General features: G+C 63.9%; 58 protein-coding genes. 31 read left to right on the forward strand and 27 right to left on the reverse strand.

What is annotated here, in order from left to right:
* On the forward strand, window positions 1–506 hold a 506-nt coding region (locus A5651_RS20540; protein ID WP_156663090.1), incomplete at its 5' end, for an LLM class flavin-dependent oxidoreductase.
* A 15-nt stretch (window positions 507–521) separates the two neighbouring features.
* Here A5651_RS20540 and A5651_RS20545 read toward each other — a convergent pair.
* Complete coding sequence (locus A5651_RS20545) at window positions 522–1,010, reverse strand: nuclear transport factor 2 family protein (RefSeq protein WP_231988765.1); 489 nt, start codon at window positions 1,008–1,010, stop codon at window positions 522–524.
* Between A5651_RS20545 and A5651_RS20550 the strand changes: the two genes are divergently transcribed.
* The 3 genes from A5651_RS20550 to A5651_RS20560 all read left to right on the forward strand — a co-directional run bounded on the left by A5651_RS20550 (window position 1,009) and on the right by A5651_RS20560 (window position 3,403).
* Complete coding sequence (locus A5651_RS20550; protein WP_066985226.1) at window positions 1,009–1,635, forward strand: cysteine hydrolase; 627 nt, start codon at window positions 1,009–1,011, stop codon at window positions 1,633–1,635. The two genes, A5651_RS20545 and A5651_RS20550, sit on opposite strands and share 2 nt — an antisense overlap.
* 101 nt (window positions 1,636–1,736) lie before the next feature.
* The gene (locus A5651_RS20555) at window positions 1,737–2,933 is read left to right on the forward strand and encodes an amidohydrolase family protein (RefSeq protein ID WP_066985230.1); all 1,197 of its coding nucleotides are present in this window, start codon (window positions 1,737–1,739) and stop codon (window positions 2,931–2,933) included.
* The gene (locus A5651_RS20560; protein WP_066985231.1) at window positions 2,930–3,403 is read left to right on the forward strand and encodes a MaoC family dehydratase; all 474 of its coding nucleotides are present in this window, start codon (window positions 2,930–2,932) and stop codon (window positions 3,401–3,403) included. Before A5651_RS20555 ends, A5651_RS20560 begins: the two co-directional genes overlap by 4 nt.
* Before the next feature lie 28 nt (window positions 3,404–3,431).
* Here A5651_RS20560 and A5651_RS20565 read toward each other — a convergent pair whose 3' ends face one another.
* Genes A5651_RS20565 through A5651_RS20575 form a run of 3 tightly spaced genes read right to left on the reverse strand, consistent with a single transcriptional unit; the run spans window position 3,432 to window position 7,825 of the window.
* Entirely contained in the window at window positions 3,432–3,989 is a 558-nt protein-coding gene (locus tag A5651_RS20565) for a hypothetical protein (protein ID WP_231988766.1), read from the reverse strand.
* An 18-nt stretch (window positions 3,990–4,007) separates the two neighbouring features.
* Window positions 4,008–6,371, reverse strand: coding sequence for a CaiB/BaiF CoA-transferase family protein (locus A5651_RS20570; protein WP_066985234.1), 2,364 nt, complete (start codon window positions 6,369–6,371; stop codon window positions 4,008–4,010).
* Window positions 6,368–7,825 carry an aldehyde dehydrogenase family protein gene (locus A5651_RS20575; RefSeq protein WP_066985514.1) on the reverse strand — a complete coding sequence of 486 codons (1,458 nt, stop codon included), beginning with the start codon at window positions 7,823–7,825 and terminating at the stop codon, window positions 6,368–6,370. Before A5651_RS20575 ends, A5651_RS20570 begins: the two co-directional genes overlap by 4 nt.
* 282 nt (window positions 7,826–8,107) lie before the next feature.
* Here A5651_RS20575 and A5651_RS20580 point away from each other — a divergent pair, with 282 nt between their 5' ends.
* The 8 genes from A5651_RS20580 to A5651_RS20615 are packed head-to-tail and all read left to right on the forward strand — an operon-like array spanning window position 8,108 to window position 14,838.
* Complete coding sequence (locus A5651_RS20580) at window positions 8,108–9,280, forward strand: cytochrome P450 (protein WP_066985517.1); 1,173 nt, start codon at window positions 8,108–8,110, stop codon at window positions 9,278–9,280.
* Window positions 9,281–10,462: an acyl-CoA dehydrogenase family protein gene (locus A5651_RS20585; protein ID WP_066985237.1), complete on the forward strand. Its 1,182-nt coding sequence runs from the start codon at window positions 9,281–9,283 to the stop codon at window positions 10,460–10,462.
* Window positions 10,463–10,476: 14 nt separating this feature from the next.
* Window positions 10,477–11,052 carry a MaoC family dehydratase N-terminal domain-containing protein gene (locus tag A5651_RS20590; protein ID WP_066985239.1) on the forward strand — a complete coding sequence of 192 codons (576 nt, stop codon included), beginning with the start codon at window positions 10,477–10,479 and terminating at the stop codon, window positions 11,050–11,052.
* A complete protein-coding gene (locus A5651_RS20595) occupies window positions 11,052–11,465 on the forward strand; it encodes a Zn-ribbon domain-containing OB-fold protein (protein WP_066985242.1) in 414 nt (137 codons plus the stop codon). Before A5651_RS20590 ends, A5651_RS20595 begins: the two co-directional genes overlap by 1 nt.
* Before the next feature lie 13 nt (window positions 11,466–11,478).
* Window positions 11,479–12,582 carry an acyl-CoA dehydrogenase family protein gene (locus tag A5651_RS20600; RefSeq protein WP_066985246.1) on the forward strand — a complete coding sequence of 368 codons (1,104 nt, stop codon included), beginning with the start codon at window positions 11,479–11,481 and terminating at the stop codon, window positions 12,580–12,582.
* Window positions 12,579–13,031, forward strand: a complete 453-nt coding sequence (locus tag A5651_RS20605) for a MaoC family dehydratase (RefSeq protein WP_066985249.1) — start codon at window positions 12,579–12,581, stop codon at window positions 13,029–13,031. The genes A5651_RS20600 and A5651_RS20605 overlap by 4 nt, the downstream gene beginning before the upstream one ends.
* Window positions 13,028–14,203: a lipid-transfer protein gene (locus tag A5651_RS20610; protein WP_066985252.1), complete on the forward strand. Its 1,176-nt coding sequence runs from the start codon at window positions 13,028–13,030 to the stop codon at window positions 14,201–14,203. The genes A5651_RS20605 and A5651_RS20610 overlap by 4 nt, the downstream gene beginning before the upstream one ends.
* Before the next feature lie 29 nt (window positions 14,204–14,232).
* Complete coding sequence (locus A5651_RS20615; RefSeq protein WP_082943881.1) at window positions 14,233–14,838, forward strand: TetR/AcrR family transcriptional regulator; 606 nt, start codon at window positions 14,233–14,235, stop codon at window positions 14,836–14,838.
* Here A5651_RS20615 and A5651_RS20620 read toward each other — a convergent pair.
* Window positions 14,798–16,240, reverse strand: coding sequence for a wax ester/triacylglycerol synthase family O-acyltransferase (locus A5651_RS20620; protein ID WP_066985258.1), 1,443 nt, complete (start codon window positions 16,238–16,240; stop codon window positions 14,798–14,800). The two genes, A5651_RS20615 and A5651_RS20620, sit on opposite strands and share 41 nt — an antisense overlap.
* Window positions 16,241–16,572: 332 nt before the next feature.
* Between A5651_RS20620 and A5651_RS20625 the strand changes: the two genes are divergently transcribed.
* On the forward strand, window positions 16,573–17,040 hold the full coding sequence (locus A5651_RS20625; RefSeq protein ID WP_066985261.1) for a hypothetical protein: 468 nt from the start codon (window positions 16,573–16,575) through the stop codon (window positions 17,038–17,040).
* A gap of 12 nt (window positions 17,041–17,052) precedes the next feature.
* Here the strand turns inward: A5651_RS20625 and A5651_RS20630 are convergent, their stop codons facing one another.
* Genes A5651_RS20630 through A5651_RS20640 form a run of 3 tightly spaced genes read right to left on the reverse strand, consistent with a single transcriptional unit; the run spans window position 17,053 to window position 20,107 of the window.
* Window positions 17,053–18,225: a cytochrome P450 gene (locus A5651_RS20630; RefSeq protein ID WP_369803983.1), complete on the reverse strand. Its 1,173-nt coding sequence runs from the start codon at window positions 18,223–18,225 to the stop codon at window positions 17,053–17,055.
* A 53-nt stretch (window positions 18,226–18,278) separates the two neighbouring features.
* A complete protein-coding gene (locus A5651_RS20635) occupies window positions 18,279–19,523 on the reverse strand; it encodes a CoA transferase (protein ID WP_082943898.1) in 1,245 nt (414 codons plus the stop codon).
* Between the two features lie 53 nt (window positions 19,524–19,576).
* Window positions 19,577–20,107, reverse strand: a complete 531-nt coding sequence (locus A5651_RS20640) for a nuclear transport factor 2 family protein (protein ID WP_066985523.1) — start codon at window positions 20,105–20,107, stop codon at window positions 19,577–19,579.
* A gap of 145 nt (window positions 20,108–20,252) precedes the next feature.
* Here A5651_RS20640 and A5651_RS20645 point away from each other — a divergent pair, with 145 nt between their 5' ends.
* A complete protein-coding gene (locus tag A5651_RS20645; protein WP_066985526.1) occupies window positions 20,253–21,866 on the forward strand; it encodes a class I adenylate-forming enzyme family protein in 1,614 nt (537 codons plus the stop codon).
* Between the two features lie 12 nt (window positions 21,867–21,878).
* Here the strand turns inward: A5651_RS20645 and A5651_RS20650 are convergent, their stop codons facing one another.
* Complete coding sequence (locus tag A5651_RS20650; RefSeq protein ID WP_066985267.1) at window positions 21,879–22,292, reverse strand: VOC family protein; 414 nt, start codon at window positions 22,290–22,292, stop codon at window positions 21,879–21,881.
* 79 nt (window positions 22,293–22,371) lie between these two features.
* Between A5651_RS20650 and A5651_RS20655 the strand changes: the two genes are divergently transcribed.
* Window positions 22,372–23,163 carry an SDR family NAD(P)-dependent oxidoreductase gene (locus A5651_RS20655; RefSeq protein ID WP_066985270.1) on the forward strand — a complete coding sequence of 264 codons (792 nt, stop codon included), beginning with the start codon at window positions 22,372–22,374 and terminating at the stop codon, window positions 23,161–23,163.
* 62 nt (window positions 23,164–23,225) lie between these two features.
* The gene (locus A5651_RS20660) at window positions 23,226–24,260 is read left to right on the forward strand and encodes a dihydrodipicolinate reductase (protein ID WP_082943899.1); all 1,035 of its coding nucleotides are present in this window, start codon (window positions 23,226–23,228) and stop codon (window positions 24,258–24,260) included.
* Here A5651_RS20660 and A5651_RS20665 read toward each other — a convergent pair.
* Window positions 24,257–25,039, reverse strand: coding sequence for an SDR family NAD(P)-dependent oxidoreductase (locus tag A5651_RS20665; protein WP_066985276.1), 783 nt, complete (start codon window positions 25,037–25,039; stop codon window positions 24,257–24,259). The two genes, A5651_RS20660 and A5651_RS20665, sit on opposite strands and share 4 nt — an antisense overlap.
* 86 nt (window positions 25,040–25,125) lie before the next feature.
* Between A5651_RS20665 and A5651_RS20670 the strand changes: the two genes are divergently transcribed.
* Window positions 25,126–25,938, forward strand: a complete 813-nt coding sequence (locus A5651_RS20670; protein ID WP_066985530.1) for a mycofactocin-coupled SDR family oxidoreductase — start codon at window positions 25,126–25,128, stop codon at window positions 25,936–25,938.
* Between the two features lie 5 nt (window positions 25,939–25,943).
* On the opposite strand, the gene A5651_RS20675 is transcribed toward A5651_RS20670, so the two are convergent.
* Entirely contained in the window at window positions 25,944–27,005 is a 1,062-nt protein-coding gene (locus A5651_RS20675) for a spirocyclase AveC family protein (RefSeq protein WP_231988768.1), read from the reverse strand.
* A 1-nt stretch (window position 27,006) separates the two neighbouring features.
* Window positions 27,007–28,203 carry a cytochrome P450 gene (locus A5651_RS20680; RefSeq protein ID WP_066985278.1) on the reverse strand — a complete coding sequence of 399 codons (1,197 nt, stop codon included), beginning with the start codon at window positions 28,201–28,203 and terminating at the stop codon, window positions 27,007–27,009.
* Window positions 28,204–28,524: 321 nt separating this feature from the next.
* Here A5651_RS20680 and A5651_RS20685 point away from each other — a divergent pair, with 321 nt between their 5' ends.
* Genes A5651_RS20685 through A5651_RS20690 form a run of 3 tightly spaced genes read left to right on the forward strand, consistent with a single transcriptional unit; the run spans window position 28,525 to window position 30,137 of the window.
* Window positions 28,525–29,154 carry a fatty-acid--CoA ligase gene (locus A5651_RS20685; protein ID WP_156663091.1) on the forward strand — a complete coding sequence of 210 codons (630 nt, stop codon included), beginning with the start codon at window positions 28,525–28,527 and terminating at the stop codon, window positions 29,152–29,154.
* Window positions 29,154–29,327, forward strand: coding sequence for a bacterioferritin-associated ferredoxin (locus tag A5651_RS25040; RefSeq protein ID WP_082943882.1), 174 nt, complete (start codon window positions 29,154–29,156; stop codon window positions 29,325–29,327). Before A5651_RS20685 ends, A5651_RS25040 begins: the two co-directional genes overlap by 1 nt.
* Before the next feature lie 6 nt (window positions 29,328–29,333).
* Window positions 29,334–30,137, forward strand: coding sequence for an SDR family NAD(P)-dependent oxidoreductase (locus A5651_RS20690; RefSeq protein WP_066985285.1), 804 nt, complete (start codon window positions 29,334–29,336; stop codon window positions 30,135–30,137).
* Window positions 30,138–30,146: 9 nt separating this feature from the next.
* Here the strand turns inward: A5651_RS20690 and A5651_RS20695 are convergent, their stop codons facing one another.
* A complete protein-coding gene (locus A5651_RS20695; RefSeq protein ID WP_066985287.1) occupies window positions 30,147–30,989 on the reverse strand; it encodes an SDR family oxidoreductase in 843 nt (280 codons plus the stop codon).
* A gap of 80 nt (window positions 30,990–31,069) precedes the next feature.
* On the opposite strand from A5651_RS20695, the gene A5651_RS20700 reads away from it, so the two are divergent.
* Window positions 31,070–32,179 (forward strand): dihydrodipicolinate reductase, encoded by a 1,110-nt coding sequence (locus tag A5651_RS20700; RefSeq protein WP_066985290.1) that lies wholly within the window; start codon window positions 31,070–31,072, stop codon window positions 32,177–32,179.
* 19 nt (window positions 32,180–32,198) lie between these two features.
* Here the strand turns inward: A5651_RS20700 and A5651_RS20705 are convergent, their stop codons facing one another.
* Genes A5651_RS20705 through A5651_RS20715 form a run of 3 tightly spaced genes read right to left on the reverse strand, consistent with a single transcriptional unit; the run spans window position 32,199 to window position 35,448 of the window.
* Window positions 32,199–33,125 carry an SDR family NAD(P)-dependent oxidoreductase gene (locus A5651_RS20705; RefSeq protein ID WP_066985294.1) on the reverse strand — a complete coding sequence of 309 codons (927 nt, stop codon included), beginning with the start codon at window positions 33,123–33,125 and terminating at the stop codon, window positions 32,199–32,201.
* A gap of 9 nt (window positions 33,126–33,134) precedes the next feature.
* Window positions 33,135–34,199 carry a dihydrodipicolinate reductase gene (locus A5651_RS20710; RefSeq protein ID WP_066985297.1) on the reverse strand — a complete coding sequence of 355 codons (1,065 nt, stop codon included), beginning with the start codon at window positions 34,197–34,199 and terminating at the stop codon, window positions 33,135–33,137.
* 10 nt (window positions 34,200–34,209) lie between these two features.
* Window positions 34,210–35,448, reverse strand: a complete 1,239-nt coding sequence (locus A5651_RS20715; protein ID WP_066985300.1) for a cytochrome P450 — start codon at window positions 35,446–35,448, stop codon at window positions 34,210–34,212.
* 144 nt (window positions 35,449–35,592) lie between these two features.
* On the opposite strand from A5651_RS20715, the gene A5651_RS20720 reads away from it, so the two are divergent.
* Window positions 35,593–36,666: a dihydrodipicolinate synthase gene (locus A5651_RS20720; RefSeq protein ID WP_066985303.1), complete on the forward strand. Its 1,074-nt coding sequence runs from the start codon at window positions 35,593–35,595 to the stop codon at window positions 36,664–36,666.
* On the opposite strand, the gene A5651_RS20725 is transcribed toward A5651_RS20720, so the two are convergent.
* Window positions 36,643–37,797 carry an ABC transporter substrate-binding protein gene (locus A5651_RS20725; protein ID WP_066985535.1) on the reverse strand — a complete coding sequence of 385 codons (1,155 nt, stop codon included), beginning with the start codon at window positions 37,795–37,797 and terminating at the stop codon, window positions 36,643–36,645. The genes A5651_RS20720 and A5651_RS20725 overlap by 24 nt on opposite strands.
* A 40-nt stretch (window positions 37,798–37,837) precedes the next feature.
* Between A5651_RS20725 and A5651_RS20730 the strand changes: the two genes are divergently transcribed.
* The 4 genes from A5651_RS20730 (at window position 37,838) to A5651_RS20745 (ending at window position 41,993) form a co-directional block, all read left to right on the forward strand.
* Window positions 37,838–38,470 carry a TetR/AcrR family transcriptional regulator gene (locus A5651_RS20730; protein WP_066985307.1) on the forward strand — a complete coding sequence of 211 codons (633 nt, stop codon included), beginning with the start codon at window positions 37,838–37,840 and terminating at the stop codon, window positions 38,468–38,470.
* Between the two features lie 103 nt (window positions 38,471–38,573).
* Window positions 38,574–39,344, forward strand: a complete 771-nt coding sequence (locus A5651_RS20735; protein WP_197496712.1) for an SDR family oxidoreductase — start codon at window positions 38,574–38,576, stop codon at window positions 39,342–39,344.
* Complete coding sequence (locus A5651_RS20740) at window positions 39,338–40,810, forward strand: aldehyde dehydrogenase family protein (RefSeq protein WP_066985314.1); 1,473 nt, start codon at window positions 39,338–39,340, stop codon at window positions 40,808–40,810. Before A5651_RS20735 ends, A5651_RS20740 begins: the two co-directional genes overlap by 7 nt.
* Before the next feature lie 19 nt (window positions 40,811–40,829).
* Entirely contained in the window at window positions 40,830–41,993 is a 1,164-nt protein-coding gene (locus A5651_RS20745) for an NDMA-dependent alcohol dehydrogenase (RefSeq protein WP_066985317.1), read from the forward strand.
* A 91-nt stretch (window positions 41,994–42,084) separates the two neighbouring features.
* On the opposite strand, the gene A5651_RS20750 is transcribed toward A5651_RS20745, so the two are convergent.
* From A5651_RS20750 to A5651_RS20765, 4 genes are read right to left on the reverse strand one after another with little or no spacing between them, the layout of a single operon-like run.
* Window positions 42,085–42,939, reverse strand: a complete 855-nt coding sequence (locus A5651_RS20750) for a TIGR03619 family F420-dependent LLM class oxidoreductase (protein WP_066985320.1) — start codon at window positions 42,937–42,939, stop codon at window positions 42,085–42,087.
* Complete coding sequence (locus tag A5651_RS20755) at window positions 42,936–43,766, reverse strand: TauD/TfdA family dioxygenase (protein ID WP_066985323.1); 831 nt, start codon at window positions 43,764–43,766, stop codon at window positions 42,936–42,938. The genes A5651_RS20750 and A5651_RS20755 overlap by 4 nt, the downstream gene beginning before the upstream one ends.
* Before the next feature lie 2 nt (window positions 43,767–43,768).
* A complete protein-coding gene (locus A5651_RS20760; protein WP_066985325.1) occupies window positions 43,769–44,092 on the reverse strand; it encodes a hypothetical protein in 324 nt (107 codons plus the stop codon).
* Entirely contained in the window at window positions 44,089–45,360 is a 1,272-nt protein-coding gene (locus A5651_RS20765; protein WP_066985328.1) for an SRPBCC family protein, read from the reverse strand. The genes A5651_RS20760 and A5651_RS20765 overlap by 4 nt, the downstream gene beginning before the upstream one ends.
* Window positions 45,361–45,489: 129 nt before the next feature.
* Between A5651_RS20765 and A5651_RS20770 the strand changes: the two genes are divergently transcribed.
* Window positions 45,490–46,407: a LysR family transcriptional regulator gene (locus A5651_RS20770; protein ID WP_066985331.1), complete on the forward strand. Its 918-nt coding sequence runs from the start codon at window positions 45,490–45,492 to the stop codon at window positions 46,405–46,407.
* A 3-nt stretch (window positions 46,408–46,410) separates the two neighbouring features.
* On the opposite strand, the gene nagA is transcribed toward A5651_RS20770, so the two are convergent.
* The 3 genes from nagA to A5651_RS20785 are packed head-to-tail and all read right to left on the reverse strand — an operon-like array spanning window position 46,411 to window position 48,806.
* Window positions 46,411–47,541 carry an N-acetylglucosamine-6-phosphate deacetylase gene (gene nagA / locus A5651_RS20775; RefSeq protein WP_066985334.1) on the reverse strand — a complete coding sequence of 377 codons (1,131 nt, stop codon included), beginning with the start codon at window positions 47,539–47,541 and terminating at the stop codon, window positions 46,411–46,413.
* Window positions 47,542–47,550: 9 nt separating this feature from the next.
* A complete protein-coding gene (nagB, locus tag A5651_RS20780) occupies window positions 47,551–48,336 on the reverse strand; it encodes a glucosamine-6-phosphate deaminase (protein ID WP_066985337.1) in 786 nt (261 codons plus the stop codon).
* A complete protein-coding gene (locus A5651_RS20785; RefSeq protein WP_066985339.1) occupies window positions 48,336–48,806 on the reverse strand; it encodes a PTS glucose transporter subunit IIA in 471 nt (156 codons plus the stop codon). The genes nagB and A5651_RS20785 overlap by 1 nt, the downstream gene beginning before the upstream one ends.
* Window positions 48,807–48,918: 112 nt before the next feature.
* Here A5651_RS20785 and A5651_RS20790 point away from each other — a divergent pair, with 112 nt between their 5' ends.
* Window positions 48,919–50,454, forward strand: a complete 1,536-nt coding sequence (locus tag A5651_RS20790; protein WP_066985342.1) for a PTS transporter subunit EIIC — start codon at window positions 48,919–48,921, stop codon at window positions 50,452–50,454.
* On the opposite strand, the gene A5651_RS20795 is transcribed toward A5651_RS20790, so the two are convergent.
* A complete protein-coding gene (locus tag A5651_RS20795) occupies window positions 50,451–50,858 on the reverse strand; it encodes a VOC family protein (RefSeq protein ID WP_255361838.1) in 408 nt (135 codons plus the stop codon). The two genes, A5651_RS20790 and A5651_RS20795, sit on opposite strands and share 4 nt — an antisense overlap.
* Window positions 50,859–50,897: 39 nt before the next feature.
* Between A5651_RS20795 and A5651_RS20800 the strand changes: the two genes are divergently transcribed.
* Window positions 50,898–51,404 carry a nitroreductase/quinone reductase family protein gene (locus A5651_RS20800; RefSeq protein WP_066985538.1) on the forward strand — a complete coding sequence of 169 codons (507 nt, stop codon included), beginning with the start codon at window positions 50,898–50,900 and terminating at the stop codon, window positions 51,402–51,404.
* 142 nt (window positions 51,405–51,546) lie between these two features.
* Here A5651_RS20800 and A5651_RS20805 read toward each other — a convergent pair whose 3' ends face one another.
* The gene (locus A5651_RS20805; RefSeq protein WP_066985348.1) at window positions 51,547–52,104 is read right to left on the reverse strand and encodes a TetR family transcriptional regulator; all 558 of its coding nucleotides are present in this window, start codon (window positions 52,102–52,104) and stop codon (window positions 51,547–51,549) included.
* An 86-nt stretch (window positions 52,105–52,190) separates the two neighbouring features.
* Here A5651_RS20805 and A5651_RS20810 point away from each other — a divergent pair, with 86 nt between their 5' ends.
* Both A5651_RS20810 and A5651_RS20815 read left to right on the forward strand, forming a co-directional pair.
* Window positions 52,191–52,622: a hypothetical protein gene (locus A5651_RS20810; RefSeq protein WP_066985350.1), complete on the forward strand. Its 432-nt coding sequence runs from the start codon at window positions 52,191–52,193 to the stop codon at window positions 52,620–52,622.
* Window positions 52,606–54,105, forward strand: a complete 1,500-nt coding sequence (locus A5651_RS20815) for an FAD-dependent oxidoreductase (RefSeq protein ID WP_066985353.1) — start codon at window positions 52,606–52,608, stop codon at window positions 54,103–54,105. Before A5651_RS20810 ends, A5651_RS20815 begins: the two co-directional genes overlap by 17 nt.
* Here A5651_RS20815 and A5651_RS20820 read toward each other — a convergent pair.
* Window positions 54,062–55,282, reverse strand: a complete 1,221-nt coding sequence (locus A5651_RS20820; RefSeq protein ID WP_066985356.1) for an MFS transporter — start codon at window positions 55,280–55,282, stop codon at window positions 54,062–54,064. The two genes, A5651_RS20815 and A5651_RS20820, sit on opposite strands and share 44 nt — an antisense overlap.
* Between the last annotated feature and the right edge of the window lie 11 nt (window positions 55,283–55,293).

Genomic DNA, 55,293 nt, shown 5'->3' on the forward strand with positions numbered 1-55,293 from the left:
GCGGAGCGCTGCTCGACGAGGCCCTGGACGTCCTGACCAAGGCACTGAGCGGAGAGGACGTGGCGTACGAAGGCACGTCCTTTACCGCACGCGGTGTGCGGTTGTATCCCGTGCCTGCGACGCCTCCGCCAATCTGGGTCGGCGGCAACAGCAAGCCCGCGGTGCGGCGGGCGGTCTCGCGCGCCCAAGGCTGGGCACCGTTCAACACGTTCGGCTACGCGACGGCGTCGCGAACCGCGGAGATCTCTACGCTGGAGGAGTTGGAGTCGGCGATCGCGTGGGCCAAGAAGTACGCGGCCGAGATCGGCCGGGCCGAGCCGCTGGACATCTGCTTCTCGGCGGGCAATCTTCTCGACGACAGCGTCTCGACCGACCAGCGGCACGCGACGATCACACGCCTCGAGGGGATGGGAGTGACCTGGCTGACCATCGCGCCGCACGGCGCCACAAGGGCAGAGGTCATTGACCGCGCGCACGCTTTCGCCGAGGAGTTCATCGCTCCGTGAGCCGGCCCGGGCCCATCAGGCTGTCGGGGGCGAAACCGTCGACTCTGATGCGACGGTGCGCGAACAACCACGGCCGTCGATGGGTGCCAGCACATCGCGATACCGCCCCCAGTGGTCGAGTCCGACGTCGGTGTGCACGGCGAAGTAGCTGCTGACCTCCACCCGATCACGGGCCACCGACTCGAAGCAGATGCTCGACACGTGATGACGCATGTGCGTCGGCACCTTCCTCGAAGGTGGATCGGCCATCGCCGATGCGAGTCCCGACTCGATTTCGGCGGGCCCGGTGAGCGGATCGGCGCCGCCGGTGAATTCCAGGACGCCATCACGGCCGAAGCACGCGGCCAGCGCGCCGAGATCGAACCTGTCGGTTGCGGCGGTGTAGTCCGCGAGCGTCTGACGTACCGACTCGCGGACAATGAGTTCCCAGGTCTCCATCGCGACTCCTGACTTTGCCGGGAATTCGTAACCCGGTTCGCGACACACGATAACGTCTGTTCTCATGCAGCAGCCCACGTTGACTGACCTGCTCGATCCGACCAGCACCGCATTGGTCACACAAGAGTGCCAAGGTGGTGTGATCGGCCCTCAGGCCGGTCTGCCCATGCTCGCCGACGAGGCAAGACGGGAGGCCATCCCGAACATCGCGAAGCTGCTCGCCGCTGCCAGGGTTGCGCGGGTCGCGGTGGTTCACTGCTTGATCAACAGGCGTCCGGACGGACGCGGATCAAACACCAACGCTAGGCTCTTCGCAGCGGGTAAGTCGTTTTCCGCCGATCTCACGCCCGGCAGCGCCGGAGGGTCTGTGCTACCCGAATTCGGGCCGGAGCCAACCGATCTCGTGCTCACCCGCACGCACGGTGTTGGACCGATGACGGGTACCGACCTGGACTCGGTGCTGCGCAACCTCGGCATCAGGACCATTGTCGGCGTCGGCGTCTCCGTCAACGTGGCCATCACGAACTTCGTCATGGACGCGGTCAACCGTGGCTACCAGTTCGTGCTCCCCCGCGACGCGGTGAGCGGCTTTCCGCGCGAGTATGCGGAGTCGGTGATCGACAACACGCTGTCTCTGCTCGCGACGGTGACAACCACTGACGCGGTGCTCGAGACGTGGTCGGCCGGCTGAGCAGATAGCCGCGTATAGATGTCGCCAACATCAAATGATAACGTCGTTCTCACATGGCGTAAACGGTCATATCCGCTGCTCTGACGAAGGGATCAGCCACAATGTCTAACCGGTCCTTGCCGTATCCGGTCTTCGACATCGACAATCACATGTACGAGACCAAAGAAGCCTTGCTCAAGTACCTGCCCAAGGAGCACAAGGGCAAGGTGGGCTACGTCGAGGTGAACGGACGGCCGAAGCTCGTGGTGAAGGATCACATCAGCCACATGATCCCCAACCCGACCTTCGAGCGAGTGGCACGACCCGGCAGCGCAGAGGACTACTTCCTCGGCAACAACCCCGAGGGCCTCAACTTCCGCGAGTTCATCGGCGAGGCAATGGACGTCATCCCGGCCTATCAGGAGCCGGCGCCGCGCTTGGAGCTGATGGACGAGCTCGGTATCGACCAGTGCGTCATGTACCCCACCCTGGCCAGTCTCATCGAGGAGCGCACCACCGATGACGTCGTGCTGACCCACGCGATCATCCACGCGCTGAACGAGTGGATGCACGAGCACTGGACGTTCAACTACCACGACCGCATCTTCGCGACTCCGGTGATCTGCCTCCCGCTCGTCGACGAGGCAATCAAAGAGTTCCGCTGGTGCCTCGAGCGCGGCATGAAGACCTTCCTGGTGCGTCCTGCTCCGGTGCCCAGCCGGTTCGGCGGATCGCGATCCATGGGCCTGCCGGAGTTCGATCCCTTCTGGCAGGAGGTGGTCGACGCGAACATCCCGGTGACCTTCCACGCCTCGGACAGCGGCTACCAGAAGCACCTGATGGAGTGGGAGGGGGGTGACGAATACCTGTCCTTCAAGACGAGCACCCTGCGCGAGGTGGTGATGGGGTTCCGCGCCATGGAGGACACCCTGGCGGCCCTGATTTGCCACGGCGCGCTGTCCCGATTCCCCGATCTCAAAGTCTTTGTGGTGGAGAACGGCAGTGGCTGGGTGCGAAACCTGCTGCGGTTGCTCGACAAGGCCTACCGAACCATGCCCAAGGAGTTCGACGAGCACCCGGTCGAGGTCTTCAAACGCAACGTCTACATCCACCCGTTCCTGGAGGACGACGTCAAGGGGATCGTCGACATCATGGGCGAGGACCACGTCATGTTCGGCTCCGACTTCCCGCATCCCGAGGGCATCGGCGATCCGCTCAGCTTCGTCGACCGGTTGGACGGCCTGTCCGACACCGCGAAAGCGAAGATCATGGGCGGCAACGCGATCAAGCAGTTGGGACTCAACAAGGTTCCGGCATGACGCAGGCGCCCACTGCACCGAAGCTGTACGACGGAATCGCCGCCTTCGAGGCGCACACCGGCGAGCATCTCGGCTACAGCGACTGGCGACAGGTCACCCAGAGAGAGATCGACCTGTTCGCCGAGGCGACCGGCGACCATCAGTGGATTCACGTCGATCGTGAGAAGGCCGCGAAAGGTCCATACGGGAAGACCATTGCGCACGGATACCTCACGCTGTCACTGGTTCCGCTTCTGGTGCAGCAGATCTACCGCGTCACGGGATTGTCGATGCAGGTGAATTACGGCGTCGACAAGCTACGGTTCCCCGGCCCCGTGCCCGTCGACTCGCGTATCCGGGCGGGCGCGGAATTGATCACGGTTGAGCGAAATGACAAGGGCGGTCGCGCAACCGTGCGGGTCACGGTGGAGGTCGAGGGATCCGACCGCCCGGCGTGCGTGGTCGACACGATCGCGGCGATGATGGAATAGCTGCGGGGGAACACGATACGTCGGAAGGTCAGCCCCCACTGCCGCCCCGGCGCAGGAAGTTCACTGTGTAGTCCTGGAAAGTCAGACCTTTGGGCTCGAGCCCGATCAGTGCCAGGAACGGGTCCCACTCGCGAGAATCGACGAACCAGTCCCATCGTGCGATGTGTCCATCTTCATTTGTCCAGACGTAATCCCACTCGTGCAGCCCCAGCACTGTCCCATCACGGAGGGTCCCCGCGTAAACGTCTCGGACAGCGAAGCCCCATTCAGCGGCCACACACTCGAATGGGGAAACAAGACGGAAGTCCGGCATGTACTTCCACCACATGCGGAACTCCGGCGTCAGCATGTCTCCATCGGGCGCATGCTCTGCCATGGCCGTTGCAACTGCCTCCGAGAACAGTTCGGCCATCGGCTGCGGCGCTCCACCGTTGAAAAGAGGGCACATCATCACGGCGTCAGAGGCGTAGATCCACTCGCCGCCGTATGTGACGTGGTTCGTTTCGTGTGCCTTCGCATAGGCTTCCCACTTGGCCCGAGCCATTCTTCGATGGAGAGCGATGCGATCGGCGGTCATCTCGTTCATCCCCTCTTCGGCGCACGCCTAAGCGTTGAGCAGGCGGTCGCCGATCACCTTCTGCTGGCGTAGCTGGTCGATCTCGTTGTCCGACAGGCCGAGTTCTCTGAGTACCTCGTTATTGTGCTGTCCGAGTGTCGGAGAAGGGGTTCGATGATGGTCGGCCGGTCCCGGAGTGATCCGGAACGGCCAGCCCGGGTATCTCTGCCGACCCGAAAGCGGGTGTTCGAGTTCGGTGTAAAAGCCCCGCGCGTCGAGCTGGTCGACGTCGTACATGCGGTCGCCGGTCAGTAGCCGCTCCGCAGGCACACCGCGGCGACGCAGTGCATCGGCGGCCTCGTCCGGGTCGCGTGATGCTGTCCACTGCCGCAACACCTCGTCGAACGCATCGTTGTTGGTCCGACGCGCCTCCACCGTGCGGAACCGGGGATCGTCGGCGAGTTCGGGCCTGCCGATGACGTCGAGGGTGGCCTTCCAGTCGGCATCGTCGCGAATGGAGACCGCCACCCATTCGTCTTCGCCGGCCGCCGGATAAACACCTTGGGCGTAGCTGCGGTGCCGGTTTCCCTCTCGTTGCGGCACTCGGCCAGTGAGCGAGCTTTCGATGACAGGTTCCGCCGTCACCACGGCGCCGACCTCGATCTGTGCGACCTCGATGAGTTGGCCCTCACCGGTTTTGCGCTTGTGTTCGAGCGCGGCCAGGAGCGCAACGGTGGCATGTGTTCCCACGACCGGGTCCGCGGGCCCCTGCAGATTGCAGGGTGGGCCGTCGGGGTAGCCGGTGACCGCCGACATTCCCGACACCTGCTCGAAGTTCAGTGCCCACCCGACGTAGTCGCGCCACGGTCCTTCGAGGCCGAGGCCAGGCATGCGCACCATGATCACATCCGGGTTAACCTTGACCAACGAGTCGTAGTCGAGACCGAACTGCTCAACGACCCGCGGTGAAAAGTTCTCGACCACCACGTCGGCCTCGGCCGCCAACTGCAATGCCAGTTTGCGGCCGGCATCCGAGGTGAGGTCAAGGGTGATGTCGCGCTTGTCGAGATTGGTGGCCTGCCACATCGGACCGATCTCGTACCAGGCATCGCTGTTGCGGAGCAGCGAACCCGAATACCGGTGTCCATCGGGACGTTGGATCGACTCGACCTTGACGACGTCTGCGCCGAACGCACCCAAGTACATCGTGAGGTAGGCGCCAGACCAGAAAGTGGAAAGGTCAAACACTCTCAGGCCCGAAAACGGTGCGGCAATGTGCTCGGGGGCGGATGACTGCGGCGCCTCACCGCGCTCATCCCAGCCGACGACGGCACCGACGCCCCGGACCGGCGCCGGCCGCGGAGCCCCGACCGGCGTCCTGGCCAACCGGAACGGCGCACCGGGTCGCACGAAGCGCGCGCCCGCGGCGTCGCCCTCGATGAAGAACCCACGGTCGCGGTATTGCGGGCAGTCCAGGATCGATGAGCCGTCGTTGATGGGCGCCGCCGGAATTCGCATCGCCTGGCTCAACTCGACAAGGTCCGCCACGGGCATCGACTCGAGCCACGGCTGCGCTTTGTCGAAGAACTCGTCACGTTCAGGCCCGCCCAGCATGACCGCGATCTGATGCTGGCCGAACTCCGGCAGCCCGACCATTGCGCACACGTCGAGCCAATGCTGACCGGTCAGACAATTGATCCCGATCCAGCCGTCTGCAGCACGAACTATGCCGAGCATCGGGCCGGCCTTTGAATTCGGGGGCAGGCCCATGCTTTTCAATCGCGCCGCCATCAGCATCGGGTAGGGCAGTGTCGACAAGAGCGCCTCGAATGCCGAAACATCGACTTCGGTGACCTGACCGGTACCTGCCGCAGCAACCCGCAACGCCGTCAAAGCAGCCAAAGCGGCGTAGCCGCCGGCTATGTATTCGGGAATGCGCGCCCCGGCTTGAACCGGCGGCCGCCCGGGCTCGCGCGTATTCACCCATCCGGAAGCGGCCTGAACCGTCAGCGGCGTCGACTGGCGTTGCGATCGCGGTCCTTCTTGGCCGTAGTCGGAGATGCGAACCACAACAAGATTCGGATTGATCCGTTGAAGGCTGTCGTGATCGATACCCCAGTCGCACCGGGACTCCGCTCCGGCTGCGAGATTCTCGACTAGCAGGTCGGCCTGTGTGATCAATCCCTGGAACACATCGCGGTGGGATTCGAGATCGATTGTCAGACCCCGCTTTCCAGCGTTGAGATACTCGAACAAACCGCTCGCGGTCCCCCAGTTGCGTAGCGGGTCACCGGATGGCGTCTCGACCTTGACGACGTCGGCGCCGAGGTCGACGAGCAGCTTGGCACAATAGGGCGCCACAATCTCAGTGCCCAGCTCGACGACACGCAGGCCGGACAGCGCTGCGCTCACGCCGGCACTCCGATCGCCTTGGGTTCCATGTACGCACGCAACCCCATCATGCCGTTCTCCCGACCGATGCCGCTCTGATTGAATCCGCCGAACGGAGCGTCGCCTGCGATTGTCCCGTTGATCGACACCTGGCCGGTTCTCATCTGACGCGCGAGGGCGAGCGCACGGTCGACGTCGGTGCCCCACACCGCACCGCCCAGTCCGTACGCCGAGTTGTTGGCAATCGCCACGGCGTCGGCGTCATCGTGATAGCGCAGCACCGTCATGACCGGACCGAACACCTCCTCCTGAGCGATGTAGGACGCGGGTGACGCATCGGTCACGATCGTCGGTTCGAAGTAGAAACCCTTGTCCCGGTTCTGAGGTCGGCGACCGCCGGCGACAACGGTGGCACCGTCGGATACCGCCCGTTCGACGAAACCCTCGACGCGGTCACGGTGCTGGCCGCTGATCAGCGGGCCCATCGCGACGGCCTCATCGCGCGGATCACCCACCGCGACCTTGCCGGCGAGCGCCACCAGCCTGTCGACGACCTCATCGTGCAAACCGTCGGGAACGACAAGCCTGCTATTGAGAATGCAGGCCTGGCCGGCGTGCAAGGTGCAGCCCTCGAACAGCAGACGCTCGAGCAGTTCGTCCGTCAGATCGACATCGTCGAGCAGAACGCACGCCGACTTGCCTCCGCACTCGAGCAGAATCCGCTTCATCGTGGCGGCCGCGCCAGCCATCACATCTCGTCCGACCGACGAACTCCCGGTGAAACTCACCATGTCGACACGGGGATCGAGGGTGAGCAGCTTGCTGCCCTCAAGACCGCTCGGTGTGACGACGTTGACGACGCCCGGCGGAATGTCGGTCTCCTCGTCGATGATTCGGGCGAGCGCCAGCCCGGCCAGAGGGGTCAATGGCGAGGGCTTGAGCACGACAGTGTTGCCCGCCGCCAGCGCGGCGCGCAGCTTCATCACGTTCAAGGTGTGCGGAAAATTCCACGGTGTCATAACCCCGACGACGCCGAGCGGCTCGTAACGCAGCAGCGTCGTCCCTGCGGCACCCCAGGCATCGATCGGCTCCTCGACAGGCTCGAGCGCAAGTTCTGCGGCACGGCCCACCATGAAGGCCGGCCCCTCGATCTGGATCAGGCGCTCGTTTGCTGTACATCCCCATTCCGTCTGCGCCAGCGCGTAGAAGTCATCGGCCCGCGCCAGCAGCGCCTCACTCAGCTGCTGCAAACAGCGCGACCGTTCGGACGGATCCGCGGTGGCCCACGGACCCGAATCGAACGCTGTCCGCGCTGCGACGATGGCCTGGTCGACCTGTGTCAGGCTCGGGTCGGGCGCGGACGCGATCACGTCTTCGGTAGCGGGATCGACGACGTCGTATCGCCCGCCGTCCGGCTCGACCCATATGCCGTCGATATAGACCCCATAGCTGTCGACGAGGCTGGGCTCGGCCATCAGTTCACTTCGCTTCCTGTCGTCCACCACACCGTGCAGGGCGATGCGATGTGCGCACGGATTCATCCGACAATATGAATATTTGTGTACACCCGCGATATCGACAACGTCAATGTGAGAACGCATTTACCAGGGTAAACACACGTTGACACGGGCAATGCATGTGCGGTAAACAGAACATTACCGGACATTTCTACAGAATTTGTCTGATCCGCCCCGGTGCGTCGAGGAAGGCTTGCATTGCCCACAGAATCTCCGTCCCGACCCACGTCCTCGACACCGCTGCACTCGCCGGACTTCTACGCTGGTGATCCGTACCCGGCTTACCGGGTACTGCGGAACGGCACTCCCGTCGTGTGGAACGACGTCATGAACTTCTGGGCCCTGACCAAATACGAGGACATCCGGTACGTCTCAGGGCACCCGCTGACGTTCACGTCGACCAAGGGCATCAGCATTCCGGATCCGGCACAGCCCGAGCCCGTGCAGGAGGGCAACCTGATCTTCACCGACCCCCCGCGGCACCGACAGCTGCGCAAGCTCATCAACGCGGGCTTCACGCGGCGTCAGGTGTCGTTGCTGGAGCCGAAGGTACGCGAGATTGTAAAAGGCATCCTCGACGACGTCGATCCGTCCCGCGAGTACGAGTTCGCCGAGGAGATCGCCGCTCCGCTGCCGACGCGGCTGATCGCCGAGATGCTGGGTGCGCCGCCCGAGGATTGGGAACAGTTCAGGGCGTGGTCCGACGCCGCGGTGGGCACCGCTGACCCGGACATAGAACTGGACAATGTGGTGGCGCTGGGCCAACTCTACGAGTACTTCACCAGGCTGATCGAAGCCCGACGATCCGGTGCAGTCGCCGGTCAGAACGATCTCCTGAGCATCCTCGCCGCGGCCGAAGTGGACGGCGAGCGCCTCAGCGATGCCGACCTGCTGAACTTCTCCTTCCTGCTTCTGGTCGCCGGCAACGAAACCACGCGCAATCTGATTGCGCTCGGAACACAGGCGCTGCTCGATCACCCTGACCAGTTCGCGCTGCTGCGCGCAAACCCTGAGCTTCTTACCTGCGCCGTCGAGGAGATGCTGCGCTACACCAGCCCGGTGACCCATATGGCGCGAGAGGCGACGGAAGACGTGGAGATCCGCGGACAGCAGATCAAAGCGGGCGAAAAGATCGTAATGCTCTACGGTGCCGCGAACCGCGACGAGGAGGTCTTCGGTCCGAACAGCGAACAGTTCGACATCACTCGAAATCCGAACCCGCACATCGCTTTCGGCGCGGGAGAGCATGCCTGCCTTGGCGCACAGCTTGCGCGGCTGGAAGCTCGGGTGATGTTCGAGGTGCTATTGGGTTCCTATCCGTCGATGGAACTGACCGGCGATGTGACGCGGCTGCGCGCCACGATGGTGCCCGGTGTCAAACGTATGCCGGTACGAATGGGAGCGAGCGTCTAGATGGACTTCGACTACACAACCGAGCAGGAGCAGCTCCGCAAGGACTACCGCGAGCGGCTCGAGGCCGTGATGACGCCCGAGCGGCGAAAAGCGGTCGCCGGCCTGACGGAAGGCGGCGCCGCGATGATCGAGTGCCGGAAAGCGCTCGGTGCGGCAGGGCTTCTCGGCGTCGCGTGGCCGACGGAATACGGAGGCCACGGGCTGACGGCGCTCGAGCAGTACATCTTCGGTGAGGAAGCGCGCCGGGTGAACGCGCCGCTGCCGATGATCACGCTGAACACCGTCGGGCCGACGCTTATCCAGTACGGCACCGAGGAGCAGAAGCAGAAATTCCTGCCGGCGATACTGCGGGGTGAGGTGGACTTCGCGATCGGCTACTCAGAACCCGGCGCGGGGAGCGACCTCGCATCCCTGCGAACGACTGCCGTGCGCGACGGGAACGAGTTCGTGATTAACGGCGCCAAGATGTTCACCAGCGGCGCCGAGTTCGCCGACTACATCTGGCTGGCCGCTCGCACTGACCCGGAAGCCAAGAAGCACAAGGGCATCACGCTGTTCATGGTTCCCACGGACTCCCCCGGCTACTCGTGGAAGCCGCTGAAGACCATGCCCGGCGTGCAGACGTACTACACCTTCTACGACGACGTGCGAGTGCCAGAGAGCGCGATCGTTCTCGGCGAGAACCAGGGCTGGAAGCTGGTGACCAACCAGCTGAACCTGGAACGCGCCGCGCTGGGCAACCTCGGTGCGCTCGAGCCGCTGTTCGTCAAGACACTCGAATGGGCAAGGACGACACCGCTCGACGACGGAGTCGTGATCGATGCGCCCTGGGTTCAGCAGGCGCTGGCCCGGGTCGAGGCGCAGGTGGCGGCGTATCGGCTGCTCAACCTCCGGGTGAATACCAACATGGGGTCCGGTGCGCTAGGCATGGGCGAGGCTTCGGCCGCCAAGGTGTTCGGCACCGAACTCACCCAACAGGTGGCCCGCGAACTGTTGGACATCGTCGGGCAGGCCGGCACCCTGAAGGGATCGATCGCCCCACTCAGAGGTGAACTGGAAAGCGCCTACCGCCTCGCCGTCATCAACACCTTCGGCGGCGGCGCCAATGAACTGCAGCGCGACATCATCGCAATGGCCGGTCTCGGGATGCCCCGGGCACCCCGAGACATGCGCGCCTCTTGAAAGGACACATCCAGGTGACAGAGAATGCGAAGAGCGAACTACGGGAACGCCTCGACGCGCTGATTGGTACACCCACCGACGGAGTCGGCAAGCCGACGCGTGCCCCCGATCCGGTGAACGCCGCGATGATCCGACACTGGGCCTATGCGTTGGACGACATGAACCCGGCCTATCTCGACCCCGAGTTCGCGAAGAACTCGCGTTACGGCGGCTTGGTCTCTCCACCGGTGATGCTGCAGAGCTGGACCATGCCTCCGCCGAAGCTCGCCGGTATTCACGAGCGCGGCGGTGTTCCGATCGAGATCAAGACGAACCCTCTGCAGTTTCTCTCCGACGCCGGCTACACCGGCATCATCGCCACCAACTCCGAATTCGAGATCGAGCGTTATCCCCGTGTCGGAGACGAGATCTCGGCCGAGACGGTCTTCGACTCGATCTCGGACGAGAAGAAGACGGCGATGGGCGACGGCTTCTTCGTCACCTGGGTGACCACCTACCGCGACCAGCACGGCGACGTCATCGGTCGGCAGTGGTTCCGGACTCTGCGTTTTAAGACGGGCGGGGCCCCCGCCGGAACGGCTGGGGACTGATGGCTACCAGGCTCGCACCCTCGATCAGTCCCGACACCGAGTTCTTCTGGTCGGGTCTCAAAGAACACGAGCTCCGGATTCAGCGCTGCGCCGACTGCCAGACCCTGCGCGTCCCACCCAGGCCGATGTGCGGCAACTGTCAGTCGCTCAACTGGGATTACGCTATATCCACGGGGCGCGGCACCGTGTACAGCTTCGTGATGCCGCAGTACCCCCCGCTACCGTTCCTTCAATACCCGTATGTGGTAGCGCTGATCGAACTCGACGAAGGCGTTCGGCTGGTGTCCAATCTGTGCGATATCGAACCCGGCGACATCGAGGTCGGAATGCCCGTGGAGGTCTTCTACGAGACCTTCGAAGCCCTGCCGAGCGGCGACGAGTTGGTGTTGCACCAGTTCCGGCCCGCCCGATAACCGAAGGCAGACAATGGACTTCACGTTCACCGAAGAGCAAGAGACCGTCGCCAAGGTAGCCCGACAGCTGTTCGAGAGCCGCGCGACACCGGAGCACCTCACCGAATTGGAGGCCGGTGACACTCGCTACGATGCTGCGCTGTGGGGGGAGCTGGCCGCAGCCGACCTGCTCGGAATAGCCCTACCCGACTCCGTCGGCGGATCGGGCGGCGGCTTCCTCGAACTCGGGGTTCTGCTGAGCGAAGTCGGATGGAGTGTCGCGCCGGTGCCCGTCTACGCGACGCTGGTGCTGGGCGCGGACACCATTGCCCGACATGGGGATTCCGAGCTGAAACAGCGCTACCTGCCCGGTGTGGTGGACGGCAGCACGATTCTGACGGCGGCAATCACCGAGTCCGGCAACTCCGATCCGACCGCACCGCGCACCGCGGGCCGTCCCGACGGTGACACGTGGCGATTGACCGGCACCAAAGAGCTGGTACCCGCTGCGCAGCTGGCTGTCGCCATCGTCGTATCGGCGACAACGGATGGCGGGCCGGCCCTGTTTGTCGTGGATGCAGACGCCGAGGGCGTGACGATCACACCGGTACAGACGACGAACGGCGAACCGTTCGCCGAGGTCGAACTGACCAATGCCGTCGGCCGCAGGCTCAGCGAGGGCAGCGACGCCGTCGGCAGGTTGTACACCCGGGCACTCGTCGGGCTGTGCGCGATGCAGATCGGCGTCACCGAGCGGGCTTTGAAGCTCGCCGCCGCCTACACCACCGAGCGCGAGCAGTTCGGCAGGCCCATTGGGTCGTTCCAGGCGGTACAGCAGCGTCTGGCCGACGCGTTCATCGATGTCGAAGCCATCCGCTGGACCACCTGGCACGCGGCGTGGCTGATCGGCGAAGGCAGGCCCGCCGACCGCGAAGCCGCGATCGCGAAATTCTGGGCCGCAGAGGCCGGGGCGCGTGTCGCCGCCTCGGCTCAGCAGGTGCACGGCGGCATGGGCATCGACGTCACCTACCCGTTGTCGCGTTATTTCCTGTGGGCCAAGCAGATCGAGCTCGCGCTCGGGTCCGCCTCCCAACAGTTGGCCCGTCTCGGCAGCACATACCCGGAAGGAAACACATGACCTCCACTGTCGATCGAACCCAGACCCTGGCGTACAACGCCGTCAACGTGGGTGACGAAATCACCCCGATGGACGTGCCCGTCACCACGACTCTGATCGTCGCGGGTGCGATCGCGTCGCGCGACTACATGCCGGTGCACCATGACCGCGACTTCGCCAATTCGCAAGGCTCCCAGGATATCTTCCTCAACATCTTGACCACCAATGGTTTGTGCGTGAAGTTCCTGCACGACTGGGCGGGGCCAGAGGCGATGGTCAAGAAGCTGTCCATCCGTCTCGGCGTGCCCGCCTACCCCAACGATCCGCTGCGGTTCGAGGGCAGCGTGACGGGCAAATCGGCCGCCGACGGCGAGGGCTTGGTGGAAGTGACGTTCAAGGGCACCAACAGCCTTGGCGACCACGTGAAAGGCACGGCGGTGCTGAGCCTGCTCGACGGGGTCGAGGCATGACAACAAGAGACGGCATCGGCGGTAAGGCCGCGCTCGTCGGGATCGGGCAGACTGAGTTCTCGAAGGAGTCCGGCCGCACCGAGATGCAACTCGCCTGCGAGGCGGTCAAGGCGGCCATCGACGATGCGGGCCTGCGCCCGAGCGATATCGACGGGATGGTCACCTTCACCGTCGACGAGAACGAGGAGATCGAGGTCGCGCGCAACGTCGGCATCGAGAACCTGTCGTTCTTCACCAGGGTCCCGCACGGCGGCGGGGCGGCGGCAGGCACCGTGATGCAGGCCGCCATGGCCGTCGCGACGGGCGCCGCCGAGGCAGTGGTCTGCTACCGAGCGTTCAACGAGCGGTCTGGATTTCGCTTCGGCGGCGCCGGGCGGCAACCCGGCGTCACCCCGCTGTGGATGGCGCCGTACGCGCCATTCGGTTTCATGACCCCCGCCGCATGGGTGGCGTTGCATGCCCAGCGCTACATGTCGACATACGGGGTGACCAACGCAGACTTCGGAAAGATCTCGGTCATCGACCGCAAACATGCCGCGAATAATCCAGACGCCTGGTTCTACGGCAAGCCGATAACCATTGAGCAACACCAAGAATCGCGGTGGATCATCGAACCCGTGCTGCGATTGCTTGACTGCTGCCAGGAAAGCGACGGCGGCGTCGCGATGGTGGTGACAAGTGTCGAGCGGGCACGGGATCTGGCCAAGCCTCCTGCCGTGATCACCGCGGCCGCGCAAGGCGCGGCCTACGACGGCGAGGTCATGACCAGTTACTACCGAGAGGACATCACCGGCCTGCCCGAGATGGGCGTCGTCGGCAACAAACTATGGGGCGACTCCGGGCTCAAGCCCGACGACATCTCGACCGCCTTCCTCTACGACCACTTCACACCGTTCGTGTTCACCCAGCTCGAAGAGCTCGGCTTCTGCGGTCGCGGCGAAGCCAAGGACTTCGTATCGGTCGACGAACTTTCGCTGGGCGGCCGGATGCCGATCAACACCAACGGAGGGCTGCTCGGCGAGGCCTACATCCACGGGATGAACGGCATCACCGAAGGCGTCCGGCAGGTGCGCGGCACGTCACACAACCAGGTCGATGGCGTCGAACACGTCCTGGTCACCTCGGGTACCGGTGTCCCGACCAGCGGCCTCATCCTGGCACCCGACCGGTGAGCCGATAATGTCGTGCGGTGGGATCTGACGTGACACACGCTGTGGCGGTCGACACCCGGGATGCCATCATCTCGGCCGCCTTCGCATGCTTCCGCACCCGCGGGTTGGCGAAGACGACGATTGTCGACATCGCCAGGGCGGCTGACGTCTCCCGCAGCACGTTCTACGAGTACTTCCGCGATAAGGAGACGATCGTCGAGGCCTGTGCCGAGGCGGCATCGCAGCGCTTTTATCGCAATATGGCAAAAGCCATCGATCGCCACGGCGGCAGCACGCTGGAGGGACGCCTGGTTCGGGCGGCCGTCTTCGTCGCGCAAGCGCGTCGAGTCGTCGAACCGGAGGCGTACTTCGACCAAGCAGAAGTCAACCTCATGATGACCAAGAACGCGGCCACCCTGCTCAAGGAGTGTGCTGAGTTCCTCGCTCCATATGTCTCGGCCGCCAGGCTGACCGGTGAGGTCCGGCAGGATCTCGACATCCCCTCTGCCACAGAGTGGTTCGCGCGAATGCTGTTCTCGCTGTTCACCACGCCGTCCCCCACCGTCGACATGCGCAACGACGACGAGGTCGCGGAGTTCGTGCGTCCGTACGTCGTCAACGGGTTCGTCGGCGATCACACACGTCGGCGGGCGTAGAGGCAGTGGGGGTAGCCGGCTGGTACGCGCTCAGCCCGCGCAATTCCGTGAACTCCTCTGCCATGGCGTCGGTGACCTCATGCGGGTCGTTCAGAGTGCGGTCGTCCACGAGCACCGAGATCGTCAACAGCTCTGCATAACTCCACACCGTGATGTTCATTGCGCATCCCGCCGCCAACGGACCCACAGAATAAATCTCTGTGATACGAGCGCCGTCAACGGAACTCGCTTGCCGAGGACCGGGAACATTGGAAATAGTCAGATTCATAGCGATGCCGGAGTTCCACCGTCGTGATTGCCACCGAAACAACCCCGGGGACAATGCAGGCGGGAGATAGTTCAGCCAAGACGCCATCATCGTCGGACCGAGTAACGTGAAATTCTCCTTCGCGACGGCTGCAGCGTCGGCGGTGGTTCGAACGCGTTCCCGAATGTCGGAGATGTGTATTGGCAGCGGAGGTGTCATGTATCCGACGTCGTTGCCGTCGATGCGGTCGGGCGATCGGTTGAAGCTGACCGGAACACCGGCTATCAGCGGGCGGTCGGCGTGACCGTCATACCGCAGGGCCAGCTTTCGAATCGCTCCGGCAGCCATCGACAGAACCAAGTCGTTGACAGTGAGTTCCAGTGCCTTACTCGTTACTTTGACATCAGACAACGCCAGTGATGTGGTCGCAAAGCGTCGCTGTGGAGAAACTTGATGATTCATAAAGCTTCGCGGCGGCTTGAGCGGCCGCCTCAGGCGTGCGTTGCGTGGTCGCTGGCGTGACCGCCGCAGCAACCGCACGATCCCACGCGCGGTGACCGACAGCAAGCCGGGAAGTCCAATCAGATGTGTGATCTGGTCGCGAATGGCGTATTCGATGAGTTGTCGACGGGTGGGCAATTCGTCCGGCCGCGCCGAAAGTCCAGCGTCGATCAGGGCATCCGGCGCACTCATCGCCTTGGCGATCATGTTGGCTGAAGCCAGCCCGTCGGCTAATGCATGGTGGACTTTCCAGATCACCGCGATCTCATGACCGACCAAGCCCTCGGCAACGTACATCTTCCAGAGTGGTCGGTCGCGGTGTAATGGCACACTGGCGATCTGACCGATCAGCTCGTCCAACTCTCGCCGCCCGCCGGGCGCGGGCACCCGTACCCGCTCCAAGTGGTAGTCGGGGTCGATAGGTGCGTTTTCCCGCCACATTGGGTGATGAAGCCTCCTCGGGATGTCGACCAGCTGGTAGCGAAGTGGCTCCAGACCGAGCAGCCGCGGATAGGCCATCCTGCGGAAGGCCTCAAAATTGTAACCACCTCTTAAATGCCGGACGTCGAGCAGGCCGATCTTGAGAGTATGAGTCTGAATCTCAGGTGTCTCGCTGTACAGCAACATGACATCTACGCCGCTCAGCCGCTTCACGGTGCACCTCCCCTACAACCAGCTCGCTCAACTGAGAACATAAATTCTCAACCCGCCAGAGTATCCGACCTTCGTAACCCTGATCCTCGGTCTGTGCAATAATGAGCATTCTCAGTATTGGAAGTGGTCATTATCAACAGCTCCCCTGCCCAAGCTGGACGCAATCAGCTTCTCGATCGAGCTGCGCAGCTTTGCATTCGGGAGCGTGATGAATCAACAAGAGGTCTAGACAGGTGTCAGTTGTAACTACGGTTCCCACTAGGAATTCGAACCATCCGGGCTCGTCGCGAGCCAGTCACGGGCGGCGCCGGTCAGCTCCGCACAGGCTGCTCGTGCTGGCAGTCGACGCCGCTGATCTCGTTACATGGTGCGGCGGGCTGATTTGCGACTCAGTGCGCGCCGGCCTGATCGTGCAGGTCGGCCTAGAATCCCTGGACGATGACTTGGCGCTACGCATACTGGGCGTCGACGCGTTCGTCCTGCCTGATGTTTTAGACTTCGAGCACTGGCCAGACGCAATCTACTTCGCCGCCGAGTTGCACGAGCGGAACTCCTACGTCCGGCGTCTCGTCGTCGACGCGGCGCGGCGCCATAGCGCGGACGTCGCCGCGTGGGGCGGCTCGCAATGGCTCGGTACGGCTTCAGGACGCGATGTCACACACCGGCTCAGTTCCGCCGCACAAATGTTCAAGCGGGAGGCGCTTCGAGCCGTCGGCGCAATGACGCGCGTCGCCGCCGTCGAACCCTTTCATTGTGGTCAGCGGCGCACCGTCGATGCCATCCCGTTCCCCTGCGGCTGACGGCGAAGGCGGTCAGCCGACCTTTCGCACAGGCACGTTCGACCAACCACAGACGTTTGACATGGCGACCCGGCTCAGTCCGCTGCGGTCGACTTCGTACTCGGGGATGACGTCGAGCAGCGCCTCGAGCGCGATGCGGCTCTCCATCCGCGCCAGCGCGGCACCCAGGCAGCTGTGCACGCCGTAGCCGAACGCCAGATTGAAACCCATCTTGCGCTCGCGATCGATGTCAAGCCGATCAGGGTCGTCGAACATCCGCTCATCGCGCGTAGCCGAACCCGTCACCAGCAGCACCGCGCTATCTGCTGGAATCGTCGTCCCGTAGTACGTGACATCCCGTGTGTTCGTGCGGACCTGGTATTGGGAAGGCGCTTCGTAGCGCAGCAACTCCTCCACTGCGGCGGGAATCTTGCTGCGGTTCTCGCGCAGCTTGCGCCACTGGTCGGGGAAGTCGGCGAAGGCGACCATCGCGTTTCCCACCAACTTGGTGACCGTCTCGGCGCCTGCTCCTCCGAGCATCGTCGCGAAACCCGAAATATCGACATCGGTCAGTTTTTCCACCACACCGTCGCGTTCGATCTCGGTCTCGATGAGCCGGCTGATCATGTCATCCTGTGGGCGCGCCCGCCTCTGCTGAATGAGGTTGTAGTAGTAGATGCCGGTGTTCATCGACGCTTCGTAACCCTCTTTGGTGGTGGCGATCTCACCGGGGCGGCGCAGCAGCAGCAGGTCCAACCAGTGCCGTATCTGTTCCCGATCCTCTTTCGGAACGCCGAGCATCGTGGTGATGACTTCGTTGGGGAACAGCGCCGAGAAGTCGGCGACGACATCGAAAGCCCTCGGATCCAGCGCTTCGACGCATTCGTACACCTTTTCGCGCACCATGCCTTCCAAGGCGGCGATCGCACGCGGGGTGAACACCTTGCTGACCAGCTTGCGCATCTTCTCGTGCTCCGGCGGATCCATCGAAATGATGACCTTGGGCACCGGAATGGCGTCGTCATGGGCCTTGACCATGTCGAGGGTGGCGCCTTTAGCCGACGAATAGAGTTCGTGATCCTTCGTCGCGGGCGCCACATCGGCGTAGCGGGTCAGAGCCCAGAAGTCCCATGTGGAGTTGTAGTAGACGGGGGCTTCGTCGCGGAGCCGTCGATAGGTGTCATAAGCCCCGTTGAAGAAGTCCATCGAGAACGGATCGAATTCGATTGAGTCGCCGGAAACCTCGGGGGTGAGGGCGTTCACAGGATCGCCCCGTCCTGTTTGTACTTTTCGATGGTGTCCCAGTCGATGCCCGCGTCCATCAGCACTTCCTCCGTGTGCTGGCCGTGCTCGGGCGCGCCTGGCGGAACGACAGATCGTTCCTCGAACTGAACAGGGTTGGTAGGCAGAGAGAATGGCACGCCGCTGACGGTCTCAGTGTGCGCGAGGTATCCGTTCGCCGTCACCGCAGGGTCCTCGCACAATTCCGCAGGGGTCTGCACGATGCCCCATGCCCCGGATAGGGGCGCCAACGTTTCGCGCCACTGCGCAAGCGTGCGCTTGGCGAAAGCCTCGTCGAGCAATGCGATCAGGGCGGCACGATTTTCGTAACGCGCTGCGGCGTCGGCGAATCGCGGATCCTCCACCAGCTCGGGCAGGCCGATCACCCGCATGGCCTCGGCGTAGAACTTGTCGAGCTGCAGCATCATCAGCTGCACATACCGGCCGTCGCTGGTTCGGTACGTCCCGACCAACGGATTAGGCGCATCAGCATGCGTGAACTTGGGAATGGAACTGCCGCCGTGGATCTGGCTGACGGCGACATCCGGGCTGAGATTCCATGCGGCCAGCCCCAGCAGCGACACATCGACAACCGAACCCTTGCCAGTGGTCGCCTTCTTGTATAACGCCGCGGCTATCCCTCCCGCGATCGTCATGCCGCCGAGCAGATCTCCGAAAGCCGGACGCGAACGCACCAACTCATCGGCCTCCTCCGTGAGCACGGTGGCGATACCTCCACGCGCCCAGTAGGACACGCCGTCGTAGCCCGGCTTGTCGGCATCCGGGCCCTTCGGCCCGTGACCGGATCCGCGCACATAGACGATGCTCGGGTTGGCAGCTCTGATGTGTTCGACATCGATGCCCAGTTTCTTCCTGCGCTCCGGCAGATAACTGGTCAGGAAGACATCGCAGCTCTTGGCGAGCTCCCGGACCACTTCCTGGCCGCCAGGAGTGAGTAGGTCGACACCGATCGACTTCTTCCCGCGGTTCGGGATCTCGATCATGTAGTTGACCGAACCCCCGCCCTCGTCGACGATGCCCATCGTGACCAGGCCACGCTGCGGATCGCCGCCGGCACGCGGTTCGACCTTGATTACCTCTGCGCCCCATTCGGCGAGGACCGCGCCTGCCGACGGCACGAACGTCCATGCGGCGACCTCCAGCACTCGTACTCCGCTGAGCACCTTGCCGTCGTCGGAAATGACGTCCTCCTCACGGGCGATAACGCTGATTTTCGATAACGAGAATTGCACTTTCGCCCTGCATTGTAAACCGACTACGGCTGTCGGGAGAGCCGCTGAGGCAGGTCTGGATCCCCGTCCGCCCAGAACGTCCGCCAGGTCGGCATGCGGTGCGGCATCGCGGCTCGCAGTGCTACATCGGTGGGCCAGCGGATAAAATCCGGCCCCGGGCGCTCGGTCACGTCAACGGAGTACCAGGGGTGTTCCCGCCGCTTGACGAAGCACCATTGGCCATGCCTTCGTTCGTAGACGTCGTCGTAGCGCATCGTGATGACATACCAGCCGTCTCCGTCCTCGTGCTCGGCACGGCAGTAGACCGAACCGGTGGCGTGGTCGGAGTCGACGAACTCGAAGTGATGACCGCACACCAAATGGATGCTTCGGTAGAAACGGCGCAGAACCGCGTCATACCAGCGCTTCAGCGCATCGCGGCCGCTGCCGTGTGCGCCTACCGCGACATCGTCGACGAAGAGCGCCACCAACGCGTCCAGGTCGCGGGCGTCCAGCGCCATGGCGTAGCGGCTGGGCAGCTGGCTGATCACCAAACTGGACTCGATCCGCTCCAGACGATCGATTGCGCTTGTATCCGGTACCGCCATGGCTGGATTCTAGTTGTCGGCACCGCACGTACGAGAACCGGTATTCTCGCGGATCGATAAGCCGACTATCCTGATCAGGCCAAGCATCGCCAAGGCAAGGATGCCGAACGTCATGCCCTTTCCGACCATCGTGCCCACGATTCCCGCCCTCGTGCGATCGTCGGCGGCGCGTTTTGGCCACAAGCCGTTTCTGATCGCCGGCGACGACGTGCTGACATACGTGGACCTGGATCTACGATCGGCGCAGTTGGCGATGACCCTGCTCGCCGACAATGTGGGAAAAGGTGACCACGTCGGTATTTTGATGCCCAACAGCGTTGACTGGGCGATCGCCTGGTTCGCCACGACCCGTATCGGTGCCGTAGCGGTTCCGCTCAACACGTTCTACAAGGCCTCAGAACTGGCCTGGACCGCACGCCATGCGGACTTGAAGGTAGTTCTGGCATGGTCGGCCTTCCGCAATCACGACTTCCTCGACCGCCTCGAGGAGGCACTGCCGGGCCTCGCAGGGGAACATAATCCGGGTCGCATCGTTCTGCGTAAAACGCCATTTCTGCGGACGATCATGGTGTGGGGTGCATGCGAGCGACCCTGGGCGACAACGCTGACCTACGACGCGCTCCCGGACGGGATCGACGCCCATTTCCTCGTCGATGTCGAATCCTGCGTGACACCTGCCGACGACGCGATGATCATCTATACCTCGGGCAGCACCGGCGACCCCAAGGGGCCAGTACACACGCACGGCACACTCGTTCGCCACACCTACAACCTGACCTTCGACTATGGCGTCACAAACGACACGGTCATGTTCACCGCGATGCCGTTCTTCTGGGTCGGCGGACTCATCACCGGCATCCATGCCGTCATCCACCACGGCGCAACGCTGGTGACCCAACCGGCCTTCGATGCGGCTGGGGCGTTAACGCTTATCGAGAAGTACCGCGCGACGATCACGTTGGGCTGGCCCCAACAAGGCAAGACACTCGCCGAACACCCGGATTTCGCACTGCGCGACCTGAGTTCGGTGCAGCGCACCAGCATGCCCGCCATGGTCCCTCCCGATCGCCGACCGCGCGGTCCCAACGCTCTGGGTATGACCGAACTGTGCGGCAATCACATCGGGGTGGACCCATATCCCCCACAACCGCCCGGTCGGACCGAAACCGGCGGCTTCTCGATCGAGGGTCTCAGCCATATTCTCGTCGATCCCGAGACGGCGCAGCCAGTTCCGCTCGGCACCGTCGGCGAGATCTGGGTGCGCGGGTACTCGCTTATGCAACGACTCCACAAGCGCGAGCGCGAGGACGTGTTCACTTCCGACGGCTACTACCGCACCGGTGACTGCGGTGTTCAGTCCGACGACGGCTGGATAACGTTCACCGGCAGGCTTGGCGATCTCATCAAGACAGGCGGTGGAACAAATGTCACGCCAAGTGAGGTCGAACTCGCGCTAACTGATTGTGAAGGCGTCCTCGAGGCCTATGTCGTCGGCGCTGACGACGGAAGCAACGGGACCGTCGTTGCCGCCGCCGTCATACCGCGCGGGGACGCCGTGCTCGACAGCGAGCAGTTGCAAGCGCAGGTCCGCGGACGGCTGTCTGCCTACAAGGTGCCGAAATTCATTTGGATCACCACGAAGGACGCACTACCGTTCACGGCGACGGGCAAGGTCAAGAAGTCCGATCTGGCCAAACAGATGACCGGTCTGCTAGCCGATCGTTGATTGCGTGGCGCATCAGGGCAGGTTTGTCTCGAGCAGAGTCAGCGGAATACCGAACAGCGGTTGTAATTTGACCTCCGCAACCTGGAAGCCGTCTCCCTCGACCCGCTGACGAAAATCTGCGATCGCCCCGTGACTTTCCGCAACACGCTCGGCGGTATCGCCGTTCTCTGTTCGTACCACCACCGAGAACAATCCATCGCCGTGGCGGGCAAGGTAGTCGGCCGCGGAGCCCGCCTCCTGCGGCGCATCAGGAAGAGGAGAAATGAGCTCGAATCCGCGGTCCCAATCCAGTCTGATCGCCAGCCCCAGTTCATCGTGATTGAACGCCTGGAATTCGAACCCCAGCGCCGTTAGGTACGAGGCCGCGGCATCCAGTCGTTCCAACGCGACCGCAAAGACGACGTGGTGCAGCCTGGTTCCGGTCATTCTCGAACCCTATTGCGCGAGCAAAGAGGTGTTTCCGAAATTCGGAAACTTGCATTCTCGGACGGAGTAGATTCGCGGCGTGGCGCTGGAACAGTTTCAGTTGGACGGCCAGGTGGCAATCGTGACGGGCGCCGGGCGCGGCGTCGGCGAGGGCATCGCGAAGGTGCTCGCCGAAGCGGGCGCCACGGTGGTGGGCACCGCACGAACAACCTCAGAGATCGAGTCGACGATCGAGGACATCACGTCGGCGGGCGGAAAGGGCCTCGCGCTGACAGCGGATGCACTGCAGCGCGACGACAGTGAGCGCGTGGTAGAAGCGGCTGTCGAGCAGTTCGGTCGTGTCGACGTCCTGGTGAACAACGTCGGCTTCCACGTTGCGTACGCGCCGTTCCTGGACCAGACTGACGAAAACCTACGCTTGGCGTTCGAATACTGCGTGATGTCGGCGTTCATCATGAGTCAGCTCGTCGTACCGCACATGCTCCAGGTGGGTGCCGGATCGATCGTCAACATCTCCTCTGGGGCAAGCCGTTTCGGCATCCGCGGACTCTTGCCTTACAGCGCGGCCAAAGGCGGCCTGGAAGCACTCACCCGCGCGATGGCACAGGAACTCGCACCGAAGATCCGAGTGAACGCCATCTCGCTCGGCTCGTTCATGACCGGCGGGCTGCAATACAGCTTCGATCTCATTCCCGGGTCGGAAGAAAAACTCAAGGAACTCACTCCACTGCACCGTATCGGTGACGTGGCCGACCTCGGACGGCTGACTCTGTACCTGTCGACGCGCGACTGCTACGCCACCAGCTCGGTGTTCGTCGTCGACGGCGGCCTGCAGGGACCCAACTCGACTCTTCCCATGCCCGATCTCTGACCGTCGAAGGACTGGTAATGAGCAACAACGTTTTACGGGTTGCCGTAATCTCCACCGGCTGGATCAGCAGCCTGGCGATACGCGCGATCGTTCGACGCCCCCATCTCGAGCTAGTCGGCGTGTGGGTGCACAGCCCGGAGAAGACGGGTCGCGACGCCGGCGAAATCGTCGGGCTCGGCCCGATCGGTGTCACGACGACCAATGATCTCGATGAGGTCATCGCGCTGAAACCTGCCTGCGTCGTCTACGGCGCCGCCAGTGCCGAAATGGACGCAGCCGCAGTTCGGGACTATGTGCGGCTACTCGACGGCGGACTGAACGTCGTCACCACCAACACCCCGGGAATGATGTTCCCCGACAGATGGATCCCCGGCCTTGCTGAGAAAGTCCTCGCCGCTGCCCTCGCCGCAGGCGTCACCATCTACACCTCGGGCATCGAACCGGGTTTTGCGGGCGACCAGCTCGCGATCCTGCTGACGACGCTATCGAACACCATCCGGTCCGTTCACGCGCAGGAGATCTTCGATTACTCCGCCTATCCCAATCGTGATCTCATGGTCACCGCCATGGGCTTCGGTGAACCGCTCGACTTCGTGCCGATGCTGGAACTCGAAGGCGCACAGCAGTTCGCCTGGGGTCCGCCGATCGGGCTGGTAGCCAAGGCGCTCGGCGTCGTACTCGACCGCATCGACGAATCCTACGAGCGCGTCGTGACACCGCGTGATCTCCACGTCGCCTGCGGAACCATTCCAGCGGGCACCGTCGGTGCCGTGCGGGCAGTGACCACCGGGGTGGTCGACGGACATCCCGCGATCACGATCGAGCACATCAACCGCATGGCCCCGGACTTGGCGCCCGAGTGGGCGACGGCGCCCAACGGCACGTACCGCCTCATCATCGAGGGTCAACCCCATATGCAGTGCGACCTCAGGCTCGGCACCGAGGACACCGCGGAGTCGGCGAATGCCAACGCGATGGAGGCGACGGCCATGCGCGTGGTCAATGCCATTCCCTATGTCGTCGACGCCCCACCGGGGATCGCAACGTCTCTGGATCTGCCGATCACCGCGCCGCGCAACGCGTTCGACTTCGCTTAGACGGTGAACATCGGGCCACGCGGCGCACCGCGAACCTCGTTACCGCCGTCGATGGCGAAGCTCTGACCCGTCACCCAGTTAGATTCCGGCCCCGCGAGGTACCGCACACCGGGAGCAATGTCATCCGAGACGCCGAGCCTGCCGAGTGGGACCCGTTCGAGGAAGCTCGTGGTCAGCTCCTCGAGGTGGATGTAACCCTGGGTCGTGGCCGCCTCGGTCAAGCCAGGTCGTACCGCATTCACCCGTATTCCGCGCGGACCGAGCTCGGAGGCGGCAACTCGAATGAGCATCTCTAGTGCGGCCTTGCCCGCCGAGTAATGCCCCAGCCCCTCCATCGGGATCTTCGACGAGGTCGATGAGATGAACACGATTGATCCGCCGTCGGTCATCAGGGGCGCAGAGTAACGCAAGGCGAGAAAGTTCGACCGGAGGTTTCCCATGACGAAGTCGGTGAAGGTGTCGAGATTTTGCTCGATGAGCGGACCCGTGCCCCCTGCGGCAACTGTACCGATGACGATGTTGAGCCTGCCGTGAATATCGTGGGCAGCTTGCGCGGCCGATTGCACGGTTGACTCGTCCTCGGGATCACCCTTGTGTAGAACCACTTCCGCCCCGGGCGCGGCCTCGAGGATGTCTTCCTTGGTCTCCTCCAGCCGTCGATTCGACCTACCGAGGAGGAAAAGTGTCGCCCCGTCGGCAGCCAACAGCTTCGCGCTGGCTCGGGCGATTCCCGCAGAGGCCCCGAGAATGAATGCAGTCTGGCCGTCGAGTACACCCATGCGTCTCACGGTACCAAGGCGCCAAAGCGGGTTCTCGAAAATCGAAATCAGGATTCTCTGTGCGGTAACGTACGCCTGTGCCAGACATGACGGACAAGGTCGCGCTAATCACCGGCGCTGCGCGAGGTCAAGGTCGCGCCCATGCGGTGCGGCTGAGCGGCGATGGCGCCGACGTCATACTTGTCGACCTCGCGGGGCCGCTGCCGCCCAGCGTTCCCTACGATTCGGCAACTCCCGACGATCTGGCGGAGACCGCGAACCTGGTGTCAGCCAACGGACGACGTGCAGTCACCGCTGCGGTCGACACCCGCGACCATAAAGCCTTGTGCGCGACAGTCGATCAGGGAGTCGCTGAACTCGGACGACTCGACGTGATCGTCGCCAATGCCGGTATCTGTGTTCCGTCCACATGGGATCAGGTCTCTGCCCGGGACTTCCAGGACACCATCGACATCAACGTGGTGGGCACATGGAACACCGTGATGGCCGGGGCGAGACACATCATCGCGGGAGGACGCGGTGGGTCGATCATCCTCATTGGATCGGCCGCAGGAGTGACGATGGAACCGTTCATGATCGCCTACACCGCGAGCAAGCACGCGGTCGTCGGGCTCGCTCGTTCCTTTGCGGCTGAACTCGGCAAGCATAGGATTCGCGTCAACAGCCTGCATCCCGGTTCTGTCGTGACCCCGATGGGCAGTGTGGAAATGGTTGACGCAATGGCAGATGCCGCTAAGACCAACCCCGTTCTCCGGCATGGGTTCACCAAGCAACTTCTACCGGACGCAATCATGATGCCCGAGGATGTCGCCGATGCGGTCGCGTGGCTTGCTTCAGATCAAGCGAAATACGTCACGGCCGCCGCGATACCCGTCGATGTTGGTGTGACGGGAACCTGACACCATCACCGGTAGAACGGTCCTGGCTTGCCCGCCTCTTCAAGGTGTCCGTACGGGTCGTAGAGGTTCACCGTGGGATACGGGTTTTTGTCGAAGGCCGGCCGGGAAAGCCCCGCCGCGCGCAGCCCCGCGAGCACCACCAACGGCAATGCGAACGACACCAGCCCAACAGTCACGGATATCAACAGCTGCCGGGTGAGCGTGATTTTCGGTCGTCCCTGACGCGACGGCAACCACTGGGCGATGCGATTGATCAGCACGAGATCGCCGTTGCCGTCGCGGACACACATCACCGCCACCATGCCGAAGATCACGGAGTCATAGACCGCCATGATCAGCGGAAAGTGGATGTGGCCGATTTGAATCACTGGACCGACGGCCTCGGTGTAGAAAAAGATGCCGGCCCGCATCCACGTGAATTGGATGACACCGTTGATCGGGACGGCGATGATCGTCGCACCGACGAAGACCCGTAGGAGTCGGTGTGCACCCAGCCAGCTCGTCCGTCGCATCAGCGGATCGAGCAGGCGGTTGTGCAGCTTCAAAAAGCCCAGTCCGTTCAGTAGGTAATACGCCGCGTAGCCGCCCAAGAAGGCCAGCGCCGGTTCAAGATTCGGTGAGATGTTCACGTATGGCCATGCCAGCGGAAAGTGCAGCATGTGCGGATCGAAGATCGCGAACGTCGCCCAGTTGGCGAGCGGGTCGAGCGCACCGGTGATGAGGCCGGCGAAGGCGATGATGACGGCCCAGTGCACGCTGCGCTGTCGCCAGGACAGCCATACCAACACCGCTATCAAGCCGGCGGCCATCGGAATCGAGCTGACGGACACGGCGAGCGGCCAACTATCGAATTCGAGGAACGGCGGATACGGTCGCGGGCCCGGATTTGGGTGCGTCCGTTTCGGGTCGCCATGCAGCCCTGACTGTATGGTCGCGATCGTCGCGGTCGCAAGCACCAGATAGGCGATGACGAACAGCGCCCAGCCAATCCGAGCCGGCCATGGCGAAAAACTTCGCCGGGGCCCGGAACCAACCGGCTTGCTCTCGGAGTCAACGGTATTGGTCACGTCAGACTCTCACCGGAAGACTGGCCCAACCCCTCACGCTGGTGGTGTGAGCCCGCTTCGCCATGTCGTAATCCACCTCCCAGTCAGGCCATCGGGTGAGCACCTCCTCGAGAGCGATGCGCGCCTGGACCCGTGCCAGCGCCGCGCCCAGGCAGAAGTGGATGCCGTGCCCGAATGACAGATGCGCGGCTTGCCGACGGATGTCGAACCGGTCAGCGTCTGCGAACTGACGCTCGTCTCGATTCGCAGACCCGTTGAGTAGCAACATAACCGAGTCTTTCGCAACCGTTTGTCCGTAGTGTTCGACATCGCGGGCGACCCACCGTGCCTGCACAGGTGACGGTGCTTCGTACCTCAGCACCTCCTCGACTGCCGCCGGGATCAGGCTGAAATCAGCGGCCAGCGCTCGGCGTTGGTCTGGATGGTCCGACAGCAGTTGCCCGGCGAAGCCGATCAATCGCGTCGTCGTCTCGTTGCCCGCTCCGACGACTGTGCCGGTGTAAGTCAGCACTTCCCCGCGCGTCAACCGCCTTCGGCTGCCGTCGGGCTCCTCCACCTCGGCGTTGACCAACTCGGTCATCAGGTCGTCGGAGGGGTGGTCGTAACGCCAGTCGATGAACTCCTCGAGCATCGAGCCCTGCCGAGTCAACAAGTCATCGGCCACCACTGCGAGTCCGGCGTCTTGGAGTTCGAGCATTCGGTCGGTGTTCTGCCGGATCGCCACTTGCCTGTCCTCTGGTATGCCGAGGAGATAGCCGATGGTGCGCATCGGCATCCAGGCGCCGAGGTCGGCGATGAAGTCGAACCCGTCGGCTGCGCTTAGCGGCTCCAGTGCACGTCGGCAGAACTCCCTGGCCAGCGGTTCGATGGCGGCCATCCGACGCGGGGTGAACACCCCCGAGAGCAGTCGCCGATGCAGGTCGTGTATCGGCGGATCCTCGAACAAGATGATCCCTGGAGGCACATCCACACCGTTGAGGATGATGTCGATGGTCGTGCCCTTACCCGACCGATAGTCCTTCCAGTTCACCAGCTCGCGGGCGACGTCCGAGTGCCTGCTGAGGGCATAGAAGCCGTACTTTTCGTTGTGGTACAGCGGTGCTTCGTCGCGTAACCGCTTCCACACCGGATAGGGATCGTCGTCGATGTTGAAGTCGAAAGGGTCGTAGTACGGCTCAACCTTCACCCTGTATGTCACCCAACGAGAATAAGCGTTACCGGCTGTTTCCTGAACTGTTTTCCTGCTCTCGGCGGGACACGCGCTGTTGCCATTGATCCAGCGCCTACCCCTCGTACGACTGGCGAACCTCGGCGGCGCGAGCCGCGTCGATCTCCAGGACGACGGACTTTTGCCCCCGCAGTCGACGAACACGGCCACAGTCGCCCTGCCTACGCCGGCACCGCCGGCGGTCACCAACACCACCTGGCCCCGAAAAGTCGATGACGTCACCTCCCAGAGAGAACACGAATTCTCACATGCGAGAATGTCATAGTCATGCAGCCGGACGAAGGAGCTGATGTGGCCCAGAGCTTCGTCTTCGCCGTGGAATTCCATATCCCCGAATCACACCGCATCGGCCCGGTGCTCGCGCGACACGAGAAAAGCCTCCGCGACCTCGGCGCGAGGTACGCATTCGTGTACGAATCGATTGCCGAGCCGGGAAAGGTTCTGGTCGTCATCGGACTGCGTTCCGAGCAGCCGTTGCTCGACCTGCTGCGCTCGCGATACTTCTTCGAATGGTTCGACGCCGTCGGTGTCCAGGACCTGCCGGTGGTGTTCGCGGGTCAGACCGTCGAGCGGTTCGATATCGGCGAACCTCCCGCTCCTGGCAGCGAAATCGTGGTCTCAGCGGTCACTCGCGTCGACAATGTCGAGGACTTCATGGCCCGTGTGCGTGAGTCGCTCGATGAATTCGCCGGCGCTGACATCCGGCGAACTCTGGTCTGCCGCGCCTTCGACACTCCGCACGAGGTGCTGTTTCTCCAGCAGCTGGCAAACGAGAAGACCGCGCTGCAATGGGCTTCGAACTCGCGCATCGCGTCGAACTGGCTTGCGGCCGCGGGGGTTGGCGCTTATCCGCCGGTTTTCGTCGGCCGCTTCGTGTATGCCATGCGGTTGGCAGAGACGAGCGGAACGGATCTGCACTGATGTACGTCTGCCTGTGCATCGGTGTGACGATTGAAACCGTCTCGTCGGCCGTCGCAGCCGGGGCCCGGACGTGTCGCCAGGTGTCCAATGTGTGCGGTGCGGGGTCGGAGTGCGGCAGGTGCCGTCGCTCGATCCGGTCCATCATCGATGCTCACTCGGTAAAGGAGCGCTGAAGAACCATGGATCTCGGCTATTCAGGTGCCACTGCCGTTGTCACCGGCGGCAGTAAGGGCATGGGACTGGCGATCGCGGAGACGCTCGGTTCCGAGGGGGCGTCGGTGGCGATCATGGCTCGCGACAGGAGCGGCTTGGAAGCAGCGGCGACGCGTATCCGTAAGGCCGGTGCGCCTGAGGTGCTGGCCCTGAGCGTCGACATGGCCGACGCCGACTCGATCGCTGAAGGCTATGCGTCGGTGCAACAGGCATGGGGCACGCTCAACTCGCTGGTGCACACCATCGGACCCGCAGCAGGCTCGTTCGAAGAACTCGACGACGATGACTGGCACGCGGCGTTCGATCTGGGCACCATGTCGGCAGTCTGCTCGGTGCGCGCTGCTCTGCCGATGCTTCGCGCAGCCGAGTGGGCACGCATCGTCACCTTGTCGGCGCACTCGATCCAACGCCAGAGCCCGCGGCTCGTCGCCTATACGGCGACCAAGGCGGCACTATCGAGCTTCACGAAGAATCTGTCGAAGAGCCTTGGACCCGACGGGATCCTGGTGAATTGTGTGTGTCCGGGCACGATCGTGACAGCAAGTTTCACGGAGATCCTGAAAGACATCCTCGCCGCGGACGGATTGGACTCGGCCGACACGCACGACGTGATGACGTGGGTGGAGAAGACGTACGGTCATCCCTGCGATCTGGGCCGAGCAGGCTTGCCTGAGGAGATCGCTTCGGCCGCCGCGTATCTCGCCTCGCGACGCAACGGTTACGTCACCGGCGCCACGGTCAACGTCGACGGCGGATCAGACTTCATCTGACCGAAGCGATCATCCCTTCTTGGCCATCTGGTCGGCCGCGGTGTCAGTCCATTGCGCTTTGTGGCGACCCATCGTCATCGCACCGTTCCACCCGCCGTCTGTCCACAGAACGGTACCGCCCACATAGCTCAGCCTCGGGCTGCCAAGGCACACCAGCGGCCACGCCTGTTCCTCGGCCGTCGAATACCGCCCGACCGGACCGATCGCGTCGTCGACGGTTTCCTTACCCATCAACTCCTGGAATGCCGGCATCATGGCGGTTTCCGTAGGCCCGGGGTTGATGCAGTTGATCCGGATACCCTTTCTGCCGAGCTCCGGATACCACCACCCGACCCAGGCATCGATGATGTATTTCGAGTACGCGTATCCGCTCCAGGACCACTTCTTTTCATTCGCGGTCAACCACTCGACGGCGGCGTCGAATCCCTCGGTTTCGAGAAGGCCGGTGATCGTTGTGATGTGGTCCTGCCATCCGATAGCAGCTGACGAGGAGATCACGCTGATGGCGGAACCCTCGGACATCTTCGGAACCAACTGCTCCGCGAGGTGCCGTGCGCCAACGAAATTGACCAAAATCGTGTCCCATTCGCTGAACGGTGGGCCCGGCAGGCCGGCACAACTGAACAGGCCGTCGACGGGGCCGCCTATCGACGCCGCGACCTCTTCGATGTTCGCGCGGTCGCGCAGGTCTATCTTGAGTGCACGAGCGACGGGGACCGCGGTGTCCTTGATGTCCAACGCCGTCACGTCGGCTCCGAGGTCGACCAGGATCCGTGCCGTCGCTTCCCCCATGCCGGAGGCCGCACCCGTGACGACGACTGCCTTGCCAACGTAGCCCAGCACATCGTTCATGGCCGCTCCTTCACATAGCGAGAATTTGATTCACACATTATGAGAACAAACGTTATCACCGGCGATACCTTGATAGATCGATGTCATGGAAGGGAGCCGACGCTTTGACCCTCAGCACGCAGCCGCTGCGAGTCATCCAATGGGCCACCGGCGCGGTGGGCACCGAGATGATCACCACGATCCTCGATCATCGGCCGGACATCGAGTTGGTGGGCGCGCGAGTGTATGCGGACGCCAAGGACGGCGTTGACATCGGGACCCTTGTCGGCAGGACGCCCATCGGCGTGACCGCGACGACCGACGTCGCGCAGATCCTCGCACTCGAGGCCGATCTGGTGCTCTATGCGCCGTCGTTCACCGACCTCGACGACGTCTGCGCGCTTCTGGCGAGCGGCAAGAACGTCGCGACCCCGTCCTTCCTGTTCCACCCGCGGCGGATCCCCGAAGCCGAGCGCGACAAGTTGATGGCAGCCTGTGTCGAAGGCGGCAGCACAATCCACGGCAGCGGGCTCAACCCGGGAAATCTCTCCGGTGTGCTGCCATTGGCCCTCTCCGGTATGAGCCGCACGATCGATCGCCTGACCCTGCAGGAACGAGCAGACTGGACGCTGTGGGAAAGCACCGAGATCACCTTCGACGGCATGTGGTTCGGTCGTCCGCCCGATGAGGTGACGCCGACCGCCAACACCTACCTCGGATTCTTGACGAAGCTCTTCGTCGAGCAGACGTGGTTCATCTCCGACACGTTGAACGCGGACATCGACGGCGTCTCGGTATCCCTCGAGACCGTGCCGGCCAGCCGGGATTTCGACATCTTCGGCCACCCGGTGAAGAAAGGCACGACGGCGGGACAGCGGTGGAACTTCGTGGGTCATCGCGGTGGTGAAACGCTCATCGAGTTCGAAACCCTCTGGACGGTCGGCGGCGAATACCCCAGGCACTGGCCGAAACCTCTGGACGGTTGGACACTGACCATCGAGGGCGACCCGTCGATGCGCACTCATTTCTTCCCCCTCGCCAGTTTCGAACGCGAGGCGTCGATCGAGGAGCACGTCCGAGCCGGCCTGGTGACCGTCGCTCTGCAGGTGGTCAATTCCATCCCTGCCGTCTGTGCGGCGCCCCCCGGCTTCGCAACCATGGCGGATCTTCCGCTCATTCGCAGCTACACAGGCTTCGGCAACGGTCGTTGACTGCACGAGCGGGACAACGTCACCGATCCGGCGCCATGACGTAGGCCATCTCGTCGTAGAGCGTGCGCGGTACGAGAACATCTGTGGTGTCGACGATCTCGGACAGGTGCTCGTCAATATCCTCTGCGGTCAGACGGCCTTCTGGAGCGGTCCAGCCGCGAGTGACGCCGATCTGCAGTGCTGCCACGTGGCCGAGAAAAGCGCTGAGGACGGTGCGCGTTGTCGTGCACGCCTCGCTGGCGAGGTAAGCGACCACCGGCGCAACTTGATCCTGTCGCAAGGTGTCCAAGAATGCGCTGCCGTCCGGATCTCCGGCTCCCGCACCCGTCACGCCGTCGGCCATGCGTGTGCGAGCCATCGGCATGATTGCGTTGGCGGCGATGCCGCAGTCGGCGCCCTCGAGCGAAACGATGTTCATCAGACCGAGCATGCCGGTCTTCGCCGTCGCGTAGCCGAGCATGCCGTGCTGACCGAAAACTCCTGCCGAGGAAGACACCAACACCACGCGGCCGTAGCCGGCCCGCTTCATCACGGCGAATCCAGGCCGGACCACGTGGAAGGCCGACAAGAGGTGGTGCCGAAGCAGCGATTGGAAGCGATCTGTCGGCCACTCCCCGACGGGGGCGTTGAAGACGTTGCCCGCATTGGCGATGATGGCGTCGAGTCTGCCGTACTCACCCATGGCACCCTCGACGGCTGTCTGACCGCCCTTCTCGGTGCTGAGGTCCTCTGTGCACGCGACGGCCCGGCCTCCCTCTGCGACGATGGCCGCTGCGACATTTCGTGCCGGCGCCGGGTCGTGGCCATTGCCGTCGAGATCGGCACCGTTGTCGGCCACCATCACTGCGGCGCCACGGCGTGCGACTTCGCGGGCGTACGCCGCGCCCAGCCCGCGACCCCCACCAGTGACGAGAACGACTCGATCCGTGAAGGACACTGTACTCATTCGAGCTCCCTAACGGGTCGGGGCGGTGGCGAGGTTATTCCAGTGCGGGGTGAACCCCGCGATCGTCGACAGATCGTAGAGGCCGGGGACGGCCGCAATCACCGCGGGGACGGCGTTGATTGCGTGCATGGCGGTGGCCAGACAACCCTGTTCGGCGTGGTCTTCGCCGTCCGAGCCGATCACCAGGTGCAGTCGCATGGTGGGGCTGCCTTCGAACGTCACCTCGTAACCGATCTCCGTTGGCCAATCAGGAGCGAGGTCGTCGGCCATTCGGGTGAGATGCTCGACGGCCAAGACGGTTTCCCCGCAGTCGACTTCGACGCCGAACCGCATAGCGCCCACGGTGCCCGCGGCGATCTCGCCCGCCGCGACAGTCAGTGGTCGCGGTGTCGTCGCCACCTCCCGGAAACCGTCGAATCCGCAGATCTTCAACCCTAACGCGTTGGCGAGCACCGTCGCGCTGCCGATCCACGCGCTCGCGGCATAGTCCGGATTCGTGAGAAGTGGGCTGGTGTCCTCCGGTGCGTGGCCGAAGCCCATCGCGTTGAAGATCAAGTCGTGGCTGGCATAGGTGGAGTAGTTCAGCACCTCGCGGACACTTATGCGAGTGGTGCGCTCGGTGAGCCGGGCCAGAACTGGACCGAGCGACTCCCCCACGAAGCCGGGGTACAGGCCTAAACCCAGGAAAGATGAACCGCCCGCGCGACAGGCACTTTCGAGATCCTCGGCGAGCGAAGCGTGCAACGAACGGGGATGGATGAAGCGACTGCCGGTGGTGACGACGTTCTTGCCCGACGCAAGCAGGTCACGGACATCGGCGAAACACCCCGGCGTGTCGGTCTCGACCTTGCCCATGTAAAGCACGACGTCGGCATCGGTGTCGATCACCTCGTCGCGGTCGTCGGTAGTTCGCACCCCGACCGCGGGCAGACCGGACAAGACTCCGGCGTCGACACCGGCCTTTGCCGGGTCGTACACCCGCACTCCGACGAGCTCGAGATCCGCCCTGCCCAGCACGTGACGCAACGACATCATGCCGGTGACGCCGGTGGCCCATTGAATTACGCGTGTCATCGTCGTCCCCTCAGTCCCAGACCACGTCGAGGCGCGGTGGCGAGCGGAACATCGTGCCGGTGATGTAGGGCGGCGCTGCATCGGGGTCCAGCCGCAAATTTGGCAGCTGGTCGAAGAGCGCGTTGAAGATCTTCGTGCTCTCGAGCCGTGCGAGGTGCATGCCCAGGCACACATGCGCGCCGTGCGCAAACCCGATGTGCGGCTTGCGTTCCCGGAAGATATCGAAGGTCTCGGGTTCGTTCCACCGCGTCTCATCATGGTTCGCGCTTCCCAAGCTCAACATCATCGTGGCACCCTTCGGAACGTTCACCCCACCGATCTCCGTGTCGCGGGTGACCTCCCGCATGAAATTGAGCAGTGGAGTCTCCCAACGGATGCCCTCTTCGATGGCCTGCGGAAGCAGGCTGCGGTCGGCACGCACCGCATCGAGTTGCTCCGGATGGGTCAACAGCGCCATCGCCAGGCTGGCGGTCGAGCGAGACGTCGTCTCGGCACCTGCGGGCAGGAGATTCCGCATGAACCCGTAGATCTGCTCGTCGGACATCTTGACGCCGTTCACCTCTGCCCCAGCAAGAATCGACACCATGTCGTCCTTGGGTTCCCTGCGCCGGTCGGCGAGGATTCCGACGAAGTACTCCTTCATCTCCGCCGACGCACGCAGCGCGCGTTCCATGTCTGCGCGGAAGCCGAGCAGGTCGATGGCGAGCCGGTGAAACTGCAGGATGTCGCTGTCGGGAAGGCCCAACAACGCAGCGATGACCCGCACAGGGATCGGCATGAAGACCGCGTCGACGAGGTTGGCACGCCCGGCACCCCGGAACTTCGCGATGGTCGCGTCCACCAGTGGACCGACGAGTTCGCTGTCCCACCGCTTCATCGACGAGCGGGCGAAGGCGAACTCGTGCAGCTTGCGGTAGACGGCATGCTCGGGTTCCTGCATCTCCAGAATCGTGGGACCCTGCAGCGGCCGAACCACGTCCTCGTAACACCGAGTGCTGAACGTGACGTTGTCGGTGAAGATCGCCTTCACCGCGTCGAATGAGTACGCAGTGAACGTCGGTGGCCCGTCACCGTAGTTGCCGATCATGCCCATCTCTGGCCAGCCCGCATGTACCGCCGCCTGAGCGCGCAACTTCTTCAGCAAAGGGTACGGTGACGCGTCGCCGTCGGCGCCCATCCCAGCGTTGAAACGGTCCTGGGCGTCCCGAATGCTCTGTTCGAGTTCTTCCACGGTCGCCGGCTCTGCCATGGGACGGCTCCCTCCACTGCGGTGTCGACCCACACAACATACATCCTGTCGGTTGAAACACCTACATGATGTAGGTTGAACAAATCCGCGGACGGCGGGTTCCGCGAAATTTGAACCGGGAGCGTTCGATTGGTCATTCGTGTTGTGCAGTGGGCAACGGGTGCGGTGGGCATGGCTGCGTTGGCCGAACTGATTGAGAACACCGATTATCAGCTGGGGGGCGTCCTGGTGTACGACCCGGCCAAGGCTGGACAGGACGCAGGAGCGCTGTGCGGGCTCGCACCGACCACGGGCGTGCAGGCCACGACGGACAAAGACGAGATTTTCGCGCTCGGTGCCGACGTCGTCATTCACGCCGCTAGCAAGGCCCACGCCGTGGACACCAACGCCGAGGACATCTGCCGTCTGCTCGCGTCCGGCACCAGTGTCATCACCACCACCTCCTATAACCACCTGCCCACCTATGGCGCCGAGACCGAAGCCGCCTTCGCCGAGGCCTGCAGGGTCGGCGGGTCGCGGTTTCATGCCGCGGGCGAGAATCCAGGCTTCATGTTCGAGCGTCTCGTCGCGACCGTGACGGCACTGTCCAAGACGATCGACCGCATCGACCTCTACGAGGCCACCGACGTGTCCGCCGTCGACAGTCGGCCGATGCTCGTCGATCTCATGGGCATGGGCCGTCCACCCGAAGACGTCAGCGCCAACTCCCCCATCATCAAGAAACTCGACCTGGCCTACCGGCAGGCGCTCAACGCAACTGCCGACGTTCTCGGCATCACGCTCTCGCATGTCGACGTGACCGTCGACGCCACCACGCTGCCTCACGACATCAAGGTGCGTGCAGGCACCATCGAAGCGGGAACTGTGGTGGGACAGCGGTTCTCGTGGGTAGGTCATTGGGCCGGCCGGCCTCTCCTGGCGATACACGAAGAGTGGGTGCTCACCCGCGATCTCCCCCAATGGGGACTGACACCGCTGGCACCGGGCGAGAAGGCCCCGTTAATCCGTGCGGTCATCAAAGGCAAGCCGAGTTTCGAGTTGCAGCTCGACGTCGGATGGGACGAAAAGCCGGCCGACGGCACGCATGCCGAGCCGGGACATCTGATGATCGCGATGAGCGCCGTGCGGGCCATCCCGGACGTGCTGGCCGCCCCGCCGGGCATCGTGTCGGCTCCTGTGTTCGGTGCGATCCAGCTAGCCGGGACCGGCAGGGGGTGAGCCCACCGCGCGCGACAGGTTCTCGCTCGGTGCGGCGTGGAAAACGTGGGCCGAGCCGTCGGGAAGGACTCGACGGGCAATCAAATAGTCCGACCCGAGCCAGCCCTGCCGGATGAAGCGGCCGAACCGCAGGAATGTTCCTGGAGCGCCGCTGGCGGACGGGACCAGCTTCACCTGCTCGATGCCGGACCTCACCCCTTCGCCGGTCAATGGCCGAGCCGCCGCGAGGCCGCGGACGATGACCGTTGCGACGTCATGGGCCAGCCCCGGCATCGAGTGTCCCGGCCGGCGGCCGTAGCGAGCCTCGAACCTGTCGAGGAACGCTTGCCCAACCTCGTTGCGTTCGTCGTAGCTGTCCAGCCCGATCCATCCGCGCAGATGGCGCATCCACTCGGCGCTGATGTGCGCCATCTCGAACGCGGTGGTGGTGTAGCGGGGCGGATCCCAGTCGGCAGCCTGCAGAGCATCCGAGAATCCCCATAGACCATGCCCGAAACCGACGTGGACCAATGCATCGGGCTCGGCGGCGCGGAGCGCCTTGACTGCCTCGGCCTTGTCGGCTTCCACCTGGGGAATTGCAACTGTGGCAACGATGGTCAAACCAGCGGCGGAATAGGCCTTTTCGGCGAACGACAGATACTCCTTGCCGATCAACGACGCCTCGTAAGCGATGGCGATCCGTGAGTGGCCGTCCCCGAGCATCACCGCCGCAAGCATTACCGGCTCCTCGGGCATAGAGCCGTTGTTCAGTGCGAACGTCCACTCGCCCAGCGCGCCCTCGGAGCCGGAAAGAATGATATTGGGAACCTTGGCCACCCGTTCGGCGTGCGATGTCAGAGGGACCGCGTTGTCCGAGACGTACGGCCCGAAGATGGCCAGACAGCCTTCGGCGACTAGCTCGTCGTAGCCGCGCTCGACGGCTTGGTAAGTGCCATTGGGCAACCCGATCACGTGGCGTTCGATCAGCTCGATCGGCCGATCGACAAGGCCGGAGCCGACCGCCTCGTCAAACACCAGCCGCAGGGTATCCAGCGTGTCGTTGTCGGTGCCCTGCTGCGTCGGATAGTCGTTGAGCAGGCCGACTTTCAGCGGCGCCACCGACCCGTATGCGCGGGCCTCATCGTCTGCCATACCCGCAACATACAACATGCAGGTTGCTAGGATGACCGCCATGGCGAAGCGCGGCGGCACGGATGTGGAACGACGGGCCCGTGGCGACCGGACGCGACGCAACCTCATCGACGCCGGCCGCGCCCTGTTCGTCGAGAAGGGCTACTACAACACGAGCATCGGCGAACTCGTGAGCACCTCGGGCGTAGGCACCCGAGGGGCGTTCTACCACCACTTCAAGGACAAATCGGAACTCTTTCGTGCGGTGTTCGAGGAGGTCGAGCGGGACCTGACATTGCGCTCACTGGCTTCGCCCCCGCGCGGCGCCGACTCATGGGAACGGCTGTCGGCGGGCCTGCACGGTTTCCTCGAGTCCGCACTGGAACCGGAGGTCCAACGGGTGATGCTGCTCGACGGCCCGGTGGTCCTCGGCTGGCAGACGCTGCGCGCGATCCAAGAGGACAACAGCATCGCCCTGATCAACGAGATGGTTCGCGAAGCCATCGCCGAAGGCGCCATCGAGGACCAACCCGTCGGAGAGTTGACCCACATGGTCGTCGCTGCGCTCGAGGAAGGCGCACTGCTGGTAGCACACGCGGCACAGCCCGCTCGAGCACGCAAGCGGGCCGCAACGGTCCTCGACCGCCTCCTGTTGAGCTTTGCGGTCGAGCCGCGGAAGGTATTGCGGCGTTGACGGAAATGCTCGTTATCGCCTATCGCATATAGTCACTCTCGTGGGCTGATAATGTTCCTCTCGATCCACGTTTGTAGGGAGACCCATGTCTGACAGGCCCGCCATGCGAGTCGCCATCGTCGGAGCTTCAGCAGGACTGGGCCGATGTATCGGCATTGGCCTGGCACAACGGGGCGCCCAGGTCGCGCTGCTAGCGAGGCGTTACGACCGCCTTGTGGACGCCGCGAAGGAGGCGGGCAACGGCGCGGTGGCCGTCGCGTGCGATGTCACGGCGGTCGAGACGTGTCAGAAGGCGATGGCGGAAGTCGTCGGCGCACTCGGCGGTCTCGACGCGCTCGTCTACACGACCGGTATGGGCGTGCTGGCTCCCCTGAGCGACGTGACACCCGAACAATGGGCGCAGTTGTTCGCCACCAACGTCACCGGTGCATCGCTCGTCACCGCTGCCGCAGCACCGCATCTTGCCGAATCGGCCGGGTCTGCGGTCTACCTGTCGTCGCTCAGCGCTTCCTACAGCACACCGTGGCCGTTCCTCGGGTCCTATGCGGTCACCAAAGCCGCGCTGGACAAGCTGGTCGAGGCGTGGCGCGTCGAGCACCCGAACATCGGGTTCACCCGCCTTGCGGTCGGCGACAGCCTCGGCGGCACCGGCGACTCGCAGACCGAGTTCAACAAGGGCTGGGACCCCGACGCTCTGGAAAAGGCCATCAGATTCTGGATGGAGAACAAATACATGCAGGGCGGCCTCATCGACGTCGACAACCTCGTCGATGCCGTCGACAACGTCCTCCGTTGTGGCAGTAGCAGTTTCATTCCCCAGATAACCCTGGCGCCACGCGCCTCCGACGCGGTTAAGGAACTTCGTCAATGGTGAAACACGAATCCCGCATGTTCATCGACGGCAAGCTCGTCGAATCCGAAACCGGTCGACAGTTCGACAACATCAATCCGGCGACCGAGGAGGTGCTCGGCGGTACTGCTGACGGGACGCGCGCCGATATGGAGCGTGCGGTGGCGGCTGCGCGGCACGCCTTCGATACCACCGACTGGTCGCGCGACGGCGAGGCGAGAGCGTCGGGTCTGCGACAGCTTCAAACAGCCCTGGAAGCGGAAAAGGAAGCCATTCGCGCGGAGTTGATCGCAGAGGTCGGCTGCCCGCTGCTGAGCACCTTCGGACCACAGCTCGACGTGCCGTTGAAAGAGGCACTGAGCTGGCCAGCCGATATGGTCAGCCAGTTCCCCTGGAAGCGAACACTTCCCGACAAGGATGCGTTCGGCATGGGAACCCCCGCAACGCGGGAAGTCTGGAAAGAGCCGGTCGGCGTCGTTGGGGTGGTGACGCCATGGAACTTCCCTCTCGAGATCATCCTCAACAAGATCGGGCCCATCCTCGCGATGGGCAACACGATGGTGCTGAAGCCCGCCCCCGACACGCCGTGGAATGCGACCCGCATTGGCCGCATCATCGCTGAGCAGACTGATATCCCGCCGGGCGTGATCAACATCGTCACATCGTCGGATCATCTTGTTGGAGAGGTACTGTCGACCTCGCCACTCGTCGACATGGTGGCGTTCACCGGCTCGACGGCAACCGGACGGCGCATCATGAAAGCCGCCGCCGACACCGTCAAACAAACCTTCCTCGAACTCGGCGGCAAGTCGGTCTACCTAGTGCTCGACGACGACGGCGACATCAGCGCACCGATCGGTGGCAGCGCGTTCATCTCAATGCACGCGGGGCAAGGCTGCGCGATGCCGACCCGGCTGCTGGTGCCGAACTCCCGCTATGCCGAGGCAGTCGAGATCGTCACGACTGCAATGGAAAAGAACTCCTACGGCGACCCGACCGACCCCTCGGTACTGCAGGGACCGCAGGTGTCGAAGCGGCAGCAGGACCGCGTCATGGGTTATATCGAGAAGGGTAAGGCCGAAGGTGCACGCTTGGTGACCGGTGGCGGCATCCCCAAGCATCTTCCGAAGGGCTTCTTCGTCGAGCCGACCGTCTTCGCCGACGTGGACAACCGTATGACGATTGCTCAGGAGGAGATTTTCGGACCGGTGTTGTCGGTCATCGGATTCGACGACGACGACGATGCGGTGCGCATCGCCAACGACTCCATCTACGGGCTGTCGGGCGTCGTGTTCGCCAACGACCTCGAGCGCGCCAAATCCGTAGCGAGTCGCATCCGGACCGGGACGCTCGGCATCAACGGCGGCCTGTGGTACGGCGCTGACGCCCCCTTCGGTGGTTACAAGCAGTCCGGCGTCGGCAGGCAGTGCGGCATCGAAGGGCTCGAGATCTTCACCGAGACAAAAACGGTCGGCTGGCCGGCGTCCTAAGCCCAGCAAGGAGTATGTGATGAAGTCCAAGGCAGCAGTCCTGCGGGGCGTCGGCGTGGATTGGGAAGTCACCGAGGTCGATCTCGACCCACCGCGGGCGGGCGAGGTATTGGTCAAGATGTCTTTCGCGGGCGTCTGCCATTCCGACGAACACTTCTACACCGGCGACAGCGTTCCGAGCAAGGACATGGAGGAGTTGATGCGGGCCTCCGGCGTGCCGGTACCCGAATGGTTCCCCATGCTCGGCGGGCATGAGGGCTCCGGCGTCGTCGAAGAGGTCGGCCCGGAAGTGCACACCCTCAAGCCCGGCGACCACGTCGCCATCTCGTTCTTCCCCGCATGCGGTAACTGCCGGTTCTGCGCTACCGGGCACACCTACCTATGCGATGTGGGCGCGAACATCTACGACAAGGCCATGACAACAGACGGCACGAGGCGTCGGCACCTCGGTGACCAGGACTTGATGGCGATGATGCAAGTCGGCACTTTCTCCGAGTTCGTCGTCGCCTCCGAACGGTCACTCGTCAAGGTCAATGAATGGATCCCGCTCGAAGTTGCTTCGCTCGTATCCTGCGGGGTGACAACGGGTTTCGGATCAGGATCAGTTGCCGCCGGAACTGAACCGGGTGACACCGTCGTCGTCGTCGGGGTGGGCGGCATCGGGATGAACGCCGTGCAGGGTGCGAAGATCGCCGGAGCCAAGCACATCGTCGCGGTCGATCCGAATGAGTTCAAACGGCAGATCGCACCGACCTTCGGGGCCACGCATACGGCGGCGGAGGCGGCCGCCGCGATTGAGCTCGTGAAGGAAATCACCTGGGGCGTGATGGCCGACCGGGTGGTGCTCACCCCCGGAGTTGTGCCGCCTGACCTCGTCCTGATTGCAATGATGCTGCTGCGCAAGGGCGGCACCTGCGTGCTGACCGGCATGGCGAAGGTAGCCGATTTAATGGTGCCGATGAGCCTTCCCGACATGGTCAGCTCATGTAAGACACTCAAGGGCGTGCTCTACGGAGGAATGAACCCGCGAGATGCGATGCCCAAGTTGTTATCGATGTACGAAGCGGGCACCATCAAGCTCGACGAACTCATCACCCAGAGGTACAAGCTCGACGACATCAATGAAGCGATGAAGGATCTGCGGGCAGGAAAGAACATCCGCGGCGTCATTGCATTCGAGTGAGGTTTGGCCTCCAATTTTCCTCGCGAGCAGACGCAAATGCACGCGACACGCCGTTGATATTGATGCGTTTGTGTCTGCTCGCGAGTGAGAGTCAGCCGGCGCTGTGCAGCTCCGCGAGCGCGTGGATCTGCTCGAGGTAGTGCTCGAGCGAGTGGTGGATGAACCTCGCGGAGACGGTCGTCGTGCCCGCCGCCTCCATCGCGGCCAGCGTCTCGCGCGTCGCGTCGGGTTGATTGACAGCGTCGAGCGGCTGATCGGCGGGCAGCACCACCTCGAAACCCGGCGGAAGCTCCCTGGCGCGCAACCACTCTGCTGCAGTTTCGAGAGAGATGCCGAAGGGACACCAGCCGTCGGCGAGGGTGACCGCGCGCCGCAACGAGCGCTTGGTGCGGCCGCCGATCCAGATCGGCATCTGCTGCTGCAGGGCGCACGGGTCGACGGTGAGGCCGCCGAACTCGTAATACTTTCCGGCGTATACCGGTTCATTGCTCGGCAGGGCGGTACGCAACGCACGCAACGCGTCGTCGGCGCGTTCGCCGCGGTCGTCGAACGGCTCACCGAGCAGGTCGAACTCCTCCTTGAGCGTGCCCACCCCGACGCCGAGAATCACCCGTCCGCCGCTGACGTGATCCAGTGTGCCGTAACGCTTGACGATCTCCAGCGGATGGTGGTAGCCGAGCACCAGCGTCATGGTCGCGAGCCGGATCTGCGTGGTGCGCGCCGACACGTATCCTAGCGTGGCCAGCGGGTCCCAGTAGCGTGAGCCGCGCCGTCCTGCTTCGTTGGACGGGACGCCGATGTGCTCGCTGCACGTCAGGTGGTGGTAGCCGAGACGGTCGGCCACCTCGGCCACGCGGCCGATCTCCTCGATGCCCGCGTCCTTCTCCCACGTCAGGGGGGCACCGGCGACGTTGGTGACAACCGGTGTGGCGATGGCGAGTTTCACTGCAGCGGCTCTTCGCCCGCGAGGATCGTGCGATGCATGAGACGCCCGCTGTCGACGGGATATTCGAGCACTCGGTGCATCGTGCCGGTGTTGTCCCAGATCAGTAAGTCACCGGGTTGCCACTCGTGTCGGTAGACGTATTGCGGCTGCGTCGCCCAGTCACGCAGCCGGGCGAGCAGCGCACGGCTCTCCTCCACCGGTAGTCCCTCGACGTAATCCGCCGTCGCGCCGAGAAGCAGCGACTTGCGGCCTGACCGGTGAGTCCAGACCATCGGGCACGACTTCGTCGGCGACTTCTGCCAGAACGCGATCTCCTCGTAGCTCATCTCCGGACGGACGTAATACTGCGACCGCTCCGCGCTGTGCACCACCCGCAGGTCCGCGATGAGCTGCTTGTCGCTGTCGGGCAGATCGTCGTATGCCGCATAGGTATTGCAGAATTCGGTCTCACCACCGGTGTCTGACAGCGTGATCGCGCGCAGCAGCGTCGCCAGGTTCGGATACGGCTGCAGCGACCCGTCGAAATGCCAGAACATCGAGCCCTTCAGATACTCCGCCTTCTGATTGACGTTCTTGTCGAGCGAAATCTTGTAAATGCCTTCCTGGCCTTCGTTTTCAGGGATCGCACCCAGTGTCCTTGCGATCGCGACCTGTTGAGAGTCGGTGATGTCGAGTCCGCGGAAGAAGACGACGCCGCGCTGCTCGAGGATCGAGCGGATGTTTTCGGCTTCCCGCCCGCTCAGCAGCGTGTCGACGTCGGTCCTGATCTCGCTCCCGATCCGGGGCGTGACATCGGTGACCTCAAGCTGCGCGGACCTGAGACCCATGATCAACTCACCCTCGTGAGAATGGTGTTCGCCGAATGCTTCACCCGCGGCTGTTTCCACAGCTCCACCGCCAACGAAACGGTGATCAGCGAGTACAGCAGGTTGCGCAGGTTCGCGACGTCGTCGGGCAGCGGTTCGGAGTAGTCGAACTTGTCGATATAGGCGACGGCTTCCTCGGCGACGGGGAAGACTTCGTCGTAGAACGCCTTGATCTCGTCCATCGAGCTGTTGACTCGCTTGACGTAGCGCTCGTGGCCATCCTCGATCGCCCACTCGCCGACCAGATGCTCGAGGTGCGAAAACTCTGACGGCAGAAGGGCGCTCATCGCTTCGCCCCTGCGTCGACGTAGTCGGTCACTGTCTTGTGCAGATGGCGCAACAGGATCTCCTCGTCGTTCATCGGAAAATGCGTGAGGACGCCGCTGTTCAGCATGGCCTGCAAGCCCTCTGACGGACTGGCGTCCTCCAGGATGATGTCGTTGAGGAATGTCATCGTTAGCTCCTGGCCCAGCCTCTCCTTGTGAGTGGTCGGCGGTTGGTAGTACGCCTCGGTCTCGAAGATGTGCGAATGCGGCCCCGTCGGCCAATGCGTGTGCACCGTGAATCCGGAGGCACCGAAGATCAGCACGAAGTTCGGAAAGAATTGATACGAGTCGAATCCGTATTTCTCGGATCCGGTGGGATTGATGCCCGGCGGCATCGGTCCGCGGTCGACCTTCTTGTTCCACGGCCCCGCGGCACTCGCCTCGAAGACGCATTCGATCGGCTTGGAGTACGGCGTCTTCTGGGACGGCTCGCCGGAGAACGAGAACATCCGATGCGGGCCCTTGAGCTGATAGGCCAGCGCATCGGTGAACGGGTTCGGCTGATCAAAGGCGTCTCTGGCCTCTGCGGTGAGGGCGCCGAACGACGAGGCATGCAGATAGGGCCCGTGGTAGCTCTCGGCGAATCCGTCGAGGAAGATCTTCCAGTTGCACTGCAGCTCCGCTTTGAACTTGTACACCTGGTGCGGCCCGTCGAAGGGATATCCCTCGAGGCTGTGCGCCAATTCGCCGAGGTACGTCCGCAGCGGCTCGGTGTTGTCGGGGTTGAGGTTGATGAAGATGAAGCCTTCCCACACCTCGCACTGGATCGCAGGCACCCGGCAGCTATCGGCATCGAAGTCGAGCAGCAGATCCGTGCGGGTGGCCGCATGCAGTGAGCCGTCGAGCTTGTAGCGCCAGCCGTGAAAACGGCAGTACAGCAGGGGCGCTCGGCCCTCGATCTCCTGGAACGGGTCGTCCTCCCACAGCATCTTGTTGCCGCGGTGCGGGCAGATGTTGTGAAAGGCGCGGATCACGTCGTCCTTGCCTCGCACGATGATGATCGAGGTGTTGAGGAACCTCAGCTCGCGGGTGAAGTAGCTGCCCGACTTCGGCACGCGCTCCACCCGTCCCATGTACAGCCACGTCTTCTTGAAGACATGGTCGCGTTCCTTCTCGTAGAACTCGGGTGAAACGCAGTCTTCGAGCGATACCGGGCCGCGGCCCAGCTCGGGATAGGCGTCGGTCCAGTGTCCGCTCGCGGGCTTGGTCACCAGGCTGTTGTGACTCATGAGGCTTACCTCCCGGCCGAAACTAACAGGTGGGGAAATGGCCGAAACAGATGCGAGAGCGCAACATGCTGTTGCATATTTGGAACGCAAACCCCGAGCCGAGTCTGCTGAGACTCGAAGGAAGAGACGGTGGAACAGAATCTGCCCTTCGACCTCGACGCCCTGCTGGTTTTCGGCAAGGTGGTGGAGAACCGCAGCCTGTCGAAGGCGGCGGCGTTGCTCGGCATGCCCAAATCGACGGTCAGCCGCAAGCTCACCAAGCTCGAATCGGACTTGGGCATCAAGCTCCTGCGCAAGAACACCCACCAGCTGACGGTCACCGACCTGGGCGAGAAGATCTACGCCCACGCGGTGAACATCCTGGCCGAGGCCAACGGCGTGCGGGCGCTGGTCGAAGGCAGCAGGCAGGAACCGCAGGGCGAGCTGAAGGTCGCGATCCCCGTCTTCGTCGGCATCGACTACGCGTCGAGGGTCGGCGCCACGTTTCTGCAACGCCATCCGCACTCGCGACTGGATATCCGGCTCGTCGACAACATGGTCGACCCGATCAGGGACGGGTTCGACGTGGTTTTCGGCACTGGCCCGTTGCAGGATTCGACGCTCATTGCGCGCAAGGTCTTCGATCTCGACTTGTTCCTGTGCGCATCACCGTCGTTTCTGGGCGGCCTTCCCGAGCCGATCGCTTCGCCGGCACAGCTGGGCGAGCTACCCTTCATCGACTTCGGCTTCGCGGGAACGCGCAGGCTCACGGTGGCCAAGCACAAGCGGCGATACGAACTTTCTCCGTCGGTTAGGGCGCGCGCCAACAACTTTCAGGTGTGCAAGCAGTACATCCTGCACGGGTTGGGCATCGGTGCGATGCCCACACAGATCATCTGCACCAACGAGTTGCGCGACGGCAGCCTGGTGCCGGTGCTGCCGGAGTGGAGGTTGGAGCCTCTCGAGGTGCACATGATCTACCCGTTCGAATTGTCGTTCTCGACGCTGATCAGTGCCTTCTACGAGGCGGCGCGCGAGATCATCGTCGAGAACATCGCTCGCAGTTAGCGGTTACAGCCAGTTGCCCCGGCGCATGACCGCCGATACCGCGAGGCGCTCATCCAGCACCACCAGATCGGCGTGGGCGCCCGCTTCAAGCACGGCCGGCGGGAGCCCCAGTGCCCGACCAGGATTGACCGACGCCTGACGCACGGCGGCTGCCAGCGCGTCATCGCGGTGTAATCCGCTGTGCGCCACCGCGAACCGGATCTGTCGGTCCATCGTCGCCGTGCTCCCGGCGATCACGTCGGTGCCCGCGACGCGTGACACGCCGTCGGCCACATCCACGGCCATCGGCCCCAGCTGGTAGCGGCCGTCGGACATGCCGGCGGCAGCCATCGCGTCGGTCACCAACGACACCCGATCGTCGCCCGCGCTGCGGCACACGTGCCGGTACAGCGCCGGATCGACATGGACCCCGTCGGTGATCAATTCGACTGTCACCCTAGGGTCTTCGAGCAGGGCGATGACCGGGCCGGGTTCGCGGGTGTGGATCGGTCGCATCGCGTTGAACAGATGCGTACCGACGGTCGCACCCGCGTCGATCGCCGCCCTGGTCTGGTCATAGGTCGCCTCGGTGTGACCGACGGCGGCCACCACGCCCGCATCGACGATCTGCCGAATGGCAGCAAGAGCGCCGTCGCGTTCCGGCGCGATGGTGACCATGCGGACCGCGCCGGCGCCCGCGTCGAGCAGGCGCTCGACCTCGGAGGGCTCGGGATCGCGCATGAGCGCGGGCTGGTGCGCGCCGCACCGCAACGGAGACAGCCACGGGCCTTCCAGGTGGATGCCGTCCAGCAGCCCGGATCGCACATCCTTGGCCACCGCCGCGACCTGACGCAGCAGGTCCTGCGGACCCGCGGTGACCAGGGATGCGATCAGCGTGGTGGTGCCGTGTCGACGGTGAAACGCCGCCGCGACAGCGGTTTCGGCGGAATCGGCAGCGGAGAAGTTCGCTCCACCCCCACCGTGTACATGCGTGTCGACGAACCCCGGCACCACCGTCACCTCGCCCAGATCGTGGTCGATACAGCGTGGCGCAGCGCCGGCGCCGACGGCGACGACGGAATCGCTTGACAACTCAATCCAGCCCGGCCGCAACAACCTTCGGCCGGTCAATAGGGTTTCGACGGTGATCAGCATTGCGGCGGCTCAGATACCCTGCCACGGCGGTTTGCTGCGATAGGCCTCGCGGAAGTAGTCGACGAGCTGCAGCCGACTGGCGGCGGCTTCGTCGAGCAGCACCGCGACATGCGGGTGGTGTTGCAGGATCGTCGCGGGCCACAGTGCGCTCACCGCGCCCTCGACCAGGTGATGCACGGCTTCGGCCTTGTGGCGACCGGCGGCGACCAGGATCACGTGGCGCGCCTCCATGATGGTCGCCAACCCTTGGGTCAGGCAGTGCGTCGGCACGGCTTCCAGATCCCCGCCGAAGAAGCGGGCGTTGTCGAGCCGGGTTTGCCTGGTCAACGTCTTGATCCTGGTTCGCGACGCCAACGAGGAGCCGGGTTCGTTGAAGGCGATGTGCCCGTCGGTGCCGATGCCGAGGATCTGCATATCCACACCGCCCGCTGCCTGGATCGCGTTCTCGTAGGCCGCGCAGGCCGCGGGGATGTCGGCGGCCAGACCGTCGGGTCCCTCGACGGCGCCGGGGGCGAAATCCACCCGGGACGCGAACACGTCCTCGATGACGGTCCGGTACCGCTGCGGATGGTCCGCCGGCAGGCCCACATACTCGTCGAGGATGAACCCGCGCGCGGCGGCGAACGAGGCCTTGCCCGCGGCGTAGCGCGCCGCCAGCTCGTCATAGATCCCCATCGGCGACGACCCGGTGGCCAAGCCCAGCACCGCGGTCGGTTTGCGGTCCAGCAGCGCGCAGACCGCGACGGCGCCGAGCACACCGATCTCGGATGCGTCGCCCAGGATGACGACTTCCATTACTTGTTCACCGTGAAAAGCTCTGCGCCCGAAGCTATATCGGCACCCGCAGCAACAGTCTCCGACGGGACGACGTGCTCGGGCTCCCGTTCGTCCATGACCACGACGGCGACGATTGGGTTGAGCCCGTTGGCTTCGACGGCGGGCACGTCGTAGGTGACGATGAGCTGCCCGAGGGCGACGTCGTCGCCCTGGCTGGCGTGGATGGTGAACCCGTCGCCTTTCAGCGCCACAGTGTCCAGGCCCAGGTGGACCAGGACACCGACATTGCCGGGCGTCATCACGATGTAGGCGTGCGGCATGAGCTTCAGCAGCCTGCCGCTCACCGGGGCGACGGCTTCCACGACCCCGCGGATCGGGTCCACCGCCGCGCCCAAACCGACCATGCCGCCGGAAAACACCGGATCCGGAACATCTGAGAGCGCGACGGCGCGCCCGGCCAACGGGGCATGGACCAGCGTCGTGTTCACCCTCCAGACAATACGAGCGTGCTTGCAACACGGTCTCGGCTTCGCATGTTCTCGTCTAAGCTTCCGCTGACGCTTCGGCGGCAGCGATGTTGGCGGCACAGAAGGACTTACCATGAGTGACACGGCGGAAACTCAAGCGGCCCAGCGTAAGTCGAGCCGCCGGATTCCGGGCTTCGCGCAACTGCAGCGGCTCGGTAAGAGCCTCATGCTGCCGATCGCCGTGCTGCCCGCCGCTGGCATCCTGCTGCGGCTCGGCCAGCCCGATCTATTGGGCAGGATCGAGGCACCGGTCATCGGCCCGTTCTTCAAGGCGATGAGCGCCGCAGGCGATGCGCTGTTCTCCAACCTGCCCCTGCTGTTCGCCGTCGGCGTCGCGATCGGCTTCGCCAGAAAGGCCGACGGCTCCACCGCCCTCGCGGCCGTCGTCGGGTACCTGGTGGTGGAGGCCGTCTTCAAGACCATGTCGCCGATCGTCCTGGCGGGCCAGGTCGACAAGGCCGGCGACCAGGCCCAGATCAACTACAGCGTCTTCGCCGGCATCGTGGTGGGCCTGTTGACCGCATGGCTCTTCGACCGATACCACACCATCCAGCTGCCGTCCTATCTCGGATTCTTCGGTGGTCGGCGGTTCGTCCCGATCATCGTGTCAGTCGCCTGTCTGTTCCTGGCGTTCGCGATGAGCTACTTCTATCCGGTTTTCGACGCGGGGCTGACAGCGTTGGGCGAATTCATCGGCGGGGCCGGCGCCTTCGGGGCGTTCGTGTACGGCTTCGCCAACCGCATGCTGATTCCGTTCGGGCTGCATCACATCCCCAATTCCTACATCTGGTTCCTGTACGGCGATTACCAGCCCCCCGGCGGCCAGGCCGTCACCGGTGAGCTGACCCGGTTCGCCGCGGGAGATCCCACTGCAGGCATTTTCACGTCGGGCTTCTACCCGATACTGATGTTCGGCCTGCCCGCGGCCGCGCTGGCCATGATCCATGTGGCCGACAAGAAGCAGAGGAAGATCGCGGTAGGCATCCTGGCCGCGGCGGCGTTGACGGCGTTCCTCACCGGCGTGACCGAGCCGCTGGAATTCGCGTTCATGTTCGTCGCGTTCCCGTTGTACGTCATCCACGCCCTGTTCGCCGGACTGTCCTTGGCTATCGCGTATCTGTTGGACATCCACCTCGGCTTCTCGTTCTCAGCGGGCTTGATCGATTTGCTCCTCTACGGCACCGCACCGGCCGCCAAGAACATCCCGCTGCTGATCGTCATGGGCGTGGTGTTCTTCGTCGTGTACTACCTGCTGTTCCGATTCGCGATCACCCGGTGGAATTTGAGGACGCCGGGGCGCGAGCCCGAGGATGAATTCGCCGCCGAAGAGCAAGCCAATCTGGGCGATGGCGTCGAGTCGCCTGCGGTGGCCACGGCTGAGAGCAGGGCCGAGAAGGTGATCGCAGCGTTCGGCGGCCGCGAGAACCTCGTGACGGTGGACGCGTGCATCACCAGGCTTCGTGTGGAGGTCAACGACAAGGACAAGGTGAGCGCGGCCGAGCTGAAGAGCCTCGGCGCCGCCGGGGTCGTCGACGTCGGCAACAGCGTTCAGGCGGTGTTCGGCACCGACGCCGAGGCGCTCAAGAACGACATCGTGGATAGGCTCTAGAGCACCGCGAACAGCTCCAGCTGGATGTTGTCCGGATCGCGGAAAACCACTGTGGCATAAGGGAACGGCTCATTTCCGGTTCTGATGCCCGAGTGCTCGATGCCGAGCTCGTCGAGCCACCCCGTCCACGCCTCGAGCTGGTCGCCGCCCGCCACGTTGAAGCCCACGTGGTCCAGGCCGGTGTGAGCCTCGTCGAAACGTTCGCCCCGGTTTCCGGTGTTGGTGTGCAGGCCGATGGCCAGCCCTGAACGGGGTTCGAGGAGCAATACCCCGTAGCCGCTGTCCTCCCGTTCGTAATGCGGGAACGTCATCGGCACCCGCTCGGCGCGGAACACCTTTTGATACCAAGCCACGCTGGCCTCGATGTCGCACACGGTCACAGATAAATGATGGATCCCAGTAATCGCTGGGGCGGTTGTCGCGGCCACGTGCAAGATGGTGCCATGACTAACGACTCGGCGGCAGCCATCAGAAAAGAGCGGCGCGACTGGATGGTTAGGCACCGTGACGCGTACCTGCAGTCCGGTGGCACCCAGGGCCATGTCATGGACATTTCCGACATCGGCGGACATCCGTTCACCACGCACTGCCTGATCCGGGTGCGCGGCCGTAAGTCGGGCAAGACGCGGATTGTCCCGCTCATCTACGGCGACATCGGTGGCGAGGTCGTGATCGTTGCGTCGAAAGGCGGCGCCGACCAACACCCCGACTGGTATTTCAACCTCCGCGAGAGCGAGCGCGTCGACGTCCAGATCGCGACCCAGGCGTTTCGGGCGACCTGGCGTGAGCCCAAAGATGAAGAGCGTCACCGTATCTGGGACTTCATGGTATCTGTGTACCCCCCGTATCTCTCATATCAGCGGTCGACGTCCCGGCACATCCCCGTCGTCATGCTCGAGCCCGCCGAAACCATCGATGTGTTCTCTGAGGCCGACCTTCAGTCCTCGTAGAAGAGCTCGACGCGCGGGGTTTCGCCGTTGGGCCCATCGGGGAGTCGTATTCGACCACAAAGCACGTCGGGTTGCTGTGCGTTTCGAACAGCTGCGTCTCGTCGGCGAGGATGGACGGCAGCCGCTTGGGGTCGGCGATGATTCACGGCGACGGGTCGGTGAGATAGTGCGTGAGAACCGGTTTGAGCCAGCGAGCGAGCGTCTTGTCATCCATGTCCACAAGCGGCGGAATTCCGATGATGTAGCGCGCCACGGCTATTCCCAACAACTGGGCACCGATGAGCGCGGCCCGTTCAGTCGGCCGGTCGACCGCGACCTCGGCCAGGGCGGGCGCCACCTGGCGGGTGAAGACGTCGAGCAGCGCATCGGCGGCCGCCTGGCTCGACGCCGCGGCGCGCAGCAACGGGAGGAATGGCCCCTCGGGCCCCCACACCTCGACGAAAAGGGGCAACAAGACATCCGCGACATCGCTGGGCGCCACCCCGGACAGATCGGGCGGTGAGATGTCGAGACGCGACACGGCGCCGAAGAGTCCGTCCTTGTTCCCGAAGTAGTGCATGACAAGCGCGGGATCGACCCCGGCGGCCGAGGCGACCGATCTTATCGTCGTTTTCTCGAAGCCGCTCTGGCCGAACTGCACACGCGCCGCAGCCAAGATGGCGGCCCTTGTCGCTGCAGCGTCCCGGGTTCTCGAAGCCATGGCGCCAGTGTATTCAACAATTGTTGACAACTTCGATGGTGAGGCCTACCTTCAGTTCAACACGCGTTGAACTGAAGGAGGACGCGATGGCCGTAACCGCTATCCAAATAGGGCTGCACCCCGACGCCGTCGATTACGAATCGGCCGAGTTTTCGCAGTTCAGCGGCTTGACCAAAGCCGGCTTGACCCAAGCGAACAGCGCCAACGTCGCCGGCTTGCGGGCGGCCGGCTACGAGGTCGACAACTGCCTGATCGACACCGGCGAGGCGGGTGCGACGAAGGCGCGCGACTGGCTGTCGGCCAAGCGCTACGACGCAGTGCTGATCGGCGCCGGAATCCGCCTGGTCGCAAGCAACACGCTGCTGTTCGAGGCGATCGTGAACGCCGCACACACCGCCTATCCGGACTGCCGCTTCGTCTTCAACTACTCGGCCACCTCGACGCCCGGCGACATACGCCGGTGGTTTCCGGACCCGACCGACGTAACGCCGGAGCATAGCCATGGTCGCCTCATATAGCGCAGACGTCGTGGTCGTCGGGGCCGGTCCCGCCGGGTTGGCCGCAGCAGGCGATTTGGCGCGGACCGGCCGGTCGGTTGTCGTGCTCGAACGTCGGGCCGAAATCAACCCCGCCAGCCGCGCGTTCGCCCTGATGGCCAGGACGCTGGAACTGCTGGACGCTCGCGGGTTGGCCGATGATGTCCTGGCCCAGGCTCATCCGTCCGCCGGTGTCTCCATCTTCGCGGGTGCGCGGATCGATCTCTCACATCTGCGTTCGGCATATCGATTCGTCGCGATCGCCCCCCAGACGGTCGTCGATCGCACGCTGGCGCACTACGCCGCCATGCAGGGTGCCCAGGTTCATCGTGGCATGGAAGTAGTTGCCCTCGAACAGGATGCCGACGGCGTTACGATCACCGCACGCCCGAAAGACGAGGACGATCCGCGGCACCGGCAGATATGGCGGGCGCACTACGTGATCGGGGCCGACGGGGCACACAGCACCGTGCGGAACCTCGTCGGCGCGGAGTTCCCCGGAAAGACGATCCTGTCCTCTGTGGTGCTGGCTGACGTTGAGCTCGCATACGGTCCCGCCACCGGCGAATTGACTCTGGGCAGTACACGAGACGCGTTCGGTTTTCTGGCACCGTACGACCGCGGTGACGAGAACGGCGCCTGGTACCGAGCGATGGTGTGGGACAGACGGCATCAGGTGCCGGACTCCGAGCCTGCCTCTCCCGGCGAGGTGATCGACGTGCTACACCGTGCGGTGAGTCGTGACCTCGCGGTCCGTCAGGTCGGCTGGCTGTCCAGGTTCCACTGCGACGAGCGTCAAGTCGGCTCTTACCGGCACGGTCGTGTGTTCCTCGCGGGCGACGCCGCGCATGTGCATTCGCCCATGGGCGGGCAGGGCATGAACACCGGGATACAGGACGCGGTCAATCTCGCGTGGAAGCTCGATGTGGTGCTCGCAGGCGCGCCCGACGACGTCCTCGACACATATCACGACGAACGTCATCCGATCGGAAGACGGGTATTGCGGCAGTCGGGGCTGATGGCACGTGGGGTCACATTACATCCTCGGCTCGCCCGCGGCATACGAAACCTCCTGGCGCCGAGGCTACTTCGCACGCCGCCGGTACGCGACATAGTTGCCGGCAGTTTTGCGGGCACCACACTGCGCTACGCACGTCGACATTCGCAGCATCCGCTCGTCGGCACCGCGGCGACGGAGATCCCGCTGGTGCAGGGCCGGTTAACGCATCTACAGCGCTCCGCTGGGTTCGTGCTCATTCGCGAACGCGGACAGACACCGGTCGAACTCTGCGGTCTTGTCGAAGCCGAACGCCTCGACGCCGGGCCCGCGCTCCTCGTCCGACCCGACGGCTATGTCGCGTGGGCGGGCAACTCCTGCCACCGCACAGCCGTGGCGTCGGCGCTCAGTCGGTGGACTGGAGTCAGTTCGCGGGAAGAAACATCACCGCTACGACGGCTGCGATAAGGGCTAGACCCACGATGGTGCCTGCCACAGCGGGCCAGCCGTAGCCTTCATAGGCCACTCCGCCGAACCACCCGCACAGGCTGGAGCCGCCGTAGTAAAACAGGTTGTACAGCGAGGAAGCCTGCGCCTTGCCCACCGGCGCGGACCGGGCCGTCCAGCCGGACGCTACCGAATGGGCGCCGAAGAAGCCTGCGGTGGCGATCAACAGTCCTCCGAGTACCACGAATACGTTGGTGATCAACGTGATCGCGACGCCCGCGGCCATGATCGCTGTCGACGCCAGCAGCACGGGTTTGCGGCCGAACCGCGTGGCTTCCGCGCCGGCGCGCGACGACGCCCACGTCCCGGCTAGGTAGGCCACGAACATGAGGCTCACGACGAACGGTGACAGACCGAACGGTGGGCCGGTCAGCCGGAAGCCCAGGAAGTTATACAGCGCGACGAAGCCACCCATCAGCAAGAAGCCTTGCGTAAAAAGCACGAGCTGGCGCGGTGAGCGCAGGTTGACGAGCAACCGAATCGCCAGGCTCTCTTCAGGTTTGGCGCCGGAGCGATTCGACGGGACGAAGCCGTGGGGTTGCGGCGCGAGCTTGACGAAGCTCAGCGCGGCGAGCCCGCACAGCGCCGCGACGGTGAACATGTCGGCTCGCCATCCGGCGACCTCTGCCACCGGGCTGGCCACCAGGCGACCAATGAGACCTCCAATGGTCGTACCGGCGACGAACGTGCCCGCGGCCCGTGCCGCGTGCGCGGGGTCGATCTCCTCGGTGAGATAGGCGATCGCGATGGCCGGCACGCCGCCGATCACGAGACCCTCCAGAAAGCGGCCGGCGAGCAGCAACTCGAACGACGGCGCGAACGGGACGAGCAGCCCGATGGCCGTCGCCACCGTGACCGAAAGCGATATCGCCCTGACACGGCCAATGCGGTCAGCGAGGGTGGACCATGGGATCACCCCGAGTGCCAAGCCCACGGTGGACGCCGAGATCGTCAGGGCCGCGGCCGCAGCACCGACGTGAAGGTCTGCACCAATCAGCGGCAGCACCGCCTGTGGCGAATAGAGCTGCGCGAACGTCGCGACCCCCGCGCAGAAGAGCGCGGCAAGCAGGCGGCCGTATGCGGCCGAACCGCGGGTATGGCCGGCCCACGCGGGCGGGGCAGACTGCTCGATGGTCACCGCTACGACGC

It is taken from the genome of Mycobacterium sp. 1274761.0 (genome assembly GCF_001668615.1).
Taxonomy (GTDB): Bacteria; Actinomycetota; Actinomycetes; order Mycobacteriales; family Mycobacteriaceae; genus Mycobacterium.

What these genes read in the sequence shown, in the direction of transcription:
- A5651_RS20645 (WP_066985526.1), top strand. Translation starts at nt 20,253, where the DNA reads ATGCCCTTTCCGACCATCGTGCCCACGATTCCCGCCCTCGTGCGATCG.
- A5651_RS25040 (WP_082943882.1), top strand. Translation starts at nt 29,154, where the DNA reads ATGTACGTCTGCCTGTGCATCGGTGTGACGATTGAAACCGTCTCGTCG.
- A5651_RS20610 (WP_066985252.1), top strand. Translation starts at nt 13,028, where the DNA reads ATGACAACAAGAGACGGCATCGGCGGTAAGGCCGCGCTCGTCGGGATC.
- A5651_RS20560 (WP_066985231.1), top strand. Translation starts at nt 2,930, where the DNA reads ATGACGCAGGCGCCCACTGCACCGAAGCTGTACGACGGAATCGCCGCC.
- A5651_RS20585 (WP_066985237.1), top strand. Translation starts at nt 9,281, where the DNA reads ATGGACTTCGACTACACAACCGAGCAGGAGCAGCTCCGCAAGGACTAC.
- A5651_RS20605 (WP_066985249.1), top strand. Translation starts at nt 12,579, where the DNA reads ATGACCTCCACTGTCGATCGAACCCAGACCCTGGCGTACAACGCCGTC.
- A5651_RS20760 (WP_066985325.1), bottom strand. Translation starts at nt 44,092, where the DNA reads ATGAGCGCCCTTCTGCCGTCAGAGTTTTCGCACCTCGAGCATCTGGTC.
- A5651_RS20715 (WP_066985300.1), bottom strand. Translation starts at nt 35,448, where the DNA reads ATGGCAGAGCCGGCGACCGTGGAAGAACTCGAACAGAGCATTCGGGAC.
- A5651_RS20790 (WP_066985342.1), top strand. Translation starts at nt 48,919, where the DNA reads ATGAGTGACACGGCGGAAACTCAAGCGGCCCAGCGTAAGTCGAGCCGC.
- nagA (WP_066985334.1), bottom strand. Translation starts at nt 47,541, where the DNA reads ATGCTGATCACCGTCGAAACCCTATTGACCGGCCGAAGGTTGTTGCGG.
- A5651_RS20695 (WP_066985287.1), bottom strand. Translation starts at nt 30,989, where the DNA reads ATGAACGATGTGCTGGGCTACGTTGGCAAGGCAGTCGTCGTCACGGGT.
- A5651_RS20670 (WP_066985530.1), top strand. Translation starts at nt 25,126, where the DNA reads ATGACGGACAAGGTCGCGCTAATCACCGGCGCTGCGCGAGGTCAAGGT.
- A5651_RS20665 (WP_066985276.1), bottom strand. Translation starts at nt 25,039, where the DNA reads ATGGGTGTACTCGACGGCCAGACTGCATTCATTCTCGGGGCCTCTGCG.
- A5651_RS20690 (WP_066985285.1), top strand. Translation starts at nt 29,334, where the DNA reads ATGGATCTCGGCTATTCAGGTGCCACTGCCGTTGTCACCGGCGGCAGT.
- A5651_RS20765 (WP_066985328.1), bottom strand. Translation starts at nt 45,360, where the DNA reads ATGAGTCACAACAGCCTGGTGACCAAGCCCGCGAGCGGACACTGGACC.
- A5651_RS20800 (WP_066985538.1), top strand. Translation starts at nt 50,898, where the DNA reads ATGACTAACGACTCGGCGGCAGCCATCAGAAAAGAGCGGCGCGACTGG.
- A5651_RS20600 (WP_066985246.1), top strand. Translation starts at nt 11,479, where the DNA reads ATGGACTTCACGTTCACCGAAGAGCAAGAGACCGTCGCCAAGGTAGCC.
- A5651_RS20725 (WP_066985535.1), bottom strand. Translation starts at nt 37,797, where the DNA reads ATGGCAGACGATGAGGCCCGCGCATACGGGTCGGTGGCGCCGCTGAAA.
- A5651_RS20710 (WP_066985297.1), bottom strand. Translation starts at nt 34,199, where the DNA reads ATGACACGCGTAATTCAATGGGCCACCGGCGTCACCGGCATGATGTCG.
- A5651_RS20700 (WP_066985290.1), top strand. Translation starts at nt 31,070, where the DNA reads ATGTCATGGAAGGGAGCCGACGCTTTGACCCTCAGCACGCAGCCGCTG.
- A5651_RS20595 (WP_066985242.1), top strand. Translation starts at nt 11,052, where the DNA reads ATGGCTACCAGGCTCGCACCCTCGATCAGTCCCGACACCGAGTTCTTC.
- A5651_RS20810 (WP_066985350.1), top strand. Translation starts at nt 52,191, where the DNA reads ATGGCCGTAACCGCTATCCAAATAGGGCTGCACCCCGACGCCGTCGAT.
- A5651_RS20545 (WP_231988765.1), bottom strand. Translation starts at nt 1,010, where the DNA reads ATGAGAACAGACGTTATCGTGTGTCGCGAACCGGGTTACGAATTCCCG.
- A5651_RS20805 (WP_066985348.1), bottom strand. Translation starts at nt 52,104, where the DNA reads ATGGCTTCGAGAACCCGGGACGCTGCAGCGACAAGGGCCGCCATCTTG.
- A5651_RS20630 (WP_369803983.1), bottom strand. Translation starts at nt 18,225, where the DNA reads ATGGACTTCTTCAACGGGGCTTATGACACCTATCGACGGCTCCGCGAC.
- A5651_RS20735 (WP_197496712.1), top strand. Translation starts at nt 38,574, where the DNA reads ATGCGAGTCGCCATCGTCGGAGCTTCAGCAGGACTGGGCCGATGTATC.
- A5651_RS20565 (WP_231988766.1), bottom strand. Translation starts at nt 3,989, where the DNA reads ATGAACGAGATGACCGCCGATCGCATCGCTCTCCATCGAAGAATGGCT.
- A5651_RS20815 (WP_066985353.1), top strand. Translation starts at nt 52,606, where the DNA reads ATGGTCGCCTCATATAGCGCAGACGTCGTGGTCGTCGGGGCCGGTCCC.
- A5651_RS20740 (WP_066985314.1), top strand. Translation starts at nt 39,338, where the DNA reads ATGGTGAAACACGAATCCCGCATGTTCATCGACGGCAAGCTCGTCGAA.
- A5651_RS20755 (WP_066985323.1), bottom strand. Translation starts at nt 43,766, where the DNA reads ATGGGTCTCAGGTCCGCGCAGCTTGAGGTCACCGATGTCACGCCCCGG.
- A5651_RS20550 (WP_066985226.1), top strand. Translation starts at nt 1,009, where the DNA reads ATGCAGCAGCCCACGTTGACTGACCTGCTCGATCCGACCAGCACCGCA.
- A5651_RS20705 (WP_066985294.1), bottom strand. Translation starts at nt 33,125, where the DNA reads ATGAGTACAGTGTCCTTCACGGATCGAGTCGTTCTCGTCACTGGTGGG.
- A5651_RS20650 (WP_066985267.1), bottom strand. Translation starts at nt 22,292, where the DNA reads ATGACCGGAACCAGGCTGCACCACGTCGTCTTTGCGGTCGCGTTGGAA.
- A5651_RS20730 (WP_066985307.1), top strand. Translation starts at nt 37,838, where the DNA reads ATGGCGAAGCGCGGCGGCACGGATGTGGAACGACGGGCCCGTGGCGAC.
- nagB (WP_066985337.1), bottom strand. Translation starts at nt 48,336, where the DNA reads ATGGAAGTCGTCATCCTGGGCGACGCATCCGAGATCGGTGTGCTCGGC.
- A5651_RS20575 (WP_066985514.1), bottom strand. Translation starts at nt 7,825, where the DNA reads ATGGCCGAGCCCAGCCTCGTCGACAGCTATGGGGTCTATATCGACGGC.
- A5651_RS20745 (WP_066985317.1), top strand. Translation starts at nt 40,830, where the DNA reads ATGAAGTCCAAGGCAGCAGTCCTGCGGGGCGTCGGCGTGGATTGGGAA.
- A5651_RS20555 (WP_066985230.1), top strand. Translation starts at nt 1,737, where the DNA reads ATGTCTAACCGGTCCTTGCCGTATCCGGTCTTCGACATCGACAATCAC.